This window comes from Acetivibrio mesophilus (assembly GCF_004102745.1).
Lineage (GTDB): Bacteria > Bacillota > Clostridia > Acetivibrionales > Acetivibrionaceae > Hungateiclostridium > Hungateiclostridium mesophilum.
On sequence record NZ_RLII01000002.1, the window covers coordinates 288,358 to 339,685 of the forward strand.

General features: G+C 37.8%; 38 protein-coding genes and 1 pseudogene (1 of these 39 cut by a window edge). 12 read left to right on the forward strand and 27 right to left on the reverse strand.

Annotated elements, in window-relative coordinates; genetic code table 11:
* Nucleotides 1-2,082, reverse strand: the 5' portion of a protein-coding gene (locus EFD62_RS03540; protein WP_128705741.1) for a polyribonucleotide nucleotidyltransferase. 30 nt of this gene lie to the left of the window's left edge; only the first 2,082 of its 2,112 coding nucleotides appear in the window; it begins with the start codon at nt 2,080-2,082; its stop codon lies off the left edge, out of view.
* 220 nt (nt 2,083-2,302) lie between these two features.
* Nucleotides 2,303-2,566 carry a 30S ribosomal protein S15 gene (rpsO, locus tag EFD62_RS03545; protein WP_069194043.1) on the reverse strand — a complete coding sequence of 88 codons (264 nt, stop codon included), beginning with the start codon at nt 2,564-2,566 and terminating at the stop codon, nt 2,303-2,305.
* Nucleotides 2,567-2,823: 257 nt separating this feature from the next.
* On the opposite strand from rpsO, the gene EFD62_RS03550 reads away from it, so the two are divergent.
* The 3 genes from EFD62_RS03550 (at nt 2,824) to EFD62_RS03560 (ending at nt 4,040) form a co-directional block, all read left to right on the forward strand.
* The gene (locus tag EFD62_RS03550; RefSeq protein ID WP_128705742.1) at nt 2,824-3,081 is read left to right on the forward strand and encodes a spore coat associated protein CotJA; all 258 of its coding nucleotides are present in this window, start codon (nt 2,824-2,826) and stop codon (nt 3,079-3,081) included.
* A gap of 12 nt (nt 3,082-3,093) precedes the next feature.
* Nucleotides 3,094-3,339, forward strand: a complete 246-nt coding sequence (locus tag EFD62_RS03555; protein ID WP_069194045.1) for a spore coat protein CotJB — start codon at nt 3,094-3,096, stop codon at nt 3,337-3,339.
* Between the two features lie 89 nt (nt 3,340-3,428).
* Entirely contained in the window at nt 3,429-4,040 is a 612-nt protein-coding gene (locus EFD62_RS03560) for a manganese catalase family protein (protein WP_069194046.1), read from the forward strand.
* A gap of 125 nt (nt 4,041-4,165) precedes the next feature.
* On the opposite strand, the gene EFD62_RS03565 is transcribed toward EFD62_RS03560, so the two are convergent.
* Nucleotides 4,166-7,822, reverse strand: coding sequence for a glycoside hydrolase family 9 protein (locus tag EFD62_RS03565; protein WP_069194047.1), 3,657 nt, complete (start codon nt 7,820-7,822; stop codon nt 4,166-4,168).
* Between the two features lie 528 nt (nt 7,823-8,350).
* The gene (celK, locus tag EFD62_RS03570) at nt 8,351-11,005 is read right to left on the reverse strand and encodes a cellulose 1,4-beta-cellobiosidase (RefSeq protein ID WP_128705743.1); all 2,655 of its coding nucleotides are present in this window, start codon (nt 11,003-11,005) and stop codon (nt 8,351-8,353) included.
* A gap of 922 nt (nt 11,006-11,927) precedes the next feature.
* Here celK and EFD62_RS03575 point away from each other — a divergent pair.
* On the forward strand, nt 11,928-12,962 hold the full coding sequence (locus EFD62_RS03575) for a hypothetical protein (RefSeq protein WP_069194049.1): 1,035 nt from the start codon (nt 11,928-11,930) through the stop codon (nt 12,960-12,962).
* 124 nt (nt 12,963-13,086) lie between these two features.
* On the opposite strand, the gene EFD62_RS03580 is transcribed toward EFD62_RS03575, so the two are convergent.
* The 3 genes from EFD62_RS03580 to EFD62_RS03590 form a co-directional block, all read right to left on the reverse strand.
* On the reverse strand, nt 13,087-14,445 hold the full coding sequence (locus EFD62_RS03580) for a PFL family protein (protein ID WP_069194050.1): 1,359 nt from the start codon (nt 14,443-14,445) through the stop codon (nt 13,087-13,089).
* 13 nt (nt 14,446-14,458) lie between these two features.
* Entirely contained in the window at nt 14,459-14,728 is a 270-nt protein-coding gene (locus tag EFD62_RS03585) for an ACT domain-containing protein (protein ID WP_069194051.1), read from the reverse strand.
* Between the two features lie 81 nt (nt 14,729-14,809).
* Nucleotides 14,810-17,383 carry an EAL domain-containing protein gene (locus EFD62_RS03590; RefSeq protein ID WP_069194052.1) on the reverse strand — a complete coding sequence of 858 codons (2,574 nt, stop codon included), beginning with the start codon at nt 17,381-17,383 and terminating at the stop codon, nt 14,810-14,812.
* A gap of 290 nt (nt 17,384-17,673) precedes the next feature.
* Here EFD62_RS03590 and EFD62_RS03595 point away from each other — a divergent pair, with 290 nt between their 5' ends.
* Together EFD62_RS03595 and EFD62_RS03600 are read left to right on the forward strand one after the other, a co-directional pair.
* Nucleotides 17,674-18,981: a putative DNA modification/repair radical SAM protein gene (locus EFD62_RS03595; RefSeq protein WP_069194053.1), complete on the forward strand. Its 1,308-nt coding sequence runs from the start codon at nt 17,674-17,676 to the stop codon at nt 18,979-18,981.
* A gap of 20 nt (nt 18,982-19,001) precedes the next feature.
* Nucleotides 19,002-19,739 (forward strand): TIGR03915 family putative DNA repair protein, encoded by a 738-nt coding sequence (locus EFD62_RS03600; protein WP_069194054.1) that lies wholly within the window; start codon nt 19,002-19,004, stop codon nt 19,737-19,739.
* Between the two features lie 9 nt (nt 19,740-19,748).
* Here the strand turns inward: EFD62_RS03600 and EFD62_RS03605 are convergent, their stop codons facing one another.
* The 5 genes from EFD62_RS03605 to EFD62_RS03625 all read right to left on the reverse strand — a co-directional run bounded on the left by EFD62_RS03605 (nt 19,749) and on the right by EFD62_RS03625 (nt 28,633).
* Nucleotides 19,749-21,335: a cellulase family glycosylhydrolase gene (locus EFD62_RS03605; protein WP_172406026.1), complete on the reverse strand. Its 1,587-nt coding sequence runs from the start codon at nt 21,333-21,335 to the stop codon at nt 19,749-19,751.
* A gap of 72 nt (nt 21,336-21,407) precedes the next feature.
* Nucleotides 21,408-22,949, reverse strand: a complete 1,542-nt coding sequence (locus EFD62_RS03610; protein ID WP_128705744.1) for an anti-sigma-I factor RsgI family protein — start codon at nt 22,947-22,949, stop codon at nt 21,408-21,410.
* Complete coding sequence (sigI, locus tag EFD62_RS03615) at nt 22,949-23,710, reverse strand: RNA polymerase sigma-I factor (RefSeq protein ID WP_069194057.1); 762 nt, start codon at nt 23,708-23,710, stop codon at nt 22,949-22,951. The genes EFD62_RS03610 and sigI overlap by 1 nt, the downstream gene beginning before the upstream one ends.
* Before the next feature lie 196 nt (nt 23,711-23,906).
* Complete coding sequence (locus EFD62_RS03620; RefSeq protein WP_069194058.1) at nt 23,907-26,123, reverse strand: copper amine oxidase N-terminal domain-containing protein; 2,217 nt, start codon at nt 26,121-26,123, stop codon at nt 23,907-23,909.
* 239 nt (nt 26,124-26,362) lie between these two features.
* Complete coding sequence (locus EFD62_RS03625; RefSeq protein ID WP_128705745.1) at nt 26,363-28,633, reverse strand: methyl-accepting chemotaxis protein; 2,271 nt, start codon at nt 28,631-28,633, stop codon at nt 26,363-26,365.
* 524 nt (nt 28,634-29,157) lie between these two features.
* Between EFD62_RS03625 and EFD62_RS03630 the strand changes: the two genes are divergently transcribed.
* The gene (locus tag EFD62_RS03630; protein ID WP_128705746.1) at nt 29,158-30,186 is read left to right on the forward strand and encodes a DNA helicase PriA; all 1,029 of its coding nucleotides are present in this window, start codon (nt 29,158-29,160) and stop codon (nt 30,184-30,186) included.
* Nucleotides 30,170-30,994 (forward strand): TPM domain-containing protein, encoded by an 825-nt coding sequence (locus tag EFD62_RS03635; protein ID WP_235832554.1) that lies wholly within the window; start codon nt 30,170-30,172, stop codon nt 30,992-30,994. The genes EFD62_RS03630 and EFD62_RS03635 overlap by 17 nt, the downstream gene beginning before the upstream one ends.
* 87 nt (nt 30,995-31,081) lie before the next feature.
* On the opposite strand, the gene EFD62_RS03640 is transcribed toward EFD62_RS03635, so the two are convergent.
* The 12 genes from EFD62_RS03640 to EFD62_RS03695 all read right to left on the reverse strand — a co-directional run bounded on the left by EFD62_RS03640 (nt 31,082) and on the right by EFD62_RS03695 (nt 45,236).
* Nucleotides 31,082-31,402 carry a putative heavy metal-binding protein gene (locus tag EFD62_RS03640; RefSeq protein WP_069194062.1) on the reverse strand — a complete coding sequence of 107 codons (321 nt, stop codon included), beginning with the start codon at nt 31,400-31,402 and terminating at the stop codon, nt 31,082-31,084.
* 106 nt (nt 31,403-31,508) lie between these two features.
* Entirely contained in the window at nt 31,509-33,269 is a 1,761-nt protein-coding gene (locus tag EFD62_RS03645; RefSeq protein WP_128705747.1) for an ABC transporter ATP-binding protein, read from the reverse strand.
* Nucleotide 33,270: 1 nt separating this feature from the next.
* Nucleotides 33,271-34,995, reverse strand: a complete 1,725-nt coding sequence (locus EFD62_RS03650; protein ID WP_128705748.1) for an ABC transporter ATP-binding protein — start codon at nt 34,993-34,995, stop codon at nt 33,271-33,273.
* Between the two features lie 246 nt (nt 34,996-35,241).
* The gene (gene rbsD / locus EFD62_RS03655; RefSeq protein ID WP_069194065.1) at nt 35,242-35,670 is read right to left on the reverse strand and encodes a D-ribose pyranase; all 429 of its coding nucleotides are present in this window, start codon (nt 35,668-35,670) and stop codon (nt 35,242-35,244) included.
* A 13-nt stretch (nt 35,671-35,683) separates the two neighbouring features.
* Nucleotides 35,684-36,853 (reverse strand): iron-containing alcohol dehydrogenase, encoded by a 1,170-nt coding sequence (locus EFD62_RS03660; RefSeq protein ID WP_128705749.1) that lies wholly within the window; start codon nt 36,851-36,853, stop codon nt 35,684-35,686.
* A gap of 35 nt (nt 36,854-36,888) precedes the next feature.
* Nucleotides 36,889-37,854, reverse strand: a complete 966-nt coding sequence (locus EFD62_RS03665; RefSeq protein ID WP_069194067.1) for a substrate-binding domain-containing protein — start codon at nt 37,852-37,854, stop codon at nt 36,889-36,891.
* Between the two features lie 73 nt (nt 37,855-37,927).
* Nucleotides 37,928-38,968, reverse strand: coding sequence for an ABC transporter permease (locus tag EFD62_RS03670; RefSeq protein ID WP_128705750.1), 1,041 nt, complete (start codon nt 38,966-38,968; stop codon nt 37,928-37,930).
* Nucleotides 38,969-38,979: 11 nt separating this feature from the next.
* Nucleotides 38,980-40,479 (reverse strand): sugar ABC transporter ATP-binding protein, encoded by a 1,500-nt coding sequence (locus tag EFD62_RS03675; RefSeq protein ID WP_069194069.1) that lies wholly within the window; start codon nt 40,477-40,479, stop codon nt 38,980-38,982.
* Nucleotides 40,480-40,772: 293 nt separating this feature from the next.
* On the reverse strand, nt 40,773-41,987 hold the full coding sequence (locus EFD62_RS03680) for an ROK family transcriptional regulator (protein ID WP_128705751.1): 1,215 nt from the start codon (nt 41,985-41,987) through the stop codon (nt 40,773-40,775).
* Between the two features lie 53 nt (nt 41,988-42,040).
* Nucleotides 42,041-43,012 carry a carbohydrate kinase family protein gene (locus EFD62_RS03685; RefSeq protein WP_128705752.1) on the reverse strand — a complete coding sequence of 324 codons (972 nt, stop codon included), beginning with the start codon at nt 43,010-43,012 and terminating at the stop codon, nt 42,041-42,043.
* A gap of 32 nt (nt 43,013-43,044) precedes the next feature.
* A complete protein-coding gene (locus tag EFD62_RS03690; RefSeq protein WP_069194072.1) occupies nt 43,045-44,079 on the reverse strand; it encodes a zinc-dependent alcohol dehydrogenase in 1,035 nt (344 codons plus the stop codon).
* Nucleotides 44,080-44,342: 263 nt separating this feature from the next.
* Complete coding sequence (locus EFD62_RS03695) at nt 44,343-45,236, reverse strand: hypothetical protein (RefSeq protein WP_235832555.1); 894 nt, start codon at nt 45,234-45,236, stop codon at nt 44,343-44,345.
* 426 nt (nt 45,237-45,662) lie between these two features.
* Between EFD62_RS03695 and EFD62_RS03705 the strand changes: the two genes are divergently transcribed.
* From EFD62_RS03705 to EFD62_RS18005, 4 genes and pseudogenes are all read left to right on the forward strand, one after another.
* Nucleotides 45,663-46,154, forward strand: coding sequence for a hypothetical protein (locus tag EFD62_RS03705; protein WP_069194074.1), 492 nt, complete (start codon nt 45,663-45,665; stop codon nt 46,152-46,154).
* 107 nt (nt 46,155-46,261) lie between these two features.
* Nucleotides 46,262-46,807: pseudogene (locus EFD62_RS03710) on the forward strand (IS256 family transposase); the annotation flags it as partial.
* Nucleotides 46,808-47,330: 523 nt separating this feature from the next.
* Nucleotides 47,331-47,678 carry a hypothetical protein gene (locus EFD62_RS18000; RefSeq protein WP_235832556.1) on the forward strand — a complete coding sequence of 116 codons (348 nt, stop codon included), beginning with the start codon at nt 47,331-47,333 and terminating at the stop codon, nt 47,676-47,678.
* On the forward strand, nt 47,672-48,181 hold the full coding sequence (locus EFD62_RS18005; RefSeq protein WP_235832559.1) for a reverse transcriptase/maturase family protein: 510 nt from the start codon (nt 47,672-47,674) through the stop codon (nt 48,179-48,181). The genes EFD62_RS18000 and EFD62_RS18005 overlap by 7 nt, the downstream gene beginning before the upstream one ends.
* Nucleotides 48,182-48,211: 30 nt before the next feature.
* Here the strand turns inward: EFD62_RS18005 and EFD62_RS03720 are convergent, their stop codons facing one another.
* The 3 genes from EFD62_RS03720 to EFD62_RS03730 are packed head-to-tail and all read right to left on the reverse strand — an operon-like array spanning nt 48,212 to nt 51,118.
* Entirely contained in the window at nt 48,212-49,621 is a 1,410-nt protein-coding gene (locus EFD62_RS03720; RefSeq protein WP_128705754.1) for an amino acid adenylation domain-containing protein, read from the reverse strand.
* A gap of 20 nt (nt 49,622-49,641) precedes the next feature.
* Complete coding sequence (locus EFD62_RS03725) at nt 49,642-50,598, reverse strand: SDR family oxidoreductase (RefSeq protein ID WP_128705755.1); 957 nt, start codon at nt 50,596-50,598, stop codon at nt 49,642-49,644.
* Nucleotide 50,599: 1 nt separating this feature from the next.
* Complete coding sequence (locus EFD62_RS03730) at nt 50,600-51,118, reverse strand: HAD family hydrolase (protein WP_162302501.1); 519 nt, start codon at nt 51,116-51,118, stop codon at nt 50,600-50,602.
* Nucleotides 51,119-51,328: the final 210 nt, after the last annotated feature.

A 51,328-nucleotide genomic window follows, 5' to 3' on the forward strand; every position in this document is an offset into this window, starting at 1 on the left:
CATTGCATCCTTCCTTGAAAGATTTATACGTCCCTGCTTGTCGATTTCCATAACCTTGACAAGTATCTGATCACCGACATTTACTACATCCTCAACCTTTTCGACTCTCTTTTTATCCAGCTTGCTGATATGAACGAGGCCTTCTTTTCCTGGGAGGAATTCTACAAAAGCACCAAAAGATGTAACCCTCATAACCTTACCCATAAAGACCTGTCCCGGTTCAATATCCTTTGCAATTCCCTCTATCATGGTCAGAGCCCTTTTACCGGCTTCCGAATCGGAACTGAATATATAAACCTTTCCGTCGTCATTAATGTCTATTTTTACCCCAGTTTCGTCAATTATCTTGTTTATCATTTTACCGCCAGGACCTATTACCTCTCTGATTTTATCAGGATTTATTGAGGTTGAAATAATCTTCGGTGCATACCTGGACATTTCTTTCCTTGGTTCTGGTATAGCCTTCAACAATACATTGTCAATAATATGCAGACGTCCATTCCTTGTAAGCTCAAATGCCTGCTTTATAATTTCTTCGGTAAGTCCGTCCACCTTTATATCAACCTGAATAGCAGTTATCCCATCCTTTGTTCCTGCCACCTTAAAGTCCATATCGCCAAAGAAATCCTCTATGCCCTGAATATCCATAAAGGTCACAAACCTGTCCGGATTATTCTCGTCAACAACCAAACCGGCAGAAATTCCCGCAACCGGTTTTTTGATAGGTACACCTGCGTCCATAAGCGCCAGAGTACTTCCGCAAACACTTCCTTGAGATGTGGATCCGTTTGACATAAGCACTTCGGATACAACCCTTATCGTATATGGAAATTCTTCTTCTCTCGGAATCACAGGTTCCAACGCTCTTTCTGCAAGGGCTCCGTGCCCAATTTCTCTTCTTCCGGGACCTCTTGAAGTCTTGGCTTCACCCACACTGTATCCGGGGAAGTTATAGTGATGCATATATCTTTTTGTTTCTTCAGGGTCGATACCATCCAGTATCTGAACATCTCCCATAGCACCTAATGTAACGCTTGAAAGCACCTGGGTCTGTCCTCTTGAGAAAAGACCTGAGCCATGGACTCTAGGAAGTAACCCTACTTCAGCAGATAGAGGCCTTATTTCGTCAAGTCTCCTTCCATCAACTCTTTTGCCTTCTTCCAAAATATATTCCCTTACGACTTTCTTTTCCAGCTTGTACATTGCCTCTTTGATGACTGATTCCATCTCAGGGAATATCTCGGCAAAATGCTCTGTTGCTTCCGTAGTAAGTGCCGTAATATTATCATCTCTTACCTGCTTGTCCACAGCAAGTACGGCTTCTCTCATCCTGTCATAGGCAAATTCTTTGACAGCACTAAATATTTCCTCCGGAACTTCCGCAGATTCGTATTCAAATTTAGGCTTACCGATTTCCTTTACAATTTCATCTATAAACTCAACAATTCTTTTTATCTCGTCATGGCCTTTTTTGATAGCATCCAGAATCATTTCATCAGGAACCTCATTTGCTCCTGCCTCTATCATAACAATCTTATCCCTTGTACCTGCCAAAGTAATATACATCTGGCTTTCTTCTCTCTGTTTTTCATTAGGGTTTATAATTACTTCACCGTCAATAAGACCCAGTATAACTCCTCCAACAGGGCCTTTAAACGGTATATCTGAAATTGACAGAGCTATAGAAGATCCCAGTAAAGCAGCAATCTCAGGAGAGTTATCCTGATCAACGGACAATACGGTGTTTACAATCGCCACATCATTCCTTAAATCCTTTGGAAATAAAGGTCTTAACGGTCTGTCTATAACCCTGGATGTAAGTATTGCCTTTTCCGACGGTTTACCTTCTCTCTTGATAAAACCTCCGGGAATCTTTCCTACAGCATACAACCTTTCTTCATAATCCACACTCAAAGGGAAAAAGTCAATTCCTTCTCTGGGTGCTGCCGAAGCGGTAGCTGTTGACAGTACAACGGTATCACCATACCTAATCAATGCCGAACCATTTGCCAGTTGAGCAAGCTTTCCAGTCTCAACAGTAAGTTTTCTACCAGCTATCTCCATGCTGAAAGTTTTTTGCATTATACAATCCTCCTCTTACTTAAACCACAGACTGTAGGATGTAGATTCTACAGCAAAAGCTTCTTTTCTTCTTTTGCAGCACAATCTACCTTCTACTGTCTGCAGTTTATAATCAGTTTTATTTTTTATTCTTCACGCTTATTTTATTATTCCAGATTATGCATTGTATTAATAATAATTATATCATAATACAAAAAAGCGGATTACTCCGCTCTTTTTATTATTTTCTAAGATTTAACTTTTCAACAATTGCACGATATCTTTCGATGTCAACTTTCATGAGATAATTTAATAAGCCTCTTCTGCGTCCAACCATTTTAAGAAGTCCTCTTCTTGAATGATGGTCTTTTTTGTGAACCTTTAAATGCTCGGTAAGGTGATTGATTCTTTGTGTAAGAATCGCAACCTGTACCTCTGGTGAACCGGTATCTGTTTCATGAAGCTTATAATTGTTGATTACCTCTTGTTTAATTTCCTTTTGCATTATAAGTATCCTCCTTTTCTTAAATCCCTATGGCTAAGTAAAGGGTCGGAGTTACCCTAAACTGAGCTCATAGTTATATTTCCCTCAAACATTCTAACATACTAACTAGATACTGTAAAGAATGAATATTAAAAATTTATCAATAAATATTATACCCTTTTTATCAGTTGGAATATTAAAGAACTTTTTACTTCTTATTAGAATATTATGTTAATGAAATGTTCAACCATAAAATTGCTAATTTGGAGGGAATAAAAATGATGCAATATCCGAACTGTAACTCAGGTATGCAAGTGCCTTCATGTAATCAGGGCACGATGCAGCCCTATCAAGCAAAAAGCATGATGCCTAATGCAAAAATCCATTGCATGCCAATGCTTCTGGCACATGCTTACGTTCCATTTCAATGCATTGGCTGTATATTTCCGCCAATGAAGGGTCTAGATGCCGGAACAATATTTCCCGAACTATACAGACCTTATGGAGTGGACCCAGAATACACTGTAGATGCCTAAGGAGGTGAAAACATGAATCCAAACCAAGCTAAACTCCTAAAAGAAGTAATGGCTGCCGATTTTACGCTCATTGATTTGAACCTGTATCTAAATACGCACCCCTATGACCAAAATACCATAATTCTCTTTAACAACTGTGCTCAAAGAGCTAGAATGCTCCGAAACGAGTACGAGAGATTGTATGGTCCGTTGACTGCCCAAAACTCCACCACTAAATGTCCATGGCAGTGGATAAACAGCCCTTGGCCGTGGGAGTAGTTCTTAGAGCATATGCAATATCGGCTTTATGGCCTTGGTAATAAAATTTATTTTTTGTATTTTGATGATTATCCCGAGGAGGTAATAAAATGTGGGTTTATGAAAAGAAACTGGAATATCCGGTAAGAATTAAGACACCAAATCCCAAAATGGCAAAATATATTATTTCTCAATACGGCGGACCTGATGGAGAACTTGCTGCTTCTCTGAGATATCTAAGTCAGAGATTCAGCATGCCGACAAATGAAGCAAAAGGAATTTTAAATGACATAGGAACCGAAGAATTAGCGCATCTTGAAATGGTTGGCACCATAGTACATCAGCTCACAAGAGGCGTCCCCGCAGATGTACTCGAACGCGCAGGACTTGGTGCTTATTACACAGACCATGACCACGCTATCTATCCCATGAGCGCTGCAGGAACTCCCTTTACTGCAGCTTATATACAGTCAAAGGGTGATCCTATCGCCGATTTACACGAAGACCTGGCTGCTGAGCAAAAAGCCCGTGCCACTTATGAAAATCTTATAAATCTAGCCGATGACCCCGATGTAATTGACCCGTTAAGGTTTTTAAGAGAAAGAGAAGTCGTACATTTCCAGCGTTTCGGTGAAGTTCTTAGAATTGTGCAGGATAAGCTTGCCGAAAAACCTTACTATGTGAAAAAACCCGATTGCATGAATCCCGTATTTAAAAGATAACTCACTCTATTCCGGGAAACAAACTAAAAATATAAACTTACTATAAATTCCCTAATCATAAAAAGGACCGGCTGTAACCGGTCCTTGATAAACAATTTCAGACTAAATAATTTCACATTATCTTATTATATTGGCAATTCTTTTATAATCTTAGTAAGGTATCTCTTTAATATTGTTACATCTGTTGAGGTAACTTTACCGTCTGTATTTACATCAGCATTCTCAAGATTAATCTCTACATTCATTTTCAGAAGATGTCTCTTCAATACTGTAAGGTCAGTTGAGGTAACTTTACCATCATCATTGCAGTCACCATAAATTATTTCCGGCTCAATTATTATTCCTCCGGGTGGTGTTCCCCAAACAAGCTCACCATTCTTATACAAGGTAACCTTATCATAATCTTGGAAAGCTTTTATAGTCGGGTCAAAGGAATAGTCGTTTGACTGATCATGTACCGAGTTGTCTGCATATCTTATAACAAACTGTATTTCTCCGGACTGGCCGCCAGCAGGAAGCTTGACATCCTTGAATTCCAACTGCAGGTAATGCTCATCACCCGAACCACCAAAGGATGGAATAAGATTTCCGGATCCAACAGGTGTATAGTAGCAGTTAAACTGAAGCTGAGAATTAGCCTCTTTAGTAAAGTAGTATCTTAACACCAAATCCTTTAATGAGTAATCTCTATTGCCGGTGTTAACAATATTGAATTTACCCTTAATTTCCTGATTGGATGCCTGTGTACCGTCACACATATACTGTACTTTTACATCCCTTGCCTGCTTTACAAATATCTTCACAGAATCAGGTGACGAAGCTGCATTGTCATCATCATATGCAATTACACTTATTTCGTGGTCACCTTCTACAGCCTTCCACTCATATTCAAAAGGTGCTTCCTTGTCCGAACCGATTACTTTTCCATCAACAAGGAAATCAATCCTTGAGATCTTACCGTCAGAATCACTACCTGTTGCTGTAATCTTCAAAAATTCATTCCCGTAAGCAACAACATTTGATTTAGGTGCAGTAAGTTTTACTGTAGGCTTTACAATTACCTTTACCAGTATAGAAGTTATCGGTGACTCAATTCTCCTTCCATCGGAGAGAACTGCAACAGCTTTAAGGTCATATGCACCAGCTGCAGCTGCAGTAATTTTTGCTGTGTAAGGAGCACTTGCATCACTGGAAATAAGTGTATCTCCATTATAAAACTCTACTTTACTTACAGTGGTATCAGCTTTAACGCTTGCACTTATATTAACGTCTTTACCGGCTTCATACCTTTCTCCTGCAACAGGTGAATCGATAGTAACCTTTTCAGTTTCGCTGCCGGTGTTCTGCTCATCAAGATAAGCTGTAATCCATGAGAACGGAGCGTTCCAGTTAACAGTTATTTCATTGGTTGACCATGAGTCTGTATGGTCAATAAAGCACTTCTGCGGAGGTGTGTCCTTCTTAACAGCAGCATTTATTGTCGGGTCTTCAAAACGGGAGTTCGGTCCTCCTGAAATTATACCTGGAGGTGGAGCCGGCCATTTGCTGCTTGTTTGTGGAGTCCAGAATCTGTCATGGGGATTTGTAAGTGGACGTTCACCATATCCTGTTACATAAGACTGATCCATTGCATTTCTTCCCAACAGGTAGCTCATGCTATCCAATATTCCATCAAAGTATTTAGAGTCACTAGAGAAGTCACGTGCATATGCCATAACTATCATTTGATTCAAAAGAAATGAGTTCGAACCCCAAGGATAACCGCCCCTCTCATCCTCAGCCTGTTTGATTGGCAGTCTGTAACCTTGGTCTTCAATATTAGCAAGCCATGCATCCGCAGCTTTCATTATATTATTTTTTGCCTTTTGAATTTCTGTAGCAGGTAAACCATTTTCAGCCAATGCAAGAGTAATGGTACCTAATCCCTGAGTAGTTCCCCAAGTGAAGCATCCCCACAATCCATCATCTTCGTTGGTACCTTTCATCATTGCAGGCATTTCGAGGTAATGAGGTGACTTCATCAAATATTCTTTATATTCGGATTTACCTGTTGTTGCATAAAGCTCGCAGGCTGCCCAATAGAACTCATCTCCAGTATAGTCGTCATTGTATGGACCACCACCCGGGCCACCGCTTCCAGGGGTGTACTCAGCATAGATCTCAGGATTCTTTAATGCTGCTTGCCATGCTATTTCAGCCTTTTCCAAACAGTCAGCTGCAAACACCGGATCAAATTCTTCCCAGAGACGAGCACTCTGTGCTAAAGTTGCAGCAAAGTTAAGAGTTGCTGCCGTACTTACAGGCCTCAAATAACGTTCTTGAGAATCTTCATGAGGCAACATACCCAACGCTGTCCATCTAAAGTCATGAATCTTATGATGCACCATTCCGGCTATAGAAGGATCTTCTTTTTCGGTAACCTGCATCTTCTTAAAGAACTCAATCTCCCATCTTGCTTCATCAAGAATATCAGGATAACCGTTATTTTGCTCAGGAATATTCATTCCGCCGTCTTTATACGGTCCCCAGTTATCAAGTCCGTTAATTTTTGCTCTTTCATACATGTTCATCAATGTCCAAACAGCTATACCACCGTTTACAACATATTTTCCATGGTCGCCGGCATCATACCAACCACCAGTTACATCTTTCGAATAACTCTTTTGAGGTAATCCTGCATACTCATCGCTCTGTGGCCATGTAGGAACACTTGTATCTCCGGTATTCGGATCAATACCAATATGTCCTGCAGGTCTAGTCCACTGTTCGCCTCCAGCATATGGCATCTCAATAGCAATACCACTTCTCTTGTGATAGAAGAAGGATAGAGCATCATATTTCATCTGGGTATAAATATCATCACGAATATCAAAAGGATGGCTGTAATTTGTTACTGTATTTACAGTTGGAAGTTCAAACCTATAACCAATTCCCTGGGTGGTAAAATCAGAGAAATCAATCCAATGTACATTATCCTGAGAGTCTTTATCAAGACCCTTTGGCTCTGTAACACCTTCCATAACTACAACACCTGCTGCATTCAAAAGCTGCCATTCTACCGGCTGTTTTGAATCGCATAATACTGTAGCAACCTTCTTGCCTTGTGGCAGGTATCCCACCTGATTAACACGTACATCAGGTTGTTTGAGTTCATCAACTACAGGTTTTGAATACTCTGCATCATAAAGGGATACATCGTCAAGGTATACTGTATATGGAGGAGTTCCTGCTAATTCACCACCCAAATGGAATGTAAATTCGCATGCATCATCTGATGGGTCTTCCATAATAAATGTTTCGTCAATCTCCAACACTTTTCCTGCTGTTAGTGAGTATGGACTCCACTTGTTGTTCCAATATTCCTCATAAGGATAAGCCATCTGTCCTATTTTAATATAAGCTTTACAGGACACTTCTGACCAAATCTTAAGCCTTACCCTATATGTATGACCCTGTTCAAGGGCAATACCACGGTGTCTCATCTGAACACTCCACTTGTTTTGACCTTTGTCAAGGACAGTAAGGGCAAATGCTTTGTTACCGGGTTGTCCCGGAACATCAACTACATCAAAGGAACATTTTCCTCCACTATCCTCACATGTATGCCATGGAAAGCAAAGTCCTTCATCAAAAGTCCTCTCGTATAATAGGTCGTTTTTATAAGGTGGTAGATTCGGAGAATTGTCTTCACCCGCATATACTGATACTGATGTCGTCGGCACTAGAAATGTCAATAAAACTGTTAATAAGACAGCAAAGCAGATTGACCTTCTAAATTTCATATTCTTCCCTCCCATTAATAATTAGCTGCAATTAGAAAATGAAGCATTCACATTACATTTGCAATTCAAACCAGCTAAAATAGGTTTATCACCCTTCTTATGAGTTCACCTCCTTAATAGCCTAATTATTTATTAGTTTGAAAAGCTCTATGAAGCCCCAATCTAAACAAGTTAATAATATAAATAACAAATAAATGAGTATTTAATAGCATAAAAGGCACTTGCTTTAAAGATTTGATAGGTATAATAGTACAGATGAATACTAATAGATTGTGTTAGACATAAAGCAAAACAACACAATCTCCTAACTGAGATAATATCTGGATTTGTAGCATTCCTAATGTAAGCATGCTATCTACTGCCTATATTTTAAATATATAAATATTAACTGAGAATGTCAAGTATTTTTTGAGAGAATATTCATGGTTTTCTTTATATAGAGCAAGTGTGGTCTAGCTTTGCCGGAAGTACCATATATAAAAAGGACCGGCAAAAGCCGATCCTTTGAAATTCATCTGAAATTATTTATTATAATGGTAATTCTTTTATAATCTTAGTAAGGAATCTCTTTAATATTGTTGCATCTGTTGATGTAACTTTACCGTCTCTATTTACATCAGCATTATCAAGATTAATATCTACGTTCATTTTCAGAAGATGTCTCTTCAATACTGTAAGGTCAGTTGATGTAACTTTGCCATCTCCATTGCAGTCACCATAAAGAACATTATGAGGTGGATCAATATCTCTATCCTCATCAAGATAAGCTGTAACCCATGCAAACGGAGCATTCCAGTTAACAGTTATCTCATTGGTTGACCATGAGTCAGTATGGTCAAAGAAGCACTTCTGTGGTGGTACAGACTTGTTAACAGCAGCATTTATTGTCGGGTCCTCGAAACGAGAGTTCGGACCACCGGAAATTATACCTGGAGGTGGTGATGGGAATTTCTTACTTGTCTGAGGAGTCCAGAACCTGTCATGAGGATTCAAAAGCGGACGCTCACCGTATCCAGTTACATAGCACTGATCCATTGCGTTTCTTCCCAACAGATAGCTCATACTATCCTGTATTCCATCAATGTATTTTCCGTTTGATGTGAAGTCATATGAATACGCCATAACTATCATCTGATTCAGAATAAATGAGTTTGAACCCCATGGATAACCGCCTTGCTCACTCTCAGCCTGTTTGATAGGAAGTCTATAACCCTGATCTTCAATATTAGCAAGCCATGTATCTGCAGCTTTTGTAATATTAGATTTTGCTTTTTGAATTTCTGAAGCTGGCAAACCATTCTCAACCAATGCAAGGGTAATAGTACCTAATCCCTGAGTAGTTCCCCAAGTAAAGCATCCCCACAATCCGGCATCTTCGTTCGAACCACCCATTAGTGAAGGCATTTCAAGGTAGTGAGGTGAATTCATCAGATATTCCTTATATTCGGATTTACCTGTTGTTGCGTAAAGCTCGCAGGCAGCCCAATAGAATTCATCTCCAGTATAGTTGTCATTGTATGGTCCACCACCAGGGCCACCGCTTCCAGGGGTGAACTCAGCATAAATTTTAGGATTCTTTAATGCTGCTTGCCATGCTATTTCAGCTTTTGCCAAGCAGTCAGCTGCAAACGTTGAATCAAACTCTTGCCAGAGACGAGCACTCTGTGCTAAAGTTGCAGCAAAGTTAAGAGTTGCAGCCGTGCTTACTGGTCTTAAGTAACGATCCTGTGGATCTTCATGAGGCAACATACCCAACGCTGTCCATCTAAAGTCATGAATCTTATGATGCACCATTCCAGCTATAGAAGCATCTTCTCTTTCGGTAACCTGCATCTTCTTAAAGAACTCAATTTGCCATCTTGCTTCATCAAGGATATCCGGATAACCGTTGCTCTTCTCAGGTATGTTCATTCCACCATCTTTGTAAGGTCCCCAGTTATCAATACCTCTAATTTTTGCTCTTTCGTACATGTTCATCAATGTCCAAACAGCAATACCGCCATTTACAACATATTTACCATGGTCACCGGCATCATACCAACCACCGGTTACATTCTTTGTATAACTCTTTTGTGGTATTCCTGCATATTCATCGTCCTGAGGCCATGTAGGAACACTTGTATCTCCTGTGTTTGGTGCAATACCAATATGTCCTGCAGGTCTAGTCCACTCTTGCTTTCCTGCATATGGCATCTCAATAGCAATACCGCTTCTCTTGTGATAGAAGAATGCCAAAGCCTCAAACTTCATCTGAGAATAAATATCATTTCCAATATCAAAAGGATGGCTGTAGTTTGTATCAGTATTTACATTCGGAAGCTCAAAATAATAACCAGTTCCTTCTGTAGTAAAGTCAGAAAAATCAAGCCAGTGCACTTTATCCTGTGAATCTAGGTCAAGTCCCTTTGGTATTGTATTACCTTCCTTAACAACTTTACCTGTTGAGTCAAGAAGACGCCATTTAAGAGGGCTGGTTGAATCGGTTACAACAGTCGCAACCTTCTTTGCACTTGGCAAATATCCTACCTGATTAACACGTACATCAGGCTCAGGAAGTATTGCTACTGGAGGCTTTGTATAAGAAGCATCATAAAGAGATACATCATCAAGGTAAATATTGTATGGTACCCCTGCAGCCAATTCTCCACCTACATGGAATGTAAACTCACATGTATCATCAGTAGGCTTGTCCATTGTAAAGGTTTCTTCAACTGTAAGTTTCTGTCCTCCTGCTGGAACGGAAAATGGATTCCAGTTGTTGTTCCAGTATTCGGCATAGGGCTCACCCATTTGACCTATTTTAACGTACACTCTACAAGCTTTATCTGCCCAAACTGTGAATTTTATCTTGTATGTATGCCCCTGTTCAAGGGTTATACCTCTGTGTCTCATCTGAACACTCCACTTGTTTTGTCCCGGGTCAAGGACTGTTAAGCGGAAAGCTCTGTTTCCAGACTGTCCAGGAACATCAACAACTTGGAACTGACACTTTCCACCGCTGTCTTCACAAGTATGCCACGGAAAGCAAAGACCTTCATCAAATATTCTTTCATATAAAAGGTCGTTTCCATAAGGCGGCAAATGCGAAGCATTATCTTTTGTGGCAAAAACAACTGATGGCAACATCATGGACAGCACAATTGTAAAAACAATAGCTGCACATATTGTTTTTCTAAAATTCATAACCTTACCTCCCATTAATTAATATAAAGCATTAGAAATTGAAGCTTTTCTCTGCATTCATTACAATATTCTTTATTAATTAACAATGTAGAATATTATAAAAATGCAACAACTTATTAAGTCAGCATCAAACCAATAAATATTGGGTCCTATAGCCCTATAACAAGAGTACACCTCCTTTATAGTGTTTTTATTTATCAGTTTGAAAAAGCTTTAAGCTCCACTCTAAACAACGTAAATAAAAAATGCTTATAAAAAATTAAGTATATGCTAAATACGGAGTATTTTTTTGATAGATTGAGTATTGGTTAATAAATAGGAAAACTACTTTAAAGATAAATAGATGTATTAGTACGTACAAATCAAACTATAAAAACTCTATTAAAAACTATCAAAAATATCAATTGTATATACTTTAAATATATTGTTATATGATGTAAATGTCAAGTGTTTTTTTCAATTTCGATTTGAAAAACAAAGTGGCAACAGCGTCAAAGCCAAGCCCCAACTATAAGGAACCTTAATAAAATTGCAATAAAATATCGGTAGACATAATATGTATTTACATCATAACAGTATGACATACTATGCCCCAATATAAATTATTCTTAGTTTTCATATCAATTAAGTTATTTTTAATAATTAACTCAAAAATAATGTACTATACGCTAAATATATGGTATAATTATCAATAAGCAAAAATTGCTCTATAGAATTTCAACGCTGAATCCGACGATATTTTAATTACACCACCTCTTCCCCGCACTAATTATATCTCTGGCAATATACTTGCTTAAAAGACAGTGTTGTTATTATCATACAGATATATGTTTTACTTGATATTATATTTGTTTTTGATGTTATCATCTTATCTGCGGGCACTGTGTAAAAAACCCAATGATTTTTTAAAGGAGTGATTTGTATGGGTAATAAGAAAGACATCAACTTATTACCGGAAGAATACCGTTTGGCATCATCAAGGCCATCGCCGGAGAAACGAAAGGACGATGGAGGAATTAAAGAAGTTGGGAATAGCATTAAAGGTCTTATGGATATGATATCATCAAAGGTATCTTCTGTTCAGAATGAAAAAGTTAGTGACGTTAATTTAAATATGTCAAAAAGCCTTAAAGATAATCTTCCTGAGAATATGTCTCAGAATTCCGAGAAAGCCTCAGGTTTGCTTTACTCTCTGAAAAAAGCCAGACTTAGAAATCTGGAAGGTATATTAAATCTTGACAAAAAGGATCTGGTAGTATCCAGCAAGTTTAACTATGTGTATTGCACTGATTTTGGGAAGGTTGTCATTGTTGACAAAGATACTGACGGCCATCCTAAAACTGTAACTATAAAAGACTCAGATAATCTTTCCGTTAAGACTATCAAGTTCCATAATGCGTGCCCATTTCTTTACCCGAAGTATGATGAGCGCAGCCTGCCCGAACAGATTATACACATGGACAAGAATGAAATCTGGTACCTGTCTGACTCAGAAGCTATAATTGTCACCTTCAAGAATGACATTGCTGATTTTCTTAAAATAAGTCTTAGCAGTTTCGAGCAGAATAGCAATCCAAAAGTTATTTTGAATTATTTAGAATGTTATAAATTTCTCTATCAAAATAAAAAGGTAAAAGATCTGCTGTTAGAAGAACGGAAAATTAAAACCGATGATATTATAAGGGTTCAATCCCATTATGCATTGTACAAGGAAGGCAGCAGTATCTACAGGGTTCTGCTGTTTGACGAGCTAAAAAACATATCCAATGAATTTACATTGACAGAGCTTCCAAATGTCAATGAAGAAGCATGGGATGTTCTATTTACAAATGAGATTTATGAATATGTAAAGGAAAACGACTATTCTTTCAGCAATTTCAGGCAAAACAATGACTATATTGAATACTGGCAGAACATCGGTTCAAAAAGTGTATGTGTTATGAGATGTAAAATTTAAAAACAAAAGAAAAAGTCTGATAAGCGAGTTAAAATCAGACTTTTTTTATGCATTCATTATAGAAAACCTTATATGTTACTTCAATAAATGTATATTACGCTCATCTTGGCCCTTTATAGAAATCTTAGTTTCTAAGACTGTTGAGAGGTGCAGGTATTCTTCCTCCCCTATTTATAAAATCCTTACTACTGAAATTATTAACCTTCATTACCGGGCCTGAACCCAACAGACCACCGAATTCAACAACATCTCCAACCTTTTTGCCCGGTGCAGGAATTATCCTTACCGCAGTCGTCTTGTTATTGATTACTCCTATAGCCGACTCATCAGCTATAATAGCTGAAATAGTCTCTGCACTTGTATCTCCGGGAACTACTATCATATCTAGCCCTACAGAACACACACATGTCATTGCTTCAAGCTTTTCGATGGTAAGTGCACCCTTCATAACTGCATCAATCATACCGGCATCTTCACTTACAGGAATAAAGGCACCACTTAGCCCGCCAACCGAAGAGGAAGCCATTGTACCGCCTTTTTTGACAGCATCATTAAGCAATGCCAAAGCAGCCGTAGTTCCATGAGTACCGCACTTTTCAAGGCCCATTTCCTCTAAGATATGAGCAACACTGTCTCCTATGGTTGGTGTAGGCGCAAGGGACAGGTCAACAATACCAAAGGATACTCCCAACCGCCTTGAAGCTTCCCGGGCAACCAACTGGCCCATTCTGGTTATTTTGAACGCAGTTTTCTTAATAGTCTCTGAAACGGTTTCAAAATCAGCCCCTCTTACTTTTTCAAGGGCGGATTTAACAACTCCGGGACCGCTCACCCCTACATTTATAACACATTCCGGTTCGCCAACTCCGTGAAAAGCTCCTGCCATAAACGGGTTGTCCTCCGGGACATTTGCAAAAACAACCAACTTAGCACAAGCCAAGCCTCCATTGTCGGCACTAAGATGGGCTGCCTTTTTTATTATATGTCCCATTTCCCTAACTGCATCCATATTAATTCCTGCCTTGGTACTGGCAAGATTGACAGACGAGCAAACCTTTTTTGTACTACTCAGGGCTTCCGGTATAGAAGCTATAAGCTTCCTATCTCCAACAGTATACCCTTTTTGAATTAGCGCAGAAAATCCGCCTATAAAATTGACTCCAACCGCATCTGCTGCTCTGTCTAAAGTCTCGGCGAATTTTACATAATTCTCCTCATCACTGCTTTCCGCTACAAGCGAAATAGGTGTCACGGAAATTCTTTTGTTTACTATAGGAATACCATACTCCTTTTCAATATCCTCTCCAACCTTAACAAGATTTGCCGCAAGTCTAGTAATCTTATTATAAATCTTCTCCCTTGATTCCTTTGCACTGGAACTGGCACAATCCCTCAGGGATATTCCCATAGTAATTGTCCTGATGTCAAGATTTTCCTCTTGAATCATCTTTATTGTTTCAATTATCTCAAAAGGCATTAACACCTGTATTTCCCCCTTATATACGATGCATGGAATTAAAGATATCTTCATGCTGGATCTTTACAGAAAGACCCATTTCAACACCTTTATTCTCAAGCTGTTCAGATAACTCCGCAAATTGAACAGAGAGTTTGGATATATCCACAAGCATCACCATGGTAAAAACATCCTGCATAGTGGTCTGAGAAATGTCCAAAATATTTACGCTACAGTTGGCAAGAATATTGCTGATACCAGCAATAATACCAATCTTGTCCTTTCCAATAACAGTTATAACTGCTCTCATAATTACTACCTCCCTTTTATAAAGAGTATTATACTATCGGGAGACTATAATATCAATACCGTAAAATCAATTGGTATTCTTCTAATCAATGATAAAACGCTCTTTTTCTCTTAACATTTTTTCAATTTCCTCTGCAGGCAACGGTTTGCTGAAGAGGTACCCTTGAACCTTGTCACATCCCTCTTCTTTAAGGAATAAAAGCTGTTCCTTTGTCTCAACCCCTTCGGCTACAACAGTGAGATTAAGTTTGTGGGCAAGGCTGATAACAGATTTTGCAATAGCCTCCTCTTTAGAATTGGCTGTTATGTCTCGTACAAAACTCTTGTCAATCTTTAGAGTGTCTATAGGAAGCTGCTTTAAATAGTTTAGCGATGAATATCCAATTCCAAAATCATCAAGAGATACCCGAATTCCCTTTTTCCTCAACTGGTTTACTACATCTATTGTTAAATCCAAGTCTTGCATAGCAGTACTCTCAGTTATTTCCAACTCCAACAATTCAGGCCCCAGTCCAGCCTCACAACGAATTCTATCTATCATCTCAACAACGTTATTCTGTTGAAACTGTCTTGCAGACAAGTTTACCGCTATCAAATGAGGCTCTAGTCCGGAGTCAATCCATTTCTTGTTCTGCATACACGCAGTTTTAAGAACCCACTCTCCAATAGACACGATAATGCCGGACTCTTCTGCAATAGGTATGAATTCCATCGGAGGTACGAGTCCATAATCCGGATGATACCATCTTAAAAGTGCTTCAAATCCTACAATTTTACCGTTTCTGATATCAATCTGAGGCTGATAAAACAGCACAAATTCTTCTCTTTCAACTGCTCTCCTTAAACTGTTTTCAATATCCAGCCTTTGAAACACCTTTTGGTTCATTGACTCGGTATATAGCTGGTAATTATTTCTTCCCAATTCTTTGGCTCTATATAATGCTGTATCCGCATTCTTGAAAATAGTTTGCTGATCCTCTCCGTCATTGGGATAAATACCAATGCCCATGCTTGCAGTTATATAATACTCCTTGCCTTCAAGTATCCACGGTTGCTGGAATTTCCTCAGAATTCTGTCAGCAGCTCTGGTAGCATCGCTTATATCCTTTATCTGAGGCTGAATAATAATAAATTCGTCCCCTCCAATTCTTGCAACCGTATCAACTTCCCTTAAGTAGCCCTTGATTTTCTCCGCAACCTGTTTGAGGAGCATGTCTCCGACCGAATGTCCCAAGGTATCGTTGATAGCCTTAAAATTATCAAGGTCCAATATAATCAACGCACACATCTCATTATTGCGTTTTGATTGGGCAAGAGCCATTTTCAGACGATCCGTAAACAGACTCCTGTTGGGAAGTCCGGTCAGCGAATCGTAATACTCCATGTTATATAAAATTTCTTCCTTCTTCTTAATTTCTGTAATATCTTTAAGGGCAATAACTGTTCCGATAATCGCACCGGAATTGTTTCTGATTGGTGCTGCAGCACCTGACACAAGCTTTTTTCCATGCCTGGTCATCAGACTTATGTTGGTTCCAAGATTCATCAGTACTCCCAGATTTACTACGTCTTTTATCGGAATTTTGAACACATTTCCATTCTCATCCACCAACCCCGAAAGCAGCTTATCCAGCTTCATGCCTGATATCTCGTCTTCCGACAGACCCAATAGTTTTTGAATTTCATAATTGCTGAAGGTAACAGTCCCGTTTTCATCAGTTGTAATTACCGCCTCTCCAATGCTTGATAAGGTTATCCTGAGCCATTCATGCTGCTTGCGAAGCTCTTGGTATGCTCTTGATATCTTTTTCTTAAGGTTTCTTATATAAACTTGCAAAAGTACCAAAAGAATGAATACTACCAGCATTGCAGTTAAATTTTTGATTCTTTGTTTCCTTTTGTAGAAGTCTGAATGCCGAAAGAAGTGTTTTCTATACAATTCTTCATATGTACCGCTCTTTTTTACACTATCTAAGCGCTCGTTAATATCTTTAACGAGCTGGGGATTTTTTTTGCTTACTCCATAAGCCACCTTAACAGGAAAAAGATCTGTCTTGAGGGGAACAATTTTACCCGTTAACCCTTTTTTTATTAAGTAATGATTTACAACGTCCTGATTCTCGAAAATTATATCTATCTCCCCATCATCTAAAGCATCTACCGCCTCTTCCACATTAATAAAGCACGTGTAATTGCGAATACCCACCTTGTTTCTCAAAATATGCTCACTGTACTGCTCTTTTCCCACTCCTACCCGATATCTTCCAAGGTCTTTTATGTCAATATTCTGACTTCTTTCTTTTGAATAGATAGATATATACATACTCAAAACCGTATCGGAGAATAAAATATCCTTTTTCCGCTCTTCATTTACAACGAGCAAACCACAGGTGTCTATCTCTCCTCTCTTAAGTTTTTCATAAACTTTTTCCCATGTGTTGAATTGATAACCAAAGCGATAGTCATTATTTGGAAGTATATATTGATTTAACTCAATTTCAAATCCACGGATTTCATCACCTTCCAAAAACTTAAATGGAGGATAATTTAATTCAGTTTCATATATAATTGTATCTGTTAAGGCATATGTAGCCTGACAAAATATCAATAGCATTAAAAAAACACAAAGAATTATTTTATAACACTTGATTATCATCTTATTCCTCCGGATTAAGATTGTAAAGCTCAAAACTCATACGAAACAATGATGGATCTGTAATGTTTGAATATAGAAGCGAAACATTAATACTACTAATCAAATCTAGCTTATAAAGCTAGACATAATAAAAAGACTATATAATTATATTATATATAATATTTGATGCTTTTTTCAACCTATTTTCAATAAATATAGCTCAATTTGCATATAATTATCCGAACAAATGTTTGATTTTCTTCTGGCCTTGTGGTAAAATTTATTTAGCAACTTTCAGGAGGTGCATTTTAATGGAGCTTCAGAAAAAGCTTGAAATATTATCTGCCGCTGCAAAGTACGATGTTTCATGTTCTTCCAGTGGTAGCAATAGGAAAAACACTAAGGGCGGTCTTGGAAATGCAACATCCTGCGGCATTTGTCATAGCTGGGCTGATGACGGAAGATGTATTTCCCTTCTAAAAATACTTTTTTCCAATTACTGTGTATATGATTGTGCCTACTGTGTTAACAGATCTAGCAATGATGTCCCCAGAGCTGCTTTTACACCCCAAGAAGTAGCTGATCTTACCATAAACTTTTATAGGCGAAACTATATTGAAGGATTGTTTCTCAGCTCTGCAGTAACAAAAAACGCCAACCATACAATGGAGCTCCTGTATGAATCAATAAGACTTTTGCGGGAAGAATACAAGTTTAATGGGTACATACATGTCAAGGCCATTCCCGGTGCTGATCTTGCCCTTATCGAAGCTACCGGCAAACTGGTAGACAGAATGAGTGTAAATATTGAGCTACCCTCTGAGAAAGGACTTAAGCTTTTGGCCCCACAAAAAGAAAAACAAGCTATATTAAAACCGATGAATTTCATATCATCCAAAATAGCAGAAAAAAAGGACGAAATAAAGGTATTCAAAAAAGCACCTTTGTTTGTTCCCGGAGGTCAGAGCACCCAACTCATCGTAGGAGCTACCAAAGACCACGATATGAACATTCTAAAGCTTTCTGAAAACCTATACAAAAAATATAACCTCAAAAGGGTTTATTATTCTGCATATGTACCTGTATCCAAAAATCCGCTTCTGCCCGATCTGAAGACACCTCCACTCCTTAGAGAACACAGGCTTTACCAGGCTGATTGGCTTTTAAGATTCTACGGTTTTTCAGCCGACGAGCTTCTTGACGAACGTAATCCTGATTTTGACCCTCAGCTTGACCCTAAAGCGAACTGGGCAGTTAATAATATTTCCCTCTTTCCCGTTGAAGTAAACCGTGCAGATTATGAAATGCTGCTGCGGGTTCCGGGCATTGGAGTTCGCTCTGCAAAGAAAATCATTATGGCAAGAAAAGTTAAGTCCCTATGCTTTGAAGACCTGAAAAAATTGGGTGTTGTTTTAAAGCGGGCGAGGTTCTTCATTACATGTAAAGGCAAGTATTTCTTTAACTATAACATGGAACAGCTTCTAATAAGGCAAAACCTGATTAATGGCTGGGAAACCGATGAGAAAAAGCAGGAATGGGAGCAAATATCGATTTTATCGTTAATACCGGAAAAACCTACGCTCCAGGACAAGCTAATGAGCATAACCGGTGAAATATAATTATACAGGTGGTATATATAATGGTCAACTATTACTATGATGGAACCTTTGACGGACTTTTGACTTCCGTATACGAGTCATATTACGGCATTGAGCCTCCCGACAAGATTCTTCGCTGCAAAAATTTACAACAAAGCATCTTAGATAAGGATATTGATATTGTCACTGATAGTGAAAAAGCTTCAAAAGTTTATGAAGCAATACATAAAAAGATTTCATATGACGCCTTAAGAAATGTCTACCACGCCTATTTGTCCGAACTCGATGAAATCGATACTTACATATACCAATATTTAAGATTCGGCTTCAAAAAGGGTAAATCAGTAGACCTTTATCTTACTTCTGAAGAAGTTCTTAAGGTTCATTCTGCTGCTAAAAAGGTGCGGACCGAAAGTCATCTAATGCTGGGTTTATTGAGGTTCAGAAAGCTAAATGGGGGCCTTTATTATGCCCCCTACAGCCCTGTTTACAATATTACCGCTTTAATATCCGATCATTTTGTTCGGCGTCTGTCCGATCAATTCTGGATAATACACGACACCAAAAGAAACCTTGCTGCTGTATACAATATGGTAGAATGTGTTCTAACAGACCTCCCTGAAGAGCTTCAGCATCAATCTCTCAACACTGATGACTGCTTTGAAGATCTGTGGAAAAAATACTTCGACAGCATTTGCATAAAGGATAGAATCAATCCAAAGCTGCAAAAACGTAATATGCCTGCAAGGTATTGGAAATATCTGGTCGAAAAACAGTAGCAGCTCGTCTTATTCTATCATTTTAAGTATTTTCCTTCTTAAAATTGACATATCCGTAGAATTAATCTTCCCATCATTATTCATATCTGCAGCCTGCCTGCCGGTCGGTGCGGGAAAGTCTTCAATAATTTTAAGCAAAAACCTCTTTATCCATGTGATATCAGTTGAATTAACCTTACCATCTGCATTCACATCACCCTTTTCTATTTCAGGAGAAGATGATGGTGTAGGCAAAGGCGTAATAGTAGTCGTTGGTGATGTTTCCGGAATATGGCCACCATAATATTCAGTTACAGTGATTCCATTCGAGCCAAGAGGTATCTGATGATCAAGACCTATAAACTTTCCTTCGGATGTCTGCCATAATGCCGGCTTCAGTAAAGCATACTTCTCTTCATCCCAAGTTATGAAATCATGGTATACAAGTCCGCCGGTATCGCCGGAATTTGCATTGTAGCACCAGAAAGTATGTGCTATTTTATTTTCAATCATATACTCTCGCAGAGCCTTCATCCATTTCTCGTTGTCTCCGCCATCCATGAATCCTCCCCACTCACCCATTAGTAGAGGAGCAATGTTTTCTTCGTGTATGTACGCCCAGTTATCTCTCCAACAGTCATTATATAAGGTTTCTTTGTTAAATCCTTCATAAAACCAAGGTTGCTTATGTACAAGGGGACCGTAATCATGGGGTGAGTATACAAGCTGTTTCTGGTACTTACCGAGATTAATTGGATAATCCCTTACTCCTCTTAAATTTCCACCCCACCAGTTGTAAAAATATTTACTCTCTTTTCCCCATTCATCCACTGCAGTATAATCATAACCAGGCTTCGGATAAACTTCAACCCCTTCAACTACAATGAGAATATTTGGGTTAATTGCAAGAATTCTCTCTGCACATGTCTGTGCAGCATGTTTCCAGTTGTTTAGATCGGTAGAACCGTCCCACTTTGCCATTGGTGTAGTGCCTGGCGTACCATGGGGTTCATTCTTGAGATCCAGTGCAAGAATTGTATCATCATTTTTATATCTTTCTGTTAACCATTCCAGAGTTGAAATCCATATCTCTGTTGTAAATGTGCCATCATACCATACAGGATATATATGCCCCATAGCATCCGTTGATGGGCTGTGTATATCCACCATAATCTTTATTCCGGATTCTTTACAACTCTGAACGGCGAAATCAAAAAGCTCAAGGCTGTTCATACCGTCTAGCTCCGGGTTTACAAAATCATTAACATTGGCTGAAGGATATACTCCCTGTGACCACTGATATAAGAGTTCCGTTGAAATAGGTATCCTCAAAAAGTTTATTCCCCTGTCTGCCATACCCTGAATAGCCTCTCTCATATTGCAGCTCCATACCCCATCAAATACATTGGTGCCGGTATTGAATCCAAACCAGTTACAACCGGTCAACCAGACCTGATTACCATACATGTCTACTATTTTGTTGCCTTCGACATGCAACCAGTCATCATTATTTGGATCGGCTGCAATAGTTGGACCCCTAAAGGATATAAAAGGCAGCAAAGTTACAGTCAAGATCGCAAATATTAGTAACAAAGCTCTAATTCTTTTCAATTTCATTACCTCCTAAAAAAACTTACTTAATATATTTATAGTTAATTCGTTGACATGTTTAAGTTTTAGGGGATTTAGTTATGGTTCTGTTCCCCATTTTAATTCCCCTGAAATATATGCTGTAATCTTATCCCAGTCTACATATTCGTAGTGATGGGAACTAAACGAATAGTCGTCCCCTTTATCATATTGTGTATTGTCGGTTTTGGAAAAACGTGCATTCAGTTCAACGCTTTCTCCCGCTTGAAGCTCTCCCGCTTCTTTGACAAATCCAATTTCAACAAAGGTGTCTGCTCCTGTTCGGGGTGATTTCATCTTCACAAAACTTCCGATAACATTGTGAGCTCCAATAGACGACCAATCGCAATTAAACCTCTGCTCACTATCACCGTCTATAGTATAGTAATATCTTAATTTCAAGTCCGCGAGATTCACAGATGTATTTCCGGTATTTATCACGTTAATTCTAACGTAAATTACACCGCTTTCTGATAGGGTATTATTGTTGTAAAACCTTACTTTGACACTCTGTTCACCGCTCGGTGCCTTTGTCGGAGTCACTGTAGGTACAACCGGTACCTTCGTAGGAGTGGCCGTAGGTGCAACCGGTATCTTCGTAGGTGTCGCTGTAGGTGCAACCGGTACCTTCGTCGGGATTGCTGTCGCTTCAACCGGTATCTTTGTGGAAGTCGCTGTTGCTGCAATCGGTGTATTCGTCGGAGTCACTGTAGGTGCAATCGGCGTATTCGTAGGTGTCGCTGTTGTGGTAACTGGCGTATTCGTTGGAGTCATTGTAGGAAGCTTCGGTGTGCCCACCGATTCAATCGATGCCGTAGCAGTTTCAGTAGGTAGCACTTTCTCCGCTTCAATCATACCAAAGTTTTGACCTGAAAGCAACTCTTCCAATGGTTCTGACACAATAGACTCAATTGTGACTTCTTCTCCATCCTGCCTTGCCATCTCATAAATCATGTATTTACCCATGGAAACTTTATTTTCCTGTGCCTTTCTTCTTTGCTCTTTTGAAGCCACTACAAACCTCATATCAATGTCCATATCCAAACTCTTAAAATCTGACACCAAATTATGAATGAGTTTGTATTCAAAATTATTCCCCTCTTTTGCACCTTCACTATTTAGTGCCGTAGAGATTAATACAATATTCTTTTTATCATCCTTTGCTATAAAACCATACTTTCTGGACTTATCAATGAGATCTAAAATCACATCTTCAAGCAATTCATCCTTATATGTTAACTCTTCCAATATCTTTTTTGCATCCTCGTTAAGCGGTTCAGCACTTAAAACAATGCCATCCCTGTTTACTGCAAATTCAACACTAGGATTTACATCCACATCGATATATGCAAAAGCATCTCCAAAATTAAACATACTAAAATATGTAAACATAAATACAAAAACGGCGGCTATACCTGCTATAACAGCAGAATACATAAAACCAATACCTTTTTTGCTATTTTCAATTACGTCCTGTTGGCCAAATAAAATCTTCTGTCCCAAAAACATGCCGTCCCTTGTTTTTACCGCTTTAAACTCTCCAGTTTCTGTAACAATTATAGTTTTTTTCTCTTTTATTTTTATTACTACTCCAAGATTCATTATTGTCCCCTCCCTTCTTCAGGCTCCTTGAAAAACTGCTTTATCTCATCAAGACTGCTTCTTAAAACCAAGCTCACCGCTATTATGAACTTTCTATTCCTCTCTACAGTTTTTCGATGGACACTAACCAACCCCATTAATTCAGATAGTGGAATGCACTTCTTGCGAAGAAGTTTATCAAACAACTTATCATTCTCGGCCAAAACTCTGGCAATATTGATGCAAAGTTCCCTTGAATCCTTGTGTTTTGGTGAATTCACTACAAGATCCTCAAGGGTAATTCCAAACTGCTTTAACTGCTGTTCAAACTGCAGAACCTCTTCTTTTACTTCTATATTCTCATAAAGGTAATGACTATCAGAGACCAGATATTTTTCTTCGAAGTCGTTTCTCTCCTCAAAATAGGAAAAAGGTATAACATTGCTGTATTTCTTGTTTTTTCTTATGTAATCGATAATTCTATGATTTACTACCATATTGCAATAATTCGTAAAGTTCCCATTTATATCAGGATTAAAACCATCTATAGCTTCATTAAATGCCATAAGTCCCACACTATACTCCTCACTTACCTCAGGGTCAACATATCTTCCAAGAGTACTGGATATAATCTTTAATAGGTATGGTCTATATTTTTTAATAAATTTTTCCTTTAATTCCGTGTCTCCATTTTTGATCTTTATAACAATATGATTTATAGAATCAACACGAGACTTTTTTTCTCTTTTTCTTAGGTCAGATAATAAGTTGGGCTCAAACAAAAAAACCACCTCTTAGAAATTAATGCGATATGGTAGCAAGTTTTCAGTTGGACATTTATATGGAATTCGATATTATTGCTTAAAATCCCTTTAAAATCTCCGAAAACTAATTTATTAGATTTATCACCACAAAAAAGGAATACCCTCCAAAAGGATATTCCTTTTTGCTACCCACATAAAATTTAAATTAATATGTTTAATTAATATACAGCATATCAGTCAACTGGAAGTCTACTACCAAATCGATAAATTCCTTAGTCCTGAAATTATATATATACAGAATCTTTTTATTTGAAAATGGCGTCTTTGGTGCCTTCTCAACTCCATATACAAAGTAGTAATCACCTTTTGCTTTTATGACCTTATCAACATCAAAATAATCTTTGAGCTGCTCGCTATTTCTGGAATTTATGCAATGGAATGAATTTACTTTACTGTCGGTATCCAGCCCTGAGGTAAATATAAAATTATCAATTTTCTCCCAGTACTCCACTTGGAAGTTTCCTAAAAGCTCTTTAAACTCATTTGAATAAAGATAAACCTTACTTCTCTTTATATCTGCTTCGTTACCGTTTACAGCCAAACTATCCCCCAATTCATCCCACACTTTGGTTTCCATTCCAAGCACCAGGTTTCTAATTCTCATATTATAAGTTGAGACATTCTGATCATATATTAATAGTGCCTGTCTTTGCTTATCGGTTATTCTGTCAATATCCTCGACAGCTATAAATGTCTTTTGTCCAACTGTCTTAATATTCTTTATTTTGACTATATCACGAGCCATAGATGTTTTATCCTTGTCAAATATATAGAGCAAATAGTCCTTATCATCTTTGTTTTGCAAATGTACCAGCAGGTTGTCATCCTCGAGTAAAAAGCCCTTAAATGTAACACCTTTATATATTGTTTCAACATCTGATAAAACCAAGCATCGTGGTTGATCATTCGGTTTGTCTTTGGAATATGTAAACAGATTTTCCTTCTTTGTGTAAGACGGAACACTTATAGTCTTAAATGACTTTGCTGTAATAATACTTTTGGTCTGGTTTAAGGCAATAAACATCCTATCGTTATAGTCTACAATATCCTCAACTTTTACAGTCGTTGCCTTGACATCTGCATCTTTGAATACCGAATCCGGCATAAACAGGTCATAAATATCATATTTCGTTGTATTCTTTGTTGAGTTTCTCAATACCAAGAAATAGTCTTTTCCGCTTTTAGCAGCTACAGTAACTATGTTATTTGTACCGTCTTTATCTTTAAACTGGACTGTCCTGCTAAGGTCAATATCAAGGTCTTCATGTAAAATCCTGAACTCAGTACCATTATAGCATGCGAAAGGCTTAGTATCTCCCTCAGAGCTAACTGCACTAATGAAAAGAGTATTGTCCTCTATCATTGTCTCCTTGATAATAAACTTATCCTGCAACAATCTCGGATTCCATGAAGATTTGTCAAAAACCAGCAAAGAGTATCTTCTTAAATCATCATATTTGTTGATTATTAATTTATCATTTAAAACAACATACTGACCCATTGCAAAATTATCTGCAATCAGATAAATACTCCGGCCATCAAATCTGTAGACACTGTCCCTCTTCTGCCTTCTGTCATAACCATGCAACAGAAGGTTTCCATTGAACTCTACTTTTTCCTTTATCTCAAAGTTGTTTATCAGAACTTCAAATTTGCCGTTTCTGTATGTAACAAGATTATTTGTATCGTTTTCCTTATCAAACAGGGTTATAAGAAGTCCTCCGTTATAGGTAATAGCATTTTTGATTTCATTACCTTTTAGGGAAATAGAACTAACCGTCTGACCATCATAAATATATACCATCGGCACCTTACCCTTTTGGTCATAGAAGAGAACCGTACCGGTATCAAACTTTCCTACTCTGCTTATAGATATGGTTTTATCCTCCGGATTCCAGTCAACAAAAGAACCGGAATTCTCAGCTACAAATCGAAGCGGGACAACAGTGTTGGAATCTACTATTGTAGGTGCAATATCAAGAGGAACCTCATATCCGTCTACAACAGCCTTATTAGAACCTATTGTAAGTTTTATTACATTTCCCTTATATGTTGCAGTAACGGTTTTTGTTGCATCATCCCAATCAACACTGTACCCAAGTTCTTCAAAAATTGCCCTGAAAGGAACCAATGTTCTACCGTTGGATATGAAAGGAGCAACCTTAAGCTCCTTATTAGCGGTCTTTGATGTATAATTCTTTTTGTTTACAGTAAACTTTAAGTCAACAAAATCGGAAGTAACAATCTTTCTAGAGTCGCTTTGGTTAGCCCCGTCTGCATAACCACAGACTGCTCCCATTGAAACCACTGTGAATAAAGTTGCAAAGATAAGCCCCTTACCCAATGCTTTTGCCAAACGAGTTTTCAACATGCTTTTCCCCCCAAAATCCTAGAAATTAATGAATTGCAATCTTGCGTCAGTCCAATACAAATTGCATGCAAAGCATAATAATATCAGCTCATGAATTAAATATTAACATACAATTATAACCAAGTCAACATAGATAATACAGCGCAAACAGGGTTAATTGCCGCTTGCTGCTGAGGCAATCAACCCTGTTCTTAAACCATCTGGTGTAAAATCAAATTTTGAAAATATAGTAGTATAAATTACGATATTTCTTCAGCTTTTTTCTTCAGGTCTTGCGACAGATTGAGCAAGTTGGTTGTTTGCTCTAATAATGACTCCTGACATTTTATCTGTTCATTCATTGCCGCACTTACATCAGATATATCCTGAATATTGGACTCAGAGCTTGCACTTATATATTCTACCGTAGATACTATTTCATTGACAAAGTCATCTATATGCGCAAATACCTGCTTAATCTGAGACACATTTGATGTTATATCGTTCAAAAACTCAATATTTTTATCAAAGCTTTCCGTTACATTCATTACTGAACTCTCAGTATTCTCAGCAACCTTATCCAACTTTAACACAACTTTGTTGGTGTTGTTAATTTTTTCAATAAGATTATGAATTATCTGGTCTATGTTGCCCGATAGGTCTTTAGTTTTTGAGGCCAAGTTTCTAGTTTCTTCCGATAGCAAATGGAATGTCTTTCCCTGAGCTCCTAATCTGGCCGATTCAATAGCTGAATTCAGGGCAATCATTTTTGTTTGCTCTGAAATCTCCTTTATCTGTCTAGTAAACTTTGTTATTTCTCTCGAAGTTTGAATAAGCTCTTTAGATTCCGCGCCTATCTCATTCATAGCGGTTCTAATATTTTGAGACATTTCATGCAGCAGACTAACTGACATTCTATTATCCTCACTAATATCCTTTGACTTGGAAATTATAGCATCTACATCTTTCATGGTATCCTTTGCCTGATTAACTTCATCTTTAGTTAAAGCAATCTGCTTCTCCCCTTCTTTCACAGCCTTGCCCTGCTGAAAACTCTTTTCTTTTACAACTTCCAAAATAGCATTCGTTTGCTCAATTGAAGCATATGTTTCCTCAATCTTTGAGGATACACTTGAAGATGCATCAACTGTGATATCTGAGGCATGTTTAACGCTCTTAATCAATTCATTCAGGTTGCCTACCATCTTCGCAAAACTTTTGCTGAGCTTACCTATTTCATCTTGTCTTTCTTCTACCTTAAACTCTATGGATAAATTACCGTTACCCACCTTTTCCATCATTTTTACCAGTCTCTTTATATTCTTTGTAATATCCTTATTGACATATTGAGATAAAAGTATTCCCACTGCCAGACAAATCAAACCGATAATTATTACTTGTGCCGAAACTTTGTTAACACTTTCGGTAATCTTATCAACAGCTGTAACGGTCACAATAGTCCAGCCTAGGTTTGTGCTGTTAATGTCATCTATTGATGAAAAAGTTATCAGCATATCCTTTCCATGCAGCTTGGTTGTAAATGCTCCGCTTGGCTCGGATTTAACCCTCTTGAATATCTCTTCGTCAATATATAAATTCTGTTCTTTGTCTTCTTGTCCCATATCATTGATGGATAGACCCATATGCTCTGTTTTCATGGGATTCATTACAATGTTATTGTTGTTACCCACAAGATACATAACTCCATCATAAGATAAATCCACATCATTAAGCACCCTGCCTAAATTTTCATAGTTGATATAGAAGAATAACTGTCCCTGACTTTTTAGGCTTGTCTTTGAATAAATACTTTTTACTAAAGCAATTACCTTACCGGATAAACCCGTAGTATCCTGATGAATTCCTATATCCTGTATATAAGGATCATACCACTTTGATTTTTCCCCGCTGTCTATAAAGGCTTTAACACTTTCAGCTTCTTTTATATTTGCAGTGGCTTTTAATGTCTGTTGCCCCGAAAACGTAGTTATGTAATTATTAGAAATCGCCATAATACTGTAGAAATGATTGCTTTTCTCTTCCACATTATCTGTCAATACCACTTTCAACTGACTGGAATATCTACTTTGTGAAGCCTTATCTTCCGTATTGTTCAACTCCGAAATAATATCCGTTATTTGCGCATCCCTGCTCAAAACCATAGCTTCCTGTTCCATAGTTTCAAGAATCATCCGCATATTTGAGGTGGCTTGCTTTGAAACCTGCAATGTCCCATCCTTTGCCTGTTCTATTAGAATATTTCTTACAATTCCAAAAGAGTAAAAAATTACTATCGACAAGGATACTGTAAGAACAATAGTAACAATTACATTAAGTTTAATTCCTATACTTACGTCTTTCAACCTTAAAAAAGGCATAAAATTGCCTTTCTTTTCACCGGATTTTTTCTCGGTGGAATTCTTAGAGAAATAAGATTTTAATACCTTTATTTCTTTTAATCTTTTTAGTTTTTTTAAACTAAAGTCTTTGATTTTGCTGTAAAATTCTTTTACATCAAATACGAACTTCATAATTTGCACCTACCCCTTTTGGTGTAGTAAATACACTTCATTAAAAACATCGTCAAATTATTCAACAAATATTACAAGATAAATATTACAACTAACAGAAATATTAGACGACTCAGCAATACCATTATGCAAATAAATATCAGTAACAGACAGCATATATAACTGTAGGCAGGCTCACTTTATAACAGAAAACAATTTAAAAAGCGGAAATGCTATACTTTTTTTTCAAAATTATTTACCCTATATAATTAAATTATAACATATAAGTTCGCTTTTGTTAATAGCAAAAGCTTGCAAAGATTTATTTATTTCTTGCTATTCTAAATTTTTATTATCAAAATATTCATATTTATATAGGCTTATTTCTAATTAAATCAACTGTTTGACACCCGTTTTTTTTGACTGTATAATTTAACTGAGAGTACAACTTGTTATATTTTTGATGTATAAGTTTGTCGTCCTATCTGAAGAATTAAGAAACAAAATAATGTTCGTATCATTACTATTTGAAAAGGAGGATGTAAATGACCTCAGTAAAAGAGTATAAGTGCCCCAGTTGCGGTGCCGGATTGGATTTTGACCCACCTTCTCAGAAATGGAAATGCCATTATTGCTTCAATGAATACGAAAAAAGCCAGTTTGACAAGTTTGATGAAGAGGAAATTCTCAATGAGGATATGCCTGAATTGGATTCATATATTTGCAACAGTTGCGGAGCTGAATTGATCGCAGATAATACCACTTCCGCCACCTTTTGCATTTACTGCAAGAGTCCTGCAGTTATTAAATCAAGATTTTCCGGACGATTCAAACCCAAAAGTGTAATTCCTTTTAGACTGACAAAGGAACAGGCAAAAGAAACATATCAAAAGTGGATAAAAAAACGCATATTTGCTCCCAAAGACTTTAAATTGAAAGAGGAAGTTGACAAAGTAACCGGAGTTTATGCTCCCTTCTGGCTGTTTGACTGCAAAGCAGACGGATTTATCAGCGGAGAAGCCACCAAGGTCCACTCGTGGCAGCGTGGTGACTATAAATACACTCAAACAAAGTATTACAGCGTTGTAAGAAGAGGTAATGCCCGTTATAAAAAAATTCCTGTGGATGCATCCAAAAAGATGGACGATAAATACATGCATCTTATTGAGCCCTTTGATTACAACGATATAAAAGACTTCTCCATGAAGTATATGTCCGGCTTTATGGCCGAAAAATATGATGTTGAAGCAGCTGATGCTTCAGCTATACTGAAAGATAGAGTGAAAGATTATATGTCGGAAAGGTTAAGGGGAACTGTTAACGGGTATTCTTCCTACACCACCAACAGCAGACAGGTAAACATATCCGAGATCGAACAGTGTTATTCAATGCTGCCGGTTTACCTCCTAGTAAATAAGTACAAGGATAAGAGCCATATATTCATGGTGAACGGACAGACAGGCAAGGTTGCCGGGGATACTCCCCTTTGCCTTCCAAAGCAAATACTTTTTGCTGTAGTTGTGTTTATTCTTGTATGGATAATAGGTGTGTTTGGAGGTGCTTTACTTGTATAAAAAGACAAGCGTTTCGTTATTAGCTGTATTGTTTTCTATTTTTATCCTATGTATTGCACAAATCGGAGTCTATGCCGAAAACTCCAACAACGTCATAGACTATTTAAATTATCTTACCGATAGTGAAATTACGAATCTTCAAGCTGACATTGACAGCATAAAAAACACCTACGGTCTTGACGTCGTTATTGTTATTACCGATAACACCGATGGCAAGTCTTCCCGTGATTTTGCCGATGATTTTTTCGATTACAACGGGTATGGTATAGGCAGGGATTACTCAGGCCTGCTGATGCTTATTAACATGCAAGATAGAGAAGTATGGATATCCACATCCGGTGAGGCCATTGATATTTTTACGAACAGCAGAATTTCTACAATGGAAGACAATATAATAGGTCCTCTATCCAATGCTAAATATTATAATGCATGCAGGACGTTTATCAGCGATGTCAAAAGCTATGCCAATGCTGGTGTTCCCCGCGGACAATACAGGGTTGAATCGGACATGACCTACGCTGACAAGGTATCTCGTACGATAAAGTCCCTGCCGGTATATATAGTTGCCCTTATTATATCTGTAGGATCTACATTGGTATTGTCTTTCTCCAGCAAAGGTAAGGTTACAATAAACTCCAGTACCTATGAGGAAAACGGTTCTTTCGTGCTCTCTGAAAGAAGAGATGATTATATAAGAGAGTCCACGGTAAAAACGAAAATTGAGAGAAGTTCAGGCGGAAGCCAAAAGAGCAGTACACACACCAGCAGCAGCGGTAGAACCCACGGCGGCGGTGGTAAAAAATTCTAACAATTGCATTACTAAGCCCTGTGAAACCCGCATGATTCTCCATCAGGCAGGTATTCACAGGGCTTTTTGATTATACTCAACTCATCATTACTCAATTACCACCGCAGTACCCGAAGCCGTCACCATAAGCATATTTCCGCCCTGCCCCAGTACTTCATAGTCAACATCTACTCCTATTATTGCATTGGCACCAATCTGTGCTGCTCTATTGGACATCTCCCGAATTGCTCCCTCTCTAGCCTCTATTAATTCGCCTTCATAAGACTTAGAACGGCCTCCGAAAAAATTTGAAAGACCGGCAGCGAAATCTTTGATAAAGTCCACACCGGAAATAACCTCTCCAAAAACTATCCCCTTATATTCAACAACCTTTCTACCTTCCACCCCATTTGTTGTGGTTATAAGCATCCCAATCCCTCCAATCTTGAATTATCTACTGCAACTACACTAACATTATATAATAAATATATTACATATTGCATCATCTATAGGATATTATTCATATATTTTTACATCACTGCACAAATTGACTATTATACAAATTGGCATAAAAGCCTTTTAGCGAAAGCAACTCATCATGGGTACCCTGCTCGATAATATCACCGTCTTTCATAACGAGAATAATATCTGCTTCTCGTATCGTGGACAAGCGGTGTGCAACAATAAAACTTGTACGACCCTGCATTAGTCTTGCAAAGGCCTCCTGAATTTTTATTTCGGTACGGGTATCAATTGAAGATGTCGCCTCATCTAATATAAGCATGGGCGGCAAACAAAGCATAACACGGGCAATGCTGAGCAATTGCTTCTGTCCCTGCGAAAGAGTTCCTCCTTCTTCGCTAATGACAGTGTCATAACCGTTTTCCAACCTTTTAATAAAGCTGTGAGCATGAGCGGCCTTTGCCGCAGCAATGATTTCTTCTTCCGATGCCTCCGGTTTGCCCATTGTGATATTTTCACGAATTGTGCCGGATTTCATCCATGTATCCTGCAATACCATACCATAGTTTTCTCTTAAGCTATTTCGGGTGATGTTTCTAATATCTATCCCCTCTACTTCTATACTGCCGGAATTAACGTCATAAAAGCGCATCAAGAGATTGATCACAGTGGTTTTTCCGGATCCAGTGGGCCCGACAATCGCCACACGCTGTCCGGGTTTTACTTTAAGATTTAAATTCCGAATCAAAGGACGTTCTGACACATAGGAAAAAGCCACATTTTCAAAAAGGATATTGCCACTAGCCTTTTCAAGTACGATCGCATTCTCTGCATCCGGAATTTGAGGTTGTTCTTCAATCAACTCAAAAACGCGAGCTGCGCAAGCAAAAGCATTTTGCATCTCGGTTATCACACCGGAAATTTCATTGAAAGGTTTTGCATATTGGTTGGCATAGCTTAAGAATATGGAAAGTCCACCTACCGTCATTGTGCTGCCTACATCCCCACCAATAATCGCTATGGCCCCTGCAAGGGCAACTGAGGCATAAACAAGGCTGTTGATAAACCGGGTTAAAGGGTTTGTTAAAGATGAAAAGAAAACAGCTCTAAGCGAGCATTTTTCGAGCCTCTCATTAATCTCATCAAACTTTTTCAGTGCTTCTTCCTGATAGGAAAACGCCTGAACTACTTTTGCATTGCCAATCATTTCTTCTATAAGCGAGGTTTGCTCACCACGGGTTTCGGACTGCAGCTTAAACATGGAATAAGTACGCTTTGCAATAAAATTTGCAACAAAGAGAGAAAGCGGCGTAAGAATAACTACAATAAAAGTAATCTTTACATTAATGGTCAGCATGAAAATTAGCGTACCGATAATTGTAACAATACCTGTAAAAAGCTGTGTAAATCCAATCAAAAGTCCCTCGGCAAACTGGTCAACATCAGCAATTATACGGCTTACAATTTCACCATGGGAATGGGCATCAATATATGAGAGGGGTAAAATTTCAATTTTTCTAAAAGCTTTTTTACGAATATCCCGCACCACTTGGTAAGTAATATTGTTGTTTATTGTGTACATCAGCCATTCAAATATAGCAGTTATACCAACGGTAAAAGCAATTCTGACAAGAATTTGAGCAACTGCTTTAAAATTTACATTATCCGGTCCTATAATACAATCAATGGCATTACCGATGAGAATAGGTACATAAAGAGTTAATGCCACTGTAGATGCAGCAAGCACAATGGAAATCGTTAGAAGGGTACGATATTCCTTAATGTATTTGAGAACCTTTCGTAGAGTATCTATCTGACTTTTCTCTTTTTTCATATCATTTTCCCTCCTTCTTGAATTGTGAGTCATAAATTTCACGATATACCTCACAGGTTTCAAGCAACTCATCATGCTTGCCGATTCCGACAATTTCTCCGTCATCGAGGACGACAATTTTATCGGCAAATTGAATCGATGAGGTACGCTGTGAAACAATGAAAAGGGTCGGATTTCCCGGCATTTCACGAAGAGCCTTGCGAAGTGCTGCATCTGTTGCAAAATCAAGGGCCGAAGCACTGTCATCAAGAATTAGAATTTCAGGTTTCTTAACAAGGGCGCGAGCTATGGTAAAACGCTGGCGCTGACCTCCCGAGAGGTTTTTTCCACCCTGTTCGATAATAAAATCTAGGCCTTCCTTCTTTTGGACTACAATTTCTCCGCCCTGAGCCATATTAATGGCGTCCATAATCTCTTCGTCGGTTGCATCTTTATTGCCCCAGCGCATATTTTCCCTGATACTGCCTTTAAATAGTACCGCCTTTTGGGGTACAATACCGATTTTGTCACGAAGCGTTATCAAAGGATAGTCCTTAACATTAGTACCATCCACAATAACCTCTCCCGAGGTAGCATCGTAAAATCTTGGAATCATGTTCACCAGCGAAGACTTACCGGAACCTGTACCTCCGATGATACCAACCACCTCACCGGGTCGGACGGAAAAGTTAATATTGGTTAATGCTTCACCTGCTGCATTTTTGTACTGCAATCCCACATGACGGAATTCAACAGCATATTCAGCCTGACTATTCTGAGGTGTTGTTTCTTTTTCCTCAAGGCTGGATTTTACATCTAGAACTGCACTAATTCGGTTACCGCTGGCAACAGCCTTTGTAATGCTAATGATTAAATTAGCGAATTTTATAAGTTCAACAAGAATCTGGGACATATAATTGTAGAGCGCAAGAACAGCACCCTGGGTAAGTAGTCCCGCTGATACTCTGATAGCACCGATATGAATAAGCCATATGATGGCAAGATTAATAATAACATAGGTCAGAGGATTCATCAGCGCAGAAATCCTACCTACAAATTTCTGTGTTGCCGTTAATTCTTCGTTGCGTCTATCAAATTCTGTTATTTCTTTTTCTTCAAGGCGAAAAGCTCTGATTACTCGAACGCCCGTCAGGTTTTCTCTAGTTGAATTCAACACTCTGTCCAGTCTATGCTGCACCTTTTTATATAGGGGAATGGATAACAGCATAATGGTAAAAACAACTACAGAAAGTGCCGGAATCGCTACTACAAAAGTGAGGGCTGCATTAGCGTCTACAGTAAACGCCATAATCATTGCACCAAACACAATGAAAGGCGATCGCAGCAACAGACGCAGAGTCAGGTTCATTCCGGTCTGCACCTGATTCATATCGCTGGTCATACGGGTAATCATACTGGATGTACCAAGGGTATCAATCTCTGTATAAGATAACTGTCCAATATGTTTAAATAGTGCACGGCGCAGCTTTGTCACAAAGCCCACTGATGCTTTGGCGGCAAAATACTGGGCTGTTACAGAACATACCATTCCGACAACGCCTAAAAGCACCAACAGTAAACACATCTTAACAATATATCCTTTGTCAGCTTGGCCAATGCCAATGTCAACAATAGATTTGATAACAATAGGCACAAGCAATTCAAATGATGCTTCAAGAAGCTTGAATAGAGGGCCAAGGATACTCTCTTTTATATAGTCCTTTAAATAAACCAACAACTTTTTCATGAACGTCCTCCAAGATGCTATTTATTTTAAATATCTCATATATCTTATCATGATTTATAGTGTGCTGCACGTCTAAAAAATAATTCAATCATTAAGTGTTAACCGCATAATGTAAAAAAATAAAAACTCGAAACATCGAGTTCCTTCGCTTTTGCCTCTTTCATTTCATTCCAAGAGGCGCACAGCCAAAAGCACCTGGGATATTCCCAAGTGCTTTTAGAGAATCAAATTCACTCTTCCTTTGAATTACTCACCCTGATTTTCGCAGTACCAGCGGGGGCCTCCGGCACTTACAAGAATTATATTTGAATTTGCTGTAAAATCGCCGGTTCGAATTGCAAACTTAACTTCCTTTGTAAGAGTGTCCCGCAAAGTAGAGTGTTCAACAATTTCACAAGGCATGCTTTCATCAAACAAACTCAAATACTCCTTATATCTTGATGGACTTACATCAATTGTCGCTTGGCTTAGGATGAGCTTTTCAACGCTGAAGTGATTCAGTAATACTTTTAATACATCGATGGTTGTAGGTATGTTCACATCAAGTGAAATGTCAATAACTTTTGTCGTATTGGGTATTGCCAGCCCTGCATCTGCAATAAGAATACGATCTGTATGTCCCATTTTAGCTAGTTCTGCAACAATATCCCTGTTTAAGATCCCTGTTTCAATCATATTCTCGTCCACCTCATTCTTTGCGCTCATAACAATTCATCAGAACTTCATACATCTCATCAATTGTTGCCACACGAGGGTTGTTGAGATAGTCTCCTAAAACCTGACCATCGTCTGCTATTTGACGGATTTGCTCTTTTGTAACATTGACATCTTTAAACCCAATCCACAAATCTATTTTTTTAAGAAAATCATCAATTGCGCCACAGGCTGCTTTTGCTGCTTCCTGATCAGAAAGTTCATTCAATGCAGGATTAAGTATTCTTCCGACTTTTGCAAACTTCTCAATAGCCCATGCACATGTATACCTTGTGAATTGAGGATATATTATTGCCAATGCCTGACCGTGGGATACATGAGGAGCATGTCCGCCAACTTGCATTCCCAGTCCATGGGGTAATGTAACCCCTGCGTTGGAATTGGTAAAGCCTCCCAAAGTGTCGGCCCACGCCATCTTCGAACGAGCTTCCATATCATTGGGGTTCTCCAAGGCTTTCGGCAAATACTCCTTAATTATCTTTATTGCGTCTTCGGCCATTACCTCAACTAGAGGATTGGTGTTGACCGAGAGATATGCTTCAAAATTATGACAGAATGCATCAAAGCCGGTTTGTGCAGTTACACTTTTTGGCATTGTAGCTGTCACCTCGGGGTCAACTATCGCAACTTTGGGAAAGATGTTTCTGTGCCAGATTGCCGATTTATCCTGTTCACTTGTTTTTGTGATAACGGCACATTGGGTACATTGGCTTCCGGTTCCTGCTGTTGTACCTATTGCAATAATGGGCAGTGTTGCAGATGTGGGCCCTGAAGTATGGCAGTTATAATCCCAGGCAGTTCCCGGGTGGGTTGTTTCAACCGCAATAGCTTTTGCAGTATCCATTGAGGAACCTCCTCCCAACCCAATGACCACATCCACACCGGAAGACTTTGCAATATTAGCGCCCTCAGTTACAACATCAGTGGTGGGATTTGGAATAACGCCATCAAAATGTACTACCTCCAAACCATTATCTATGAGAGATTTCTTTACTTTTGCATAGAGCTCCTTTACTGCAGAGAATTCCGGTACAGTAACCAACAAAGCTTTTTTACCGTATCGAGCAGCTATTGAGCCAATTTCTTGAACTTTGCCGCATCCAAAAATAATTTCAGTGGGTGCATAATAGTTAAATGCTTTCATAGTTACTTTCCTTTCATGTTGATTTTATTTTACTTTTATTTCTTAGGATAGTATTGATCAACATTGTCCTTTGTTACTATTACAACACCTGTGTCAAGATTACCCGGAAGCGCTTTGTCGGAGAGACCATTTGCCTCAGTATAGAGCATCATCATGCTCCAGTATCCCATATTGTACATTCCCTGTGCAACTGTACCATCGATTTCACCGCTCTTGACTTTATCAAGAACTGTAACGTCAACGTCAAATGCAAGAACTCTCAAGTCTTTCTTAGCTTCTGCCACTGCTGTCGGACCTGCAGTACCTGCAACACCGTCTACACAGAACACACCAACAATGTCATCGTTTGCCTGCAATGCCGCCGCTAAGTTATCTGTAGCGACCGTTGTATCACCCGCATCATTAACTTTAACTAGAGAAACTGCAGGTGCATTTTGCTTACACCAATCTTCAAAACCCTCAACACGGGATTCACTGTTTTCTGCACCGACTGTATACAGCACAGCAATTTTGCCTTTATTGTTTACTAGAGGCACGAGGAACTCAGCTGCCTTTTGACCTGCTGCATAGTTACCGGTTCCAAGATATGCGGAGCGATTTGACGTAGGAGAGTCAGAGTCAAAGCATACAACTGAAATACCTTGCTTAATAGCTGAGTCGATTGTGTCTGCCAAGGCAGTTGAATTAACTGCTGTTACTGTTATACCTTTTGGTTTTTGAGCAATAACCTGTTCAAGTACTGCAACTTGACCTGCAACATCAGTATCTGTCTGACCGGTATATTTTGCGGTTACACCAATTGCGTTAGCTGCATCTTCAAACCCTTCAAAGCAGTATTTCCAGTAATCGATACCTGAAAGGAAAGTTACCATGTAGTACTCATCAGAAGAATTGCCTACATAACCTTCTGCTCTTTCGTTTCCAGCGCCGGTATTAGAATTGCATGCTGTAAGCGAAAATACTAGTGTGATTGCAAGGATTAATGCAAAGAGCTTTTTCATAAGAATTCCTCCTAATTTTTAATTACTATATATCTTTCAGTGCATAACGCACTAAAATCCTTAAGAATTAAATTTATTTAGCAGATTTGGCATCCGCTTTTGCCGCCAATTTGTCCAATCCGAAAAATTTCATTATAAAGCTTGGCCTGCCGCTCTTACGATGACTTAGATAGTCAATGGTAACAGCCAGTACAAGTATTGCGCCTTGAACAAACTCCTGCCAATAAACTGAAACGTTCATCATAACCAGTGCTGAATTAACTATCTTTAGAAGGAAAATACCCATAACAGTTCCTAACACACCTCCAGAACCGCCCGTCATAGATGTTCCACCGATAACCGCTGCAGAAATTGCCGTTGTTTCAGCACCTTTACTAAGTTCAGGGGTTGCAACGTTAAAACGTGCCAATGACAGTATACCTGCCAATGTGGAGATTAATGCAATTGTTACATATACACCGATTTTTACCCTGTCTACATTTATACCGGAGAGCCTTGCGGCATTTTCATTGCTACCGACATAGTATATATTTCTGCATGTCTTCGAATATTTCATAAAAATAAATGCAATTGCTGAAATTAGCATAAATATTATGAAGAGAACAGGTACTCCAAAAATCGAACCCGTTGCAAAATAACGGAATGATTGAGGTAAATATCCCGAAACAGAAAGGGGTGAACCTGTTGTTATAATATAAGCCATACCCCGTGCAAGATTCTCCATACCCAATGTCACAATAAACGGAGGTAAACCTATTTTTGAAATCATAAAGCCATTAAAAATACCTACAACCAAACCACTTGCAACACTAGCAATACAAGCGACCCAAATATTAACTCCCTGCAATGCCAAGTAACCGGTTATAACACATGTCATAGCAGCAACACTGCCGACACTCAGTTCTATCCCACCTAAAATCAATGCCAACGTCAGGCCAATTGCAAACAAACCGTCAACTGAAACGCTTAATGCTATTGATCTCATGTTGTTTGAGTTTAGGAATTTAGGTTGAATAATTGAAGTAATTGCTACGACCAAAACAATTATTAAAAACACAGTTACTTCACGTTGAGAAAATATCTTTTTTAGTATTCCCTTCACTTTGCTTTTCATTGCATTTCCTCCTATGATAAATTTGCTCCGGAAGCCAATTTCATTATGCTCTCCTCAGAAACTTGCTCTCCCTGTAAGAATCCTGCCAGTTTTCCTTCATGCATCACTGCAATTCTATCAGCTACACCGATGATTTCAGGCAATTCACTGGAGACAATTATCACACCAACACCTTGCTCACTTAATGAGCGCAACAGATTATGGATTTCACGTTTTGCACCTACATCAATACCCCTGGTAGGCTCGTCCATAATTATGACTTTGGGATTTGTTGAAAGCCATTTTCCTATCAGGCATTTTTGTTGGTTACCGCCGGACAAGTTACTAATAGGATATGATAATCCTGGAATCTTTATTGACAATGCCTTTACATATTTGTCTGACAAGCTGTACTCACGGTTCTTTTTGATCCATCCACGTTTTGAAACAGCTTCAAGATTTGCACTACTGATATTTTTCGCTATGCTCATGTGCAGGAACAACCCCGAATTCTTTCTGTCTTCTGTAAGATAGCAAATCCCCTTTTTTACTGCATTCCTATAGCGCTTGAACTTTTGCTTTTCACCGTTTAGATAGATATCCCCTCTTTTTATTGGATCTATTGCACAAAGTCCTCTCATTACCTCACTGCGACCTGCGCCTACCAAGCCTGCAAATCCGAGAATCTCTCCTTTTTTCAATGTAAAGCTTACATTATCAAATCCATTACCGCTTAAATTTTCAACTTTAATAATGTAATTATCTTCCTCAATCTTTGAGGATTTATCCGGATAAAGCTCACCAAGATCACGGCCTACCATTGCTTTTATTACATCTTCATGAGTAATCTCACAGACATTCATACAACCAACATACGCTCCATCCTTTAAAACCGTAACTCGGTCACATATTTCGAACACTTCTTTCATACGATGAGATATAAACAGTGTAGATATGCCTTTATTCTTGAGGTCTTTGACCACCTGAAACAATTTTGCTGTTTCCTTGTCAGTCAAGGAACTAGTAGGCTCATCCAAAATGAGGAGTTTACAATTAAGTGAAACAGACTTTGCTATTTCAACAAGCTGTTGCTCACTGACAGTTAAATTACTAACAAGAGTTTTACTGCTGAAATTAGCATCTAAAGTTTTGAGTACCGCATCGGCATCCTCATAAAGTTTTTTAAAATCGATTTTATCACCCTTGCTTGGCAATCTTCCAATAAAGATGTTTTCTGCCGCGGAAAGATGTGGGCACAGACAAAGCTCTTGGTGAACAAAACCTATTCCAGCATCTTGAGAGTCCTTTGGCTTTCTGGGTTCGAAAATCTTACCATCGAATTTCATAATCCCTTCAGTTGCAGGAATAACTCCACCCACAATATTCATTAAAGTGCTTTTCCCGGCGCCGTTTTCTCCACACAGACCATGTACCTCACCTTTTCTTACTTCAAGGCTAACACGATTTAGTGCGCGTGTCCCAGGGAATACTTTTGAGAGCTCCTTAACTTCTAATAGTAAAGTATTATTCATCTACGCCCCTCCTTGGTTTACCAACTTTACCATGGTTGTTGCTTGCCAATCAATGTCCTGTATTAATTATTATCTGCTAGATTACAGTTTTCGAATTGATGTCTGACTTTTGTACATTAAGAATAAAAATTATTATGATTATTTTTTATGAGACAATTACTTAGTTAACTTAACTAACTACAATTTTATTATATCCTTTTTTTCTACATAAAGTCAATGTCTATTTTTTCAATTTTGATATTTATGAATAAAAAAACAGATTAGACACAACAATAGTTCCATCCCAAGATATCTCAATTATTTGACAAAAAGTCAATATTATTTACTACAATCCACGCCCCACCTATAGCAGTAGCATAGTGTCCACTCTTACCCACAACAATTTTTACATTTCCTCCGGCATAACGCATCTGATACTTAGATACTGCTTTTTTGATCATGTCAATAAAGAAGTCACCATTTAGCGTCAAACCGCCACACAGAATGATTTGTTCGGGGTCAAGCATGTTTATGGCAATTGCCAACCCCTTACCTATATAATCAGCCGCTTTTTTGACTATAGATTCAGCTAGATGATCTCCTTCTTTTGCAGCATCAAAAACCATTTTGGCCTCAAGCTTCTTAAAATCACCTTCACATTTTTCAACAATGGTAGTTTGTATTTTATTCGCTATTGCAATACGGGCCTGGCGCGCTATCGCTTCACCGCTTGCAATGGATTCAATACATCCATAATTGCCGCATGAGCAATATGAGCCATGGTTTTCCACAATAATATGGCCAATTTCGCCACTTGTCCCACTTGCTCCATAATACAAGCCATTTGGTAATACTATTGCCGAACCGATACCGTATGCAAGGTTGACCCCGATAATACAGGAAGTAGGATTTGGCTGCATATTCTTTATCTCCCCTATGACCAAGGCACGGTTTGCGTTTTCTACCAACACATTAAAAGGAAGGCGCCTTTTGAGTTCATCCTGCAAAGAAATATTATTCCAACCGAAGTTCGGGCTAAACAGCACCCTGCCCGTATCTCTCTCAATTAAGCCCGGCATTGCAACACCTATACCGACAACTCTGTCATGGGGCAGTTTCGATTCACTTATACAGCTCATAGTCATCTCGGTTATCTGAGCTATTAATTCATCAGGTTCAACAGATTCTGTAGCCTTGCTTACTTTGTAAACAATATCCCTACAGTTGTTCATCACAACTACTCGGATAGATGTTCTTCCCACATCCACTCCGATAAAGAAAAATCTATCTGGTACTACCGCAAGCATCTCAGGACGCTTCCCACCGCTGGACTCACCCTTTCCCACGGCATAGATGATACCCTTTTCAATCAAATCCTCAGTAATGGACATAACCGCAGGAATGCTCAGACCAACTTTTTTAGCAATAACAGCTCTGTTTATTTTATTACCTTCAAGAATACAATTAAATACATTTATTCTATTGTTGGTTGTTACACTGTTTAAATCAAGTTTTGTAAATTTACTCATTTTCACCCCTCCCCGTTCTTCATGTTCACAAGCAAGTGGCATACTTCACTTTTTTACTTCTCGTTGAATCCCTGCTTCACAAAAGCATTTATCGTATCCAAATCAGGCATTGCAGGAATTGCTCCCTTTTTAGTAGTAACAATAGCGCCTGCTGCATTTGAAAATGCCAGTAGTTTCTCCCATTGTTGCTTACATATTTGAGATATCTCTTCCAAAGACATATCTTTAAGTTGCCATAGCATAGCCCCCACAAACGAATCTCCCGCTCCGGTAGTATCAACCGCTTTTACGTTGTACCCGCCATGGTTGGCATAACAAGTTTTAGTAAAAACATAAGATCCTTTTTCCCCAGAAGTAACAAAGATGACCGACGGACCAATGGCAAGCAGTTTGTCTGCCGCGCCGGAAAATTCCGTGCCTTCTGTCAAAAGAAAAAGCTCTTCTTCACTAACTTTCACCAAATCAGCATATTCAACTGCTTTTAACATGTATTCACGTGCTTCCTTTTCATCATTCCACAACGCAGGACGGTAATTCGGGTCATATGAGATTATCGCACCCGCCGCTTTTGCGATTCTTGCGGCTTCCAAAGTCGCAGTGCGACTCGGTTCATCAGTTAATGAGACGGCTCCAAAGTGCAAAAAACGGCATGTATGGAGTAGATTCTTATTAAGTTCACCGATATCCAAACTGACGTCAGCACAATGCTTTCGGTAGAAACTAAAGGATCTATCACCCTTTTCATCCAGATGGACAAATGCCAAAGTCGTCATTTCACTTGGGCTCATTAACAGGTTGGATGTATCAATTCCAGCATTATCAAGAGTTGCTTTTAAAAACTGTCCAAAACCGTCTTTCCCGACTTTGCCGACAAAAGCAGTTTTGGCCCCCAGTTTTGCAAGCATCGCAAGAACGTTCGCCGGAGCACCTCCAGGGTTTGATGAAAAAAGCGATAATCCATTTTCATTTATACCTGCAGGCAAAAAATCTATTAATAATTCTCCAACCGCAATTACATCAAACATAAATCCTCACCTAATTATTAATCAAATTAATTCTAATCCTCGTCGTTGTTAACATCAATTAGAACCTTCATAGTGGTTTCGCGGTTATTGTCAATATACTCATAGGCCTTTTCCCAATCCTTAAAAGCAAAATGCTGGCTCATCAAAGGGTTTAAGCTTACTTTACCTGCTTCAACAAGCTCAATAGCCTCTAGATAGTCCTCATGTCGGTACATCATTGACGTATTCAAATCCAGTTCTTTATCATTAAGTGTTGCAAGGTCAACTGTTGCCATTCCTTCAAATACTGCAACCAGAACAATTATGCTCCCCTTGCGCGAATGGCGTATGGCTTGATCTATTGTTATATTATTACCTGCGCAATCATATATAATATCTGCTTTATCAGGTCCAAAACAACGGAGCATAGCTTCTCCAAAATCTTCATTTTTGGTGTTGACTGCAAAATCAGCGCCACATTTCAACGCCAATTCCAAGCGATAATCGCTTATATCTGTGACCATCACCTTGCTTGCCCCTTTTGCTTTAAGAGTCTGTACAAGCAAGATTCCTATAGGACCTGCACCTATTACCACAATGTCCTTATCCTTAACATCACCGGCTCTATTTACTGCATGAACGGTAACCGCCAAAGGCTCAATCATTGCAGCCTCATCATAGGAAAGATGGTCAGGGACAGGAGTTACATTTTTGGCGTGAACAGCAAAATACTCACTGCCTGTACCCACGGTCTGGAACCCCATAACTTTTAGCTCTTCACAAAGGTTATACTTTCCTGTGCGGCATGGATGACATTTACCACATACAACCTGTGGCTCTATAGTTACTTTCTGGCCAACCTTTAGGTGCTTTACATCTTCTGCAACTTCGACGATTTTTCCACTTACTTCGTGTCCTTGAGTAACCGGATACTTTGTGAAAGGGTGTTTTCCATGATTTACGTGAATATCGGAACCACAGATGCCAATTCTCATAATCTTTATAAGCACTTGGCCTGGCTTTAACTCCGGTTTTTCCACCTCATGAAACTCGATTTTTCCAGGAGATACCATTACTGATCGTAACATAAATATGCCCCCTATTTACTTAGTTTACTTACTTAACTAACTTAAGTATAACTCTTTTTACCTCCTCTTGTCAATATGTTTGATTTTCTATTATTTACATTCCGAAGGCTTAAATATAAGCCTGGGACAATAGAAAATTCTTCAAAAAATATGGCTTTGGAAAATATATTAACCAATGCCATACCTTAACAAAATTCAAATTTTATTACCTCTAAACACTAATATAGGGTAAATACAACTTTTAAATATGGACGAAACAATGTTTAAAGCGGAACCTTATCCATAAAGCCATCATGGGATAACTCACGAATAGTTTTAATGGTATCAGCTGAAATTTCAAATTCTTTACTCTTCTTATCATTTTCTGTCATTTCGCCTTTTGAGTTCTTTTCCATGTATTTCATTTCAAGATAACCTTTATCACACATTTCACACCAGTGAACAATTATTTCATAATGTTCATTTTTACCAACTTCCATAGGTAAAAATAATTCTTTTATTTTATCAGGACTCAGATTGTCAATATCCTGAAACCTAATTGTCCTATCTAAATCTGTTGCCAGGAACTTTAGTATTGACTTGTTCTTCATATATCGTTTACAATCATCGCAATATTTTGTGTTCCTTTTAACAAGACCAAGTGCTACAATACTTCCGAATATAGCTCCCAAACCGTCAATAATAAAGAATGTCCAGTTTAGAATGGCATTTCCTTCCACATCACCAATGGCACGTTTGCGATTATAGAAGGAAATAACTCTTGAGTCAACCATTAGCTTTGTAAACGAAATAAAATCTAACGGTTCATCCGAGTCACCAATTGCATAATTACTGATATGTTCCCCTTCCATTTTATAATTGAGAGACATATTTTCATCTAAATATGCTGTGGTATAATAACCGTATTGTACACCTATATACGCTATAATTGGGATCAGCAAACCAATTATGAGTAACGAAAAGTTGATTTTTTTATTAGTTATAAACAAGCCCCAATAATAACCCAAACATGCAATTGTACCAATTATAATCGAACCTAATGGAATAACATAAAAAATAGAAAACGACATAATATCAAAAGACGTAAAGCTATGAATTGCTACTGCTAGCAGCACTGACAGAATTAAACTAATTGCCCCCAAAATAACACCCAGCATAAAATCAAATCCTTTCTGTATGTAATAATATTTGTCTAATTTTTCTGCTGCGTAGAATATATTTTGACATAAAAATTAAACTAAATGCAATATTACGACATTAGTGCTCAGATTCCTTTTTTTAATGGATTAATTTTCTTTATCAGCCTTAATTTTTATTCATAACATTACAATTGGCGCCCTTATCAGTAAATAATCAAAATATTTCTTGCAATTTGAAAATCAAGAACATATAATAAAACAGTAATAATCTGTCAAGTCCTTTTTGATGGATTGTAAAATCATGAGGCTATATCAAATAAACCCACTCAGTACAGGTATCTTATAAAAATATACAAAGAGGTGACGGAATTGATTAATTTGTGTCTTTACAAGGAGTATTTGATAGTGTTATGCAGTACAATATTTTTATTTTGTGGATGTAGTGTGAGCAAACAGGAGGATTTATCTAACTATACGGTAGATACCGTATATACCGTAGAACTCCTTCAGTCAGTTACGACCGAATTTATTAACTACAAAGGCTATACAGCAGAAAAACGTCTTGTCTCAATAGATATTTCAGCTTTTGAGGAAGCATCAACAGAGAAGTATGAAGAATGGCTTCAGGAAGCCTATGCAGATGATAATACCGTAATAGTGGTTTTCAAGGATAAAAACGAAATTTTTAAATCTCATAATGAGGCAAAAGATTATCTGAGCCAGAGCGGTCACGATGATTTTCTGGAATCTCGTTATGATTGGACGTCAATCAAAATAAGCAGAAAATCCGATAATGAAGCTATACATAAATCTGAAGTATTGAATATTGATATCTCATATCCGCTTATTATGGCTGTTCAAGGTTTTGAAGTATTATTGGAATTTGACGATGAAGCATGGAAAGTTGTTGAGGTTAATTCGACCTATATATCATAAGTGAATGAATTATCACTGAATAAAGGAGTCTGTGAAAGTTTTCCTGTAAATAAAGATTAATTAGGTCTTCTATGATAAAATATAAAATCATAAGGAGGCCTATTATTATGGCAAGAGAAAAGAAACCTGTACACAAAGTACAAATGACAGAAGGGAAACGAAACATAATCCAACAACTCCTACAGGAGTATGATATTCAGACTGCAGAAGACATTCAGGATGCTCTTAAGGATTTGCTTGGTGGCACTATAAAAGAAATGATGGAAGCAGAGATGGATCATCATCTTGGCTATGCAAAATCAGAACGTTCTGACAACGATGATTATCGCAATGGTTACAAGTCAAAGCGTATTAACAGTAGCTACGGGAGCATGGATATCCAGGTTCCTCAAGATCGAAAGTCTACCTTCGAACCACAAGTGGTTAAAAAGCGTCAAAAAGACATATCAGATATCGATCAAAAAATCATTTCCATGTACGCAAAAGGTATGACGACCAGACAGATTTCTGATACATTAGAGGATATTTATGGATTTGAGGCCTCCGAAGGCTTCATTTCAGATGTTACAGATAAAATTATGCCACAGATTGAGGAATGGCAGAATCGTCCTCTTTCGGAGGTGTATCCAGTGCTGTTCATCGATGCAATCCATGTGCGCTCGTAAGTGCTGAAACAAAGCACGAGGGCTGATTTGAAATGTGTCAATAGCAAGACACTGGATTTGATACAAACAATCCATCATTATCCTGCTAAATTCTGAGGGAAACTGAAGGATGAAAATAGCATGCAGGAAAAGCTATAAGTCTGTTAACTGCCATACAGCGACTAAATGGCGAAATGAGACTGTATATAAGGATAAAAGCTAAACTGCTTGAACCATAGTCAGAAGTGCTATAGCGTCAGCCATAACGGAAGACAGTTATTAACGTTATGCAATAGATATATACTGATAAAGTGGATATCAGTATATGTGTATCATCTGTTGGCTATCTGCAATAAGCAGAAAATGACGAAGGTGTTATCCGACAATACATATGCTATGTTTAAATCAGTCTTAGCGAGGATTGCCTAAGTCCAAGGATAAGGCAACGGAGTTCTGGTAGTAGTCCGAATACAGGAAGGCTGTATACATGGCGAAGCAAAATAGGCTATTTTTTTAATACTTTCATAGAAAGATGTTTAAGACATTGCGAAATCCATCAATTGTATTAAAGGCCTTCAATGAGAAAGCGCTTGATACTTCGTATCAATTTTCAAGATTATATAGAAATTTGAACAACCCAAACTCCTATCTTATGGCATACTCGAATATTTATAGCAACAGTGGAAGTATAACTAAAGGTTTAGACGATAAAACTCTAAGCGGTATCAGCAATAATAGAATTAACAACATAATTCTCAGGCTCAAAAACCATAGCTATAAACCTACGCCAGTTCGGAGAGAACTTATTCCCAAGAAAAACGGAAAACACGTCCTCTTGGGATACCTTCGGCTGATGATAAACTGGTTCAAGAAATTGTAAGAATGATGCTGGAACAAATTCATGAACCAATCTTTTCAAAATATTCTCATGGTTTCAGACCGCATAGGAGCTGTCATACTGCCCTGATACAAGTACAAAAAACATTTACCGGTGTAAAATGGTTTGTAGAAGGTGACATTAAAGGATGTTTTGATAACATTGACCATCATGTCCTAATAAGAATACTTCGAAAAAGAATTAAGGATGAGTATCTAATATCGTTAATATGGAAGTTTCTAAAAGCTGGTTATGTCGATAAGAACATTTTTTACAACACATACTCTGGCTGTGCACAAGGGTCAATAATAAGTCCAATTCTTGCGAACGTATACCTTAATGAATTAGATAAATTTGTTGAAAGATATAAAACAGAATTTGATAAAGGAAAATCTAGAAAATATAATCCGCATTACCATAAAATCAACGGGTATATCAACTATAAAAAAGGTGTATGCAAAACATATGGCATAATCTATCAGAAATGGAGAAAAGCAAGGCAATAGAAGAAAGCAAATTACTTAGAAAAAATATGCTTAAATATCCTGCATATGACCCAATGGATGAAACATACCGTAGAATTGCATACGTAAGATATGCCGATGATTGTGCGCCACGAAGGCGTGTTCAAGTAGCGTAGCTACTTGAACACAGCTATGCTGTACAGATGATGATGGTAGGCCCATCGAAATCGCCATACTTTCTATCTCATTTAATTCAATTCGGAATCCCCTGATTTTTACCTGAAAATCAGCTCTCTGTATGTATTCTAATGAATTATTATCTAGTCTTCTAACTAAATCACCCGTCTTGTAAATTATATCGCACCTATCATCAATGGGATTTTGGATAAAACGCTCCTGAGTCACTTCAGGACGATTTAAATAACCTTTAGCAACCCCGAGTCCTCCTATATAAAGTTCACCAATCTCTCCATATGCAACTTCATTCATATTATCATCAAGTATATATACTACTGTATTATCGATTGGATATCCGATGGAAATTTTCTGGTCATCTTCCGAAACCTTTCCAATCAAAGACCATATCGTTGTTTCAGTAGGTCCATACATATTCCATAAATTCCGACATTTTTTTAGCAATGACATCGCAAGTTTTTTACTTAAAGCCTCACCACCACATAGAATAGCCATATTTCTACTACCAGACCAACTTGAATCCAAAAGCATACGCCATGTCGACGGTGTAGCTTGCATAATTGTAACATCCATGTCCTCAATTTTTTGAATAAGCCGCTTAGCATCCGCAACTATTTCTTGTTCTGCAATGACTAGTTTTGCTTTTGCATATATCGGTAAAAACAATTCTAATATTGAAATATCAAAACATAATGTAGTGACAGCTAAAAATACATCCTTTTCTGTTAAACATATTTTATTCTGTATTGATATAATTAAATTAACTAATGCTTTTTGCTGTATCATTACGCCTTTTGGCTTGCCTGTAGAGCCAGATGTATACATTACATATGCCAAATTATCATTATCAACTTGAACCAGCATTTCAAATGGCTCACATGAAGTGCTTTTTTCCTTCCAATCTGCTGCTAAGCAAATCATTTTGCTCTCATCGATTCCTAAATCATCTTTGTACTTATTATGGACTATGATACAGTCCAATTTTGCATCGCTTATAATAAATCTGTTTCTTTCAATAGGATAATTAGGTTCTAGTGGCAAAAACGCTCCTCCAGCTTTAAGAACTGCTAACAAAGCTATCAACATATCAGCCGAACGTTCAAGATACACTCCTACTAGCATATTTGGCCCAATACCCTTTAGTTTTAATAAATAAGCTAAATTATCAGAAAGAATATCTATTTCTTTAAAAGTATAAACATTATTCTTGTAATGTAAAAACTCAACATCCCCACTTTGTTTCAATCTTTTAAAGATTACATCATAAATATTGTGTTTCAATTCCATATGAATTCTCCTATCTTGTATTAATATTTTGATAATTTGATTAAAATGCTTTTCTCTATATCACTAATTTCAAATCCATCTGTGAACTGATTCAAATCAATAGATTCAATTATCTTTTTCATTCCTTCTTCAAACGTATATTGTGGTTCAAATCCAATATCTTGTTTAATTCGTTCACAATTTCCTATCATAGTCACATCACGAAACGGGAACCACTCTCTTGCTTTAAAGCCAGTGCTACTTGTATCTACTAAAACAATCTTTGGTTCAACATTTAATACTTTCGCACAAATCTCAACCCAGCCTTTAAGCGATATGTATTCTTTTCCGGAAATGTTATAGGCCCTTCCGCAACAAATATTATTCTTGCAAATAAGTTCAATTACATAACATAAATCATCAATATACCCGAATTGAATTAATGGAAGACCTCTTCCAGGGACGATAATTTGATTTCCTGTAAGTAATCTTTTTATTACATAGCTTTCTCTATCCAGATTGTTTTCTGGTCCATATATATAAAACGGCCTTAAAATTGTAACCGGAAATCCATTCTCTTTACACTCTTTAAATAACAGCTCTTCGCATAAATATTTATTCGTTGAATAATCTCCCCATATAGGACATGTGCCACGTTTACTATTCTCAGTATATGGATAAATATTTTCATCAATATATACAGATGCACTGCTAATATGTATATAATGTTTTATATTATGATTAATAGCTTGTATGGCAATTTTTGTTTGTTTAGGTGTGTAAGCAGAGCTATCCACAACAACATCAAAATTAATCCCTTTACATAAATTTAAGACATCTTCCAAACAATTTCTATCTGCTTTTAAATGTATCGTCCCCTCTGGGTTAGTTCGGTTTCCACGATTTAACACATATACTGTGTATCCCATTTTCAAGAGCTTCTCTGCTATTGCCTTTCCAACAAAAACATTTCCCCCAAACACCAATGCTTTTTTCATCTTAATCCCCCATGCAAATATTTTCTTTATTTATACTACAAATAACTTTACAAATTTCATTCAATCTTTCTATCTTGATATTCCTATAATTTAAGTATTGTCTTTTTCTGTCAATAAGTATAGTTGCAAGTCCTATATTTTCTGCAGTTCTAATATCATATTCAATTGAATCACCCACCATTAGCGTTTCCTCTTTTAAGAGCTTTTCTGTTTGTAGTAAAAACTCTATTGCCTTTACATCTGGTTTTGCATATTTGATCTCTTCGCTGATATAAATACCATCAAATAAATTCTTAATTTTTAATACTTCTAACTTCAGACGTTGTGATCTACTTGGGCCATTTGTTAACACAAAAAGTTTAAATCCTTTACCTTTTAAAGTGGTAAGTACCGTTGCAGCCATATCTTTATCTTCTAAATTATTAATTTGCGTAATGTATTCTTGCTGCAAGTCTGATGCAATTTCTTTGCTTTTAATAATACCCATTCTTTCCAGTGTACAAGCATATCTAAGAAGCATATACTCTTCACCATTGATTTCATTTGCCAAAAAACTTTTAAATAAAGTCGGCTCTTCTTCTTTGTAAATATGCCAAAATAATTTATAATGCTCCCCATTGTCAAGACAATTTTTGCAGCTTTTTTAAGTTAGATTCTCCCTTCTTTGGTTTTGTATAATATTTACATCTATGCACTCTGTTGGATGATGTCAAGGGCGAGCGTAAGCGAG

What these genes read in the sequence shown, in the direction of transcription:
- EFD62_RS03585 (WP_069194051.1), bottom strand. Translation starts at nt 14,728, where the DNA reads ATGAGAGCAGTTATAACTGTTATTGGAAAGGACAAGATTGGTATTATT.
- EFD62_RS03625 (WP_128705745.1), bottom strand. Translation starts at nt 28,633, where the DNA reads ATGAAGTTCGTATTTGATGTAAAAGAATTTTACAGCAAAATCAAAGAC.
- EFD62_RS03560 (WP_069194046.1), top strand. Translation starts at nt 3,429, where the DNA reads ATGTGGGTTTATGAAAAGAAACTGGAATATCCGGTAAGAATTAAGACA.
- EFD62_RS03675 (WP_069194069.1), bottom strand. Translation starts at nt 40,479, where the DNA reads ATGAATAATACTTTACTATTAGAAGTTAAGGAGCTCTCAAAAGTATTC.
- EFD62_RS03600 (WP_069194054.1), top strand. Translation starts at nt 19,002, where the DNA reads ATGGTCAACTATTACTATGATGGAACCTTTGACGGACTTTTGACTTCC.
- rbsD (WP_069194065.1), bottom strand. Translation starts at nt 35,670, where the DNA reads ATGATTGAAACAGGGATCTTAAACAGGGATATTGTTGCAGAACTAGCT.
- EFD62_RS03730 (WP_162302501.1), bottom strand. Translation starts at nt 51,118, where the DNA reads ATGCTTCTTAGATATGCTTGTACACTGGAAAGAATGGGTATTATTAAA.
- EFD62_RS03575 (WP_069194049.1), top strand. Translation starts at nt 11,928, where the DNA reads ATGGGTAATAAGAAAGACATCAACTTATTACCGGAAGAATACCGTTTG.
- EFD62_RS03650 (WP_128705748.1), bottom strand. Translation starts at nt 34,995, where the DNA reads ATGAAAAAGTTGTTGGTTTATTTAAAGGACTATATAAAAGAGAGTATC.
- EFD62_RS03565 (WP_069194047.1), bottom strand. Translation starts at nt 7,822, where the DNA reads ATGAAATTTAGAAGGTCAATCTGCTTTGCTGTCTTATTAACAGTTTTA.
- EFD62_RS18000 (WP_235832556.1), top strand. Translation starts at nt 47,331, where the DNA reads ATGTTTAAGACATTGCGAAATCCATCAATTGTATTAAAGGCCTTCAAT.
- rpsO (WP_069194043.1), bottom strand. Translation starts at nt 2,566, where the DNA reads ATGCAAAAGGAAATTAAACAAGAGGTAATCAACAATTATAAGCTTCAT.
- EFD62_RS03690 (WP_069194072.1), bottom strand. Translation starts at nt 44,079, where the DNA reads ATGTTACGATCAGTAATGGTATCTCCTGGAAAAATCGAGTTTCATGAG.
- EFD62_RS03620 (WP_069194058.1), bottom strand. Translation starts at nt 26,123, where the DNA reads ATGTTGAAAACTCGTTTGGCAAAAGCATTGGGTAAGGGGCTTATCTTT.
- EFD62_RS03555 (WP_069194045.1), top strand. Translation starts at nt 3,094, where the DNA reads ATGAATCCAAACCAAGCTAAACTCCTAAAAGAAGTAATGGCTGCCGAT.
- EFD62_RS03645 (WP_128705747.1), bottom strand. Translation starts at nt 33,269, where the DNA reads ATGAAAAAAGAGAAAAGTCAGATAGATACTCTACGAAAGGTTCTCAAA.
- celK (WP_128705743.1), bottom strand. Translation starts at nt 11,005, where the DNA reads ATGAATTTTAGAAAAACAATATGTGCAGCTATTGTTTTTACAATTGTG.
- EFD62_RS03550 (WP_128705742.1), top strand. Translation starts at nt 2,824, where the DNA reads ATGATGCAATATCCGAACTGTAACTCAGGTATGCAAGTGCCTTCATGT.
- EFD62_RS03660 (WP_128705749.1), bottom strand. Translation starts at nt 36,853, where the DNA reads ATGAAAGCATTTAACTATTATGCACCCACTGAAATTATTTTTGGATGC.
- EFD62_RS03665 (WP_069194067.1), bottom strand. Translation starts at nt 37,854, where the DNA reads ATGAAAAAGCTCTTTGCATTAATCCTTGCAATCACACTAGTATTTTCG.
- EFD62_RS03595 (WP_069194053.1), top strand. Translation starts at nt 17,674, where the DNA reads ATGGAGCTTCAGAAAAAGCTTGAAATATTATCTGCCGCTGCAAAGTAC.
- EFD62_RS03630 (WP_128705746.1), top strand. Translation starts at nt 29,158, where the DNA reads ATGACCTCAGTAAAAGAGTATAAGTGCCCCAGTTGCGGTGCCGGATTG.
- EFD62_RS03590 (WP_069194052.1), bottom strand. Translation starts at nt 17,383, where the DNA reads ATGATAATCAAGTGTTATAAAATAATTCTTTGTGTTTTTTTAATGCTA.
- EFD62_RS03685 (WP_128705752.1), bottom strand. Translation starts at nt 43,012, where the DNA reads ATGTTTGATGTAATTGCGGTTGGAGAATTATTAATAGATTTTTTGCCT.
- EFD62_RS03640 (WP_069194062.1), bottom strand. Translation starts at nt 31,402, where the DNA reads ATGCTTATAACCACAACAAATGGGGTGGAAGGTAGAAAGGTTGTTGAA.
- EFD62_RS03725 (WP_128705755.1), bottom strand. Translation starts at nt 50,598, where the DNA reads ATGAAAAAAGCATTGGTGTTTGGGGGAAATGTTTTTGTTGGAAAGGCA.
- EFD62_RS03680 (WP_128705751.1), bottom strand. Translation starts at nt 41,987, where the DNA reads ATGAGTAAATTTACAAAACTTGATTTAAACAGTGTAACAACCAACAAT.
- EFD62_RS03720 (WP_128705754.1), bottom strand. Translation starts at nt 49,621, where the DNA reads ATGGAATTGAAACACAATATTTATGATGTAATCTTTAAAAGATTGAAA.
- EFD62_RS03610 (WP_128705744.1), bottom strand. Translation starts at nt 22,949, where the DNA reads ATGAATCTTGGAGTAGTAATAAAAATAAAAGAGAAAAAAACTATAATT.
- EFD62_RS03695 (WP_235832555.1), bottom strand. Translation starts at nt 45,236, where the DNA reads ATGCTGGGTGTTATTTTGGGGGCAATTAGTTTAATTCTGTCAGTGCTG.
- EFD62_RS03605 (WP_172406026.1), bottom strand. Translation starts at nt 21,335, where the DNA reads ATGAAATTGAAAAGAATTAGAGCTTTGTTACTAATATTTGCGATCTTG.
- EFD62_RS03670 (WP_128705750.1), bottom strand. Translation starts at nt 38,968, where the DNA reads ATGAAAAGCAAAGTGAAGGGAATACTAAAAAAGATATTTTCTCAACGT.